At 71.7% G+C, this 57671-nt stretch carries 49 protein-coding genes and 1 tRNA gene (1 of these 50 running past the window's edge); 32 read left to right on the top strand and 18 right to left on the bottom strand.

Annotated elements, in window-relative coordinates; genetic code table 11:
• Positions 1-358, bottom strand: the 5' portion of a protein-coding gene (locus FED44_RS28530; protein ID WP_111700709.1) for a hypothetical protein. It extends 95 nt beyond the left edge of the window; 358 of the gene's 453 nt are visible here — the first part of the coding sequence; its start codon is at positions 356-358; its stop codon lies beyond the left edge, outside the window.
• A 32-nt stretch (positions 359-390) separates the two neighbouring features.
• Here FED44_RS28530 and FED44_RS28525 point away from each other — a divergent pair, with 32 nt between their 5' ends.
• The 3 genes from FED44_RS28525 (at position 391) to gap (ending at position 3178) form a co-directional block, all read left to right on the top strand.
• On the top strand, positions 391-981 hold the full coding sequence (locus FED44_RS28525) for a helix-turn-helix transcriptional regulator (RefSeq protein WP_138462657.1): 591 nt from the start codon (positions 391-393) through the stop codon (positions 979-981).
• A gap of 100 nt (positions 982-1081) precedes the next feature.
• The gene (locus tag FED44_RS28520; protein WP_111700711.1) at positions 1082-2029 is read left to right on the top strand and encodes a GlxA family transcriptional regulator; all 948 of its coding nucleotides are present in this window, start codon (positions 1082-1084) and stop codon (positions 2027-2029) included.
• A 150-nt stretch (positions 2030-2179) separates the two neighbouring features.
• Positions 2180-3178 carry a type I glyceraldehyde-3-phosphate dehydrogenase gene (gene gap / locus FED44_RS28515; RefSeq protein WP_138462656.1) on the top strand — a complete coding sequence of 333 codons (999 nt, stop codon included), beginning with the start codon at positions 2180-2182 and terminating at the stop codon, positions 3176-3178.
• Positions 3179-3211: 33 nt separating this feature from the next.
• Here the strand turns inward: gap and FED44_RS28510 are convergent, their stop codons facing one another.
• On the bottom strand, positions 3212-3625 hold the full coding sequence (locus FED44_RS28510) for an RNA-binding S4 domain-containing protein (protein ID WP_138462655.1): 414 nt from the start codon (positions 3623-3625) through the stop codon (positions 3212-3214).
• A gap of 468 nt (positions 3626-4093) precedes the next feature.
• Complete coding sequence (locus FED44_RS28505; RefSeq protein ID WP_244302348.1) at positions 4094-4264, bottom strand: hypothetical protein; 171 nt, start codon at positions 4262-4264, stop codon at positions 4094-4096.
• 596 nt (positions 4265-4860) lie between these two features.
• On the opposite strand from FED44_RS28505, the gene FED44_RS28500 reads away from it, so the two are divergent.
• The 9 genes from FED44_RS28500 to FED44_RS28460 all read left to right on the top strand — a co-directional run bounded on the left by FED44_RS28500 (position 4861) and on the right by FED44_RS28460 (position 18840).
• The gene (locus tag FED44_RS28500; protein WP_138462654.1) at positions 4861-6183 is read left to right on the top strand and encodes a cellulose binding domain-containing protein; all 1323 of its coding nucleotides are present in this window, start codon (positions 4861-4863) and stop codon (positions 6181-6183) included.
• A 355-nt stretch (positions 6184-6538) separates the two neighbouring features.
• Complete coding sequence (locus FED44_RS28495; protein ID WP_244302346.1) at positions 6539-7591, top strand: ketoacyl-ACP synthase III family protein; 1053 nt, start codon at positions 6539-6541, stop codon at positions 7589-7591.
• Positions 7588-7839, top strand: coding sequence for an acyl carrier protein (locus FED44_RS28490; RefSeq protein WP_111700718.1), 252 nt, complete (start codon positions 7588-7590; stop codon positions 7837-7839). The genes FED44_RS28495 and FED44_RS28490 overlap by 4 nt, the downstream gene beginning before the upstream one ends.
• 18 nt (positions 7840-7857) lie before the next feature.
• Positions 7858-8934, top strand: a complete 1077-nt coding sequence (locus FED44_RS28485) for a ketoacyl-ACP synthase III family protein (protein WP_138462653.1) — start codon at positions 7858-7860, stop codon at positions 8932-8934.
• A gap of 16 nt (positions 8935-8950) precedes the next feature.
• A complete protein-coding gene (locus FED44_RS28480; protein ID WP_244302344.1) occupies positions 8951-12730 on the top strand; it encodes a type I polyketide synthase in 3780 nt (1259 codons plus the stop codon).
• 1017 nt (positions 12731-13747) lie between these two features.
• Positions 13748-14944, top strand: coding sequence for an NAD(P)/FAD-dependent oxidoreductase (locus FED44_RS28475; protein WP_208759231.1), 1197 nt, complete (start codon positions 13748-13750; stop codon positions 14942-14944).
• Between the two features lie 10 nt (positions 14945-14954).
• On the top strand, positions 14955-16307 hold the full coding sequence (locus FED44_RS28470; RefSeq protein WP_138462651.1) for an amidohydrolase family protein: 1353 nt from the start codon (positions 14955-14957) through the stop codon (positions 16305-16307).
• A gap of 35 nt (positions 16308-16342) precedes the next feature.
• Entirely contained in the window at positions 16343-17350 is a 1008-nt protein-coding gene (locus tag FED44_RS28465; protein ID WP_138462650.1) for a LacI family DNA-binding transcriptional regulator, read from the top strand.
• A gap of 461 nt (positions 17351-17811) precedes the next feature.
• Positions 17812-18840, top strand: a complete 1029-nt coding sequence (locus FED44_RS28460; protein WP_138462649.1) for a tyrosine-type recombinase/integrase — start codon at positions 17812-17814, stop codon at positions 18838-18840.
• A 128-nt stretch (positions 18841-18968) separates the two neighbouring features.
• Here FED44_RS28460 and FED44_RS28455 read toward each other — a convergent pair.
• A tRNA-Arg gene (locus tag FED44_RS28455) sits at positions 18969-19043 on the bottom strand.
• Positions 19044-19171: 128 nt separating this feature from the next.
• Between FED44_RS28455 and FED44_RS28450 the strand changes: the two genes are divergently transcribed.
• Positions 19172-19561, top strand: a complete 390-nt coding sequence (locus FED44_RS28450; RefSeq protein ID WP_244302343.1) for a response regulator transcription factor — start codon at positions 19172-19174, stop codon at positions 19559-19561.
• Positions 19562-20046: 485 nt separating this feature from the next.
• On the top strand, positions 20047-20733 hold the full coding sequence (locus FED44_RS28445) for a DUF5666 domain-containing protein (protein WP_138462648.1): 687 nt from the start codon (positions 20047-20049) through the stop codon (positions 20731-20733).
• Positions 20734-20780: 47 nt separating this feature from the next.
• Here FED44_RS28445 and FED44_RS28440 read toward each other — a convergent pair whose 3' ends face one another.
• Both FED44_RS28440 and FED44_RS28435 read right to left on the bottom strand, forming a co-directional pair.
• Positions 20781-22178, bottom strand: coding sequence for a glycoside hydrolase family 16 protein (locus FED44_RS28440; protein WP_187405981.1), 1398 nt, complete (start codon positions 22176-22178; stop codon positions 20781-20783).
• A 319-nt stretch (positions 22179-22497) separates the two neighbouring features.
• Positions 22498-23010 (bottom strand): anthrone oxygenase family protein, encoded by a 513-nt coding sequence (locus FED44_RS28435; RefSeq protein WP_138462647.1) that lies wholly within the window; start codon positions 23008-23010, stop codon positions 22498-22500.
• Positions 23011-23091: 81 nt separating this feature from the next.
• Here FED44_RS28435 and FED44_RS28430 point away from each other — a divergent pair, with 81 nt between their 5' ends.
• Entirely contained in the window at positions 23092-24039 is a 948-nt protein-coding gene (locus tag FED44_RS28430; RefSeq protein WP_138462705.1) for an AraC family transcriptional regulator, read from the top strand.
• 124 nt (positions 24040-24163) lie between these two features.
• On the opposite strand, the gene FED44_RS37765 is transcribed toward FED44_RS28430, so the two are convergent.
• Entirely contained in the window at positions 24164-26974 is a 2811-nt protein-coding gene (locus FED44_RS37765; protein WP_138462646.1) for a glycosyl hydrolase, read from the bottom strand.
• Between the two features lie 208 nt (positions 26975-27182).
• Here FED44_RS37765 and FED44_RS28420 point away from each other — a divergent pair, with 208 nt between their 5' ends.
• Together FED44_RS28420 and FED44_RS28415 are read left to right on the top strand one after the other, a co-directional pair.
• The gene (locus FED44_RS28420; RefSeq protein WP_111700725.1) at positions 27183-28565 is read left to right on the top strand and encodes a GH1 family beta-glucosidase; all 1383 of its coding nucleotides are present in this window, start codon (positions 27183-27185) and stop codon (positions 28563-28565) included.
• Between the two features lie 41 nt (positions 28566-28606).
• On the top strand, positions 28607-29602 hold the full coding sequence (locus FED44_RS28415) for a LacI family DNA-binding transcriptional regulator (RefSeq protein WP_138462645.1): 996 nt from the start codon (positions 28607-28609) through the stop codon (positions 29600-29602).
• Between the two features lie 15 nt (positions 29603-29617).
• Here FED44_RS28415 and FED44_RS28410 read toward each other — a convergent pair whose 3' ends face one another.
• On the bottom strand, positions 29618-29956 hold the full coding sequence (locus FED44_RS28410; protein ID WP_111700727.1) for a rhodanese-like domain-containing protein: 339 nt from the start codon (positions 29954-29956) through the stop codon (positions 29618-29620).
• Between the two features lie 36 nt (positions 29957-29992).
• Here FED44_RS28410 and FED44_RS28405 point away from each other — a divergent pair, with 36 nt between their 5' ends.
• Positions 29993-30631, top strand: coding sequence for a TetR/AcrR family transcriptional regulator (locus FED44_RS28405; RefSeq protein WP_111700728.1), 639 nt, complete (start codon positions 29993-29995; stop codon positions 30629-30631).
• A gap of 265 nt (positions 30632-30896) precedes the next feature.
• Positions 30897-31511: a hypothetical protein gene (locus tag FED44_RS28400; protein ID WP_138462644.1), complete on the top strand. Its 615-nt coding sequence runs from the start codon at positions 30897-30899 to the stop codon at positions 31509-31511.
• 101 nt (positions 31512-31612) lie between these two features.
• On the opposite strand, the gene FED44_RS28395 is transcribed toward FED44_RS28400, so the two are convergent.
• Positions 31613-32809: a hypothetical protein gene (locus FED44_RS28395; RefSeq protein WP_138462643.1), complete on the bottom strand. Its 1197-nt coding sequence runs from the start codon at positions 32807-32809 to the stop codon at positions 31613-31615.
• Between the two features lie 110 nt (positions 32810-32919).
• Here FED44_RS28395 and FED44_RS28390 point away from each other — a divergent pair, with 110 nt between their 5' ends.
• Both FED44_RS28390 and FED44_RS28385 read left to right on the top strand, forming a co-directional pair.
• Positions 32920-33561: a tetratricopeptide repeat protein gene (locus tag FED44_RS28390; RefSeq protein WP_111700731.1), complete on the top strand. Its 642-nt coding sequence runs from the start codon at positions 32920-32922 to the stop codon at positions 33559-33561.
• Between the two features lie 129 nt (positions 33562-33690).
• On the top strand, positions 33691-34557 hold the full coding sequence (locus FED44_RS28385) for an alpha/beta fold hydrolase (RefSeq protein ID WP_138462642.1): 867 nt from the start codon (positions 33691-33693) through the stop codon (positions 34555-34557).
• A 198-nt stretch (positions 34558-34755) separates the two neighbouring features.
• Here the strand turns inward: FED44_RS28385 and FED44_RS28380 are convergent, their stop codons facing one another.
• A complete protein-coding gene (locus FED44_RS28380) occupies positions 34756-38496 on the bottom strand; it encodes a DUF4153 domain-containing protein (protein ID WP_138462641.1) in 3741 nt (1246 codons plus the stop codon).
• 28 nt (positions 38497-38524) lie between these two features.
• A complete protein-coding gene (locus FED44_RS28375) occupies positions 38525-39214 on the bottom strand; it encodes a response regulator transcription factor (RefSeq protein WP_111700733.1) in 690 nt (229 codons plus the stop codon).
• Positions 39215-39461: 247 nt separating this feature from the next.
• On the opposite strand from FED44_RS28375, the gene FED44_RS28370 reads away from it, so the two are divergent.
• Positions 39462-40055, top strand: a complete 594-nt coding sequence (locus FED44_RS28370) for a hemerythrin domain-containing protein (RefSeq protein WP_244302341.1) — start codon at positions 39462-39464, stop codon at positions 40053-40055.
• A gap of 98 nt (positions 40056-40153) precedes the next feature.
• Positions 40154-40348: a hypothetical protein gene (locus FED44_RS28365; protein ID WP_111700734.1), complete on the top strand. Its 195-nt coding sequence runs from the start codon at positions 40154-40156 to the stop codon at positions 40346-40348.
• Positions 40349-40414: 66 nt separating this feature from the next.
• Here the strand turns inward: FED44_RS28365 and FED44_RS28360 are convergent, their stop codons facing one another.
• The gene (locus tag FED44_RS28360) at positions 40415-40759 is read right to left on the bottom strand and encodes a DUF3817 domain-containing protein (RefSeq protein ID WP_244302340.1); all 345 of its coding nucleotides are present in this window, start codon (positions 40757-40759) and stop codon (positions 40415-40417) included.
• A 56-nt stretch (positions 40760-40815) separates the two neighbouring features.
• Complete coding sequence (locus tag FED44_RS28355; RefSeq protein WP_138462640.1) at positions 40816-41613, bottom strand: SURF1 family protein; 798 nt, start codon at positions 41611-41613, stop codon at positions 40816-40818.
• 158 nt (positions 41614-41771) lie between these two features.
• Here FED44_RS28355 and FED44_RS36100 point away from each other — a divergent pair, with 158 nt between their 5' ends.
• On the top strand, positions 41772-41945 hold the full coding sequence (locus FED44_RS36100) for a hypothetical protein (RefSeq protein WP_165900670.1): 174 nt from the start codon (positions 41772-41774) through the stop codon (positions 41943-41945).
• Positions 41946-42030: 85 nt separating this feature from the next.
• Here the strand turns inward: FED44_RS36100 and ggt are convergent, their stop codons facing one another.
• A complete protein-coding gene (gene ggt, locus FED44_RS28350; protein WP_138462639.1) occupies positions 42031-43824 on the bottom strand; it encodes a gamma-glutamyltransferase in 1794 nt (597 codons plus the stop codon).
• A 171-nt stretch (positions 43825-43995) separates the two neighbouring features.
• On the opposite strand from ggt, the gene FED44_RS28345 reads away from it, so the two are divergent.
• The 3 genes from FED44_RS28345 to FED44_RS28335 are packed head-to-tail and all read left to right on the top strand — an operon-like array spanning position 43996 to position 46818.
• Positions 43996-45207, top strand: a complete 1212-nt coding sequence (locus tag FED44_RS28345) for a sensor histidine kinase (protein ID WP_244302338.1) — start codon at positions 43996-43998, stop codon at positions 45205-45207.
• Entirely contained in the window at positions 45204-45869 is a 666-nt protein-coding gene (locus FED44_RS28340) for a response regulator transcription factor (RefSeq protein ID WP_111700738.1), read from the top strand. The genes FED44_RS28345 and FED44_RS28340 overlap by 4 nt, the downstream gene beginning before the upstream one ends.
• 43 nt (positions 45870-45912) lie before the next feature.
• Positions 45913-46818: a helix-turn-helix domain-containing protein gene (locus FED44_RS28335; RefSeq protein ID WP_138462638.1), complete on the top strand. Its 906-nt coding sequence runs from the start codon at positions 45913-45915 to the stop codon at positions 46816-46818.
• A 19-nt stretch (positions 46819-46837) separates the two neighbouring features.
• Here FED44_RS28335 and FED44_RS37760 read toward each other — a convergent pair whose 3' ends face one another.
• Entirely contained in the window at positions 46838-48277 is a 1440-nt protein-coding gene (locus FED44_RS37760; protein WP_244302336.1) for an anhydro-N-acetylmuramic acid kinase, read from the bottom strand.
• 238 nt (positions 48278-48515) lie between these two features.
• Here FED44_RS37760 and FED44_RS28320 point away from each other — a divergent pair, with 238 nt between their 5' ends.
• From FED44_RS28320 to FED44_RS28310, 4 genes are all read left to right on the top strand, one after another.
• On the top strand, positions 48516-49418 hold the full coding sequence (locus FED44_RS28320; RefSeq protein ID WP_244302334.1) for a MurR/RpiR family transcriptional regulator: 903 nt from the start codon (positions 48516-48518) through the stop codon (positions 49416-49418).
• A gap of 199 nt (positions 49419-49617) precedes the next feature.
• Positions 49618-49818, top strand: coding sequence for a hypothetical protein (locus tag FED44_RS36095; RefSeq protein WP_167521623.1), 201 nt, complete (start codon positions 49618-49620; stop codon positions 49816-49818).
• 2 nt (positions 49819-49820) lie between these two features.
• Positions 49821-50990, top strand: a complete 1170-nt coding sequence (locus FED44_RS28315) for an urease accessory protein UreH domain-containing protein (protein WP_167521622.1) — start codon at positions 49821-49823, stop codon at positions 50988-50990.
• A 39-nt stretch (positions 50991-51029) separates the two neighbouring features.
• Complete coding sequence (locus FED44_RS28310; protein ID WP_138462635.1) at positions 51030-52493, top strand: tetratricopeptide repeat protein; 1464 nt, start codon at positions 51030-51032, stop codon at positions 52491-52493.
• Positions 52494-52525: 32 nt separating this feature from the next.
• Here FED44_RS28310 and ald read toward each other — a convergent pair whose 3' ends face one another.
• Positions 52526-53641, bottom strand: coding sequence for an alanine dehydrogenase (gene ald, locus FED44_RS28305; RefSeq protein WP_111699456.1), 1116 nt, complete (start codon positions 53639-53641; stop codon positions 52526-52528).
• 67 nt (positions 53642-53708) lie between these two features.
• Complete coding sequence (locus FED44_RS28300; RefSeq protein ID WP_111699455.1) at positions 53709-55091, bottom strand: aspartate aminotransferase family protein; 1383 nt, start codon at positions 55089-55091, stop codon at positions 53709-53711.
• Positions 55092-55339: 248 nt separating this feature from the next.
• Between FED44_RS28300 and FED44_RS28295 the strand changes: the two genes are divergently transcribed.
• The gene (locus FED44_RS28295; RefSeq protein WP_138462634.1) at positions 55340-56692 is read left to right on the top strand and encodes a M20/M25/M40 family metallo-hydrolase; all 1353 of its coding nucleotides are present in this window, start codon (positions 55340-55342) and stop codon (positions 56690-56692) included.
• A 135-nt stretch (positions 56693-56827) separates the two neighbouring features.
• On the opposite strand, the gene FED44_RS28290 is transcribed toward FED44_RS28295, so the two are convergent.
• Positions 56828-57671, bottom strand: an 844-nt coding sequence (locus FED44_RS28290; RefSeq protein ID WP_208759230.1) for a pectate lyase, incomplete at its 5' end; no start/stop codon positions are given.

Raw genomic sequence — 57671 nt, 5'->3', positions numbered from 1 at the left:
TGATCCCCGACCAGGTGAACCGGACGCGGATCGGGCGGCCGTCGTCGGTGTCGTCGGCGTAGAAGGTGCCGACCCCGCCGACGAAGCGGCCGACGACCGGCACCGGATCCAGGCCGCGCCTGCTGTTGATCCAGTAAATGGACCACTCGTCCCGCTCGGCGTCGTACGTCCGGACCGTCGCGCCGTCGAAGTCCTTGGTGGGCAGCGTGAGCGTGTCGAAGCTGCCAGCGCCGTCGAAGAAGCCGTACGCGACGCAGCGGCCGGGGAACTCCTCCCACTCGTCGCTGCCGACACCTCGCTTCAGCAGCCTCCGGTTGGCCACGTCCCACGTGCCGACGAAGAAGTCGAAGTCGTTCACCGTCCCGCCCCTTCCGGCCGGGCGCCGGCCAGGTGGTCGCCACGGTCCGGGGATCCGTCCCCCGGCTCGGACGCCCGCCCTCGCTGGTCGTCGTGATACCGGCCGTCGGCCGCGATCGGGCCGAGCTGCCATGGGCCGCCCCCACCGAGGTCGAACGCCGGCTGGAGCCGTACGGGCTGGTGCTCAAAGGCGGGAAGTGGTACCTCGTGGCCCGCTGTGACGGCGCCCTGCGGACCTACCGGGTCACCCAGATCCTGCGGCTGCGGGTCACGGACGACACGTTCGAGCGCCCCGAGGGCTTCGACCTGGCCGGGCACTGGCGCGAGCACCTGGCGGGCTTCCGGTCGCGGCTGTTCCAGGGGCACGCGGTGATCCGGCTCTCGCCGGACGGGTGTGAGCGGCTGCGGGAGACGATGAGCTCGGCCGCGGTGACCGCCGTGGACGACACGGCCGAGGGCCCGGACGCGGACGGCTGGATCAGGGCCACCGTGCCGATCGAGTCGTTGACGCATTCCCACTCCGAGTTCCTCAGGCTCGGGGCCGAGGTGGAGGTCCTGGAGCCCGCCGAACTGCGGCGAAAGCTGGCGGACACCGCCGCGGCCCTGGCCGTCCTCTACCGGTGAAGCGTCGGCGAGCGAGCGGATGGCAGGATGCTTGCGGTAGGGGTCACAACGGTCACGGCGCGAGAGGCACGCCGGACCGTGGAAGAGCCGAAGGAGGCAGATGAGCCGGAAGAACCATCGCGTCGCCGTGCTCGTGCTGGAGGGCGCGAAACCGCTCGACGTCGGCATCCCCGCGCAGGTGTTCTCCAACCGGCCGAGCATGCCGTACGAGGTGCGGGTGTGCGGCGCCGCGCCCGGACTGGTGACCGGCGGCGACGGCCTCTCCTATCACGTGGCCGAGGGCCTCGACGCCTTCGAGCACGCCGACACCGTCTTCATCCCCGGCTATCGGGAGCCGGCGACCACGGAGCCGCCGGCCGCGGTCCTCGGCGCGCTCACGGCCGCCCACGAGCGCGGAACCCGGCTCGCCGCCATCTCGACAGGGGCGTTCGCGCTGGCGGCGGCGGGCCTGCTCGACGGCAAGCGGGCGACGACCCACTGGCACTACACGAAGGCCCTCACCGGCAAGCATCCGCTCGTACGGGTGGACGAGAACGTGCTGTTCGTGGACGAGGGCGACGTGCTGACGTCGGCGGGCGCGGCGTCCGGCATCGACCTGTGCCTGCACCTGGTGCGGCGCGACCACGGCGTCGGGCTGTCCAACCACGTGGCGAGACGGCTGGTGGCGGCGCCCTATCGCAGCGGCGGTCAGGCGCAGTACGTTCCCCGCAGCGTGCCCGAGCCGCTCGGCGACCTGTTCGCGAACACGCGGGAGTGGGCCCTGGCGCACCTGTCCGAACGGCTGACCCTCGAGACCCTCGCCCGCCACGCCCGGGTGTCGGCGCGCACCTTCTCCCGGCGGTTCGTGGAGGACACCGGCCACACGCCGATGCAGTGGGTGCTCCGGGCACGCGTGGACCTGGCACGCGAACTGCTCGAACGCACCGACCTGGGCGTGGAGCAGATCGCCGACCGGGTCGGGCTCGGCACCGGCGCCAACCTGCGCCTGCACTTCCAGCGCATCCTGGGCACCTCCCCGACCGAGTACCGCCACACCTTCTCGGCCTGAACTCGGCCGGGCAGGGTGTGGCGAGATCCTTGCGGACGGTGGCGAAACTTCTGGCTGGATTCTTGCGCATGCTGTCATTCGGGCCACTGTCGGCCCGGCGTCCGGGCGCCGATCATGGAGCCCAGAACGAGCGGAACGAAAGGAACGCCCATGACCCGCATCGCCGTCAACGGATTCGGCCGCATCGGACGCAACACCCTCCGCGCCCTGCTCGAACGCGACAACGACCTCGAAGTGGTCGCCGTCAACGACCTCACCGCCCCGGAGACCCTCGCGCACCTGCTCAAGTACGACAGCGCGCTCGGCCGCCTCGGCCTCCCCGTCGAGGTCGACGGCGCCGACCTCGTGGTCGACGGCCGCCGCATCCAGGTGCTCGCCGAACGCGAACCCGCCAAGCTGCCCTGGGCCGAGCTCGACGTCGCCATCGTGCTCGAGTCCACCGGCCGCTTCACCGCGGCGCGTGCCGCCCGCGCGCACATCGACGCGGGCGCCAGGCGCGTGCTGGTGAGCGCCCCCTCCGACGGCGCCGACGTCACGCTCGCCTACGGCGTGAACACCGAGGCGTACGACCCCGCCGAGCACGTGATCGTCTCGAACGCCTCGTGCACCACGAACGCGCTGGCTCCGCTGGCGTCCGTGCTCGACGACCTGGCCGGCATCGAGCACGGCTTCATGACCACGGTGCACGCCTACACCCAGGAGCAGAACCTGCAGGACGGCCCGCACCGCGACCTGCGTCGCGCCCGCGCGGCCGGCGTGAACATCGTGCCCACCACCACAGGGGCCGCCAAGGCCATCGGCCTGGTGCTGCCGAACCTCGACGGCAAGCTGTCGGGCGACGCGATCCGCGTGCCGGTCCCGGTGGGTTCGATCGTGGAGCTGAACACCACCGTCTCACGCGAGGTGACCCGCGACGAGGTGCTCGCGGCCTACCGCGCCTCCGCCGACGGCAGGCTCAAGGGCATCCTCGAGTACGCCGACGAGCCGCTGGTCTCCAGCGACATCACCGGCCAGCCGGCGTCGGCGATCTTCGATGCCGCCCTCACCCGCGTCGAGGGCAGGCACGTCAAGGTGGTGGCCTGGTACGACAACGAGTGGGGCTTCTCGAACCGGGTCGTCGACACACTGGAGCTGCTCGCCCGCGACTGAGCCCGCCGTACGCGCAAGTCGCGGATCTTCACGTCAGTCACCCCGTGGCCGGCGGTCCCGCTCCTCCACCGGCGGGCGCCCGAGCAGCCTGTCGATGCTGCGGCGCTCGCGTTTGGTGGGACGTCCCGCGCCCCGAGCCCGGACGGCCACCGTCACGGCCTCTTCGCGCGGAGGGGGCGGAGGGCTCTTGTCGACGTAGCACTCGGCGGCCACGGGGGCGCCGACGCGCTTGGTGATGACACGGGAGACGACCACGATTCGTTCGCGCCCCTCGTGCCGCAGCCGGACCTCGTCACCGACCCGGACGACGTGCGCGGGCTTGACCCGCACCCCGTTGACCCGGACGTGACCGCCCCGGCAGGCGTCGGACGCGATCGAACGAGTCCTGGTCAGCCGCACCGACCAGATCCAGATGTCCACCCGCGCACTCACCTGCTCACCCGGCACCCCGCCACTCTACTGAGACCGGCGCGTGCCGACGTGCGAGCGCGGGCTTGGTCGATGCTGGGCACGTCGAGGTCGATGGCGGCCGAGCCGTCAGCGGGCATTTCGACCATGCGGGTCGTGGTAGTCGACCGGATCGCCTTTCGCCAAGGACGTCGGTGTCTCGCGGCATGGACGCTTCGCCGCGTGGCGGGAGGGCCGGACCGGCTGGCTTCTCGACGCCCGGACGCGTGCCGCCGTGCGCCTTCCGGGCGGGGCGACGGACCAGATGAGCTTCTCCGACGCCGGATATCTCCAGTGGAGGACGGCCGGCGGGTACGGCGTCCTGGACCTGGCGATCGCGGACGCGCTGCGCGCGACCGACGTGCGTCACGAGATCGCCGTCTCTCCAAGCGGCGGCTCCGCGTGGACTGGAGCGCACGCGCCCCCGGGTCGGCTCCTCAGGGCCGGGGGCACGTGCGTTTCACGGGGTCACGTGTAGAGGAAGTAGTAGCGGTACCGGCTCTCCCACACGCACGAATAGCCCTCCCACCAGCCCTGGGCGACGCCGTGGCTTCCGATTCGCTGGCACTCCGAGTAGTCCCTGAAAGCGCCGACCAACTTCTCGGCTTGCGCCGGGGTGGCGCCGATCGTTAACGACACTCCAAGGACCATGACGGCCGAGATGAGAACAGCGCGTGCCTTTCGCATTCGTCCTCCTGCGACTGGGGAGATCATGACGGTGGACATTATCACTCAACTACGCGCCAGAGAGATTGTCACGTCCGGCTCGGTCGCGGGAAGAGCGTGAAACTTTCACCGGCCTTCTCGTGGAACGACACATGTTTCACGGGGGTTTACCGCCGGTAACGCCGGTGTTGCCTCCGAGATCGCCTGACTACCGGCAATCTCTGCCGTTGTCAATTCGGGGCTGGGCGGCCTTGAAAGACCTCGTGGGTACGTATCCGACTGCCTGTGCATGCCATAGGTGATCTGAGACTCTAATCGCACTTCGTGTCCATAAAGCACGATTCATGCCGCGTTCCCTGTTCGATTAGAGCGATACAACGAAAATTTTGACCATCGTCACGACGTGTCATATCGTCGCCCCGCCCATATCGATGTGAGCCGCGACACTCGAGCAGGACGTTGTTCTCGCAGCGCTACGGTCGCGTGCTGGTCGCGGCCGCCCCGGCGCCGGGAGGAGACATGGACGGCCACCACGGACGCGGCGATCATCCGACCAACGGAGTCGCACCATGCAAGCTCGAATCACCAAGGCCATGATCGTCGGCATGGCGATGACCATGCTGGCCGCCGTCGGTGTCTCAGCGGTCTTCGCGCCGCCGGCTCACGCCGCGCAGGTGATCACTGATATCTCTTACGCGCCCGCGCAGCCGGCCGGCAGCAGGGGGCACATGCTGGACCTATATCTGCCGTCCACCGGCATCACGCCCCGGCCGCTGCTGATCTGGCACAGTGGCTCCGCGTGGTCGAGCGACGACGGCAAGACCGGCGCGGACGCGATCGCGGCCGTCTTCAATCCTCTTGGCTTCGCCGTGGCCGGCGTCAGCGTCCGGTCCAGCGCTCAAGCGATCTTCCCGGCCCAGGTGCACGACATCAAGGCGGCCATCCGCTGGCTGCGCGCGAACGCCGCCACGTACCAGATCGACCCCAATCGCATCGCGATCATGGGTGACTCCTCGGGCGGCTGGCTGACGGAGATGGCCACCCTGTCCGGCGGCGTGGCGGCGCTGGAGGGCACCATCGGCACGACCGGCGTCTCCAGCGCCGTGCAGGTGGGACTCGCCTTCTACAGCCCGACCGACTTCCTGCAGATGAACGCGCAGAACCTGCCGACCGGCGGGCTGGACCACAACTCTCCCGCCTCCCCGGAATCCCTCCTGGTCGGCTGCCCGATCCAGACCTGTCCGGCCACGGTGGCCCAGGCCAATCCGATGACCTACGTCGACAGCAACGACCCGCCGCTGATGTTCCTGCACGGCCAGGCCGACTTCCTGGTGCCGCACGGGCAGAGCGTCCTTCTCTACAACAAGATCAAGGCCCAGTGCGGCGACGCCACGTTCATCTCGGTGCCCGGAGCGGATCACATGATGCCCCAGGTCATGGACCCTGCCCACTACGGCACGCAGACCGTCCGCACCACCACCGACTGCACCGAGACCGTCGGCACCGGCACGTTGAACCCCACCTGGGCCAACTTCGCCACCTTCCTGCGCGGCGGGCTCAAAATGGGCACCTCCTGCGAGGTCACCTACGCCCGCGGCTCCGGGAGCGGCACTTTCAACGGCAGTGTGACCATGAGGAACACCGGCACGACCCCCATCGACGGCTGGACCGTGACGTGGACCTGGCCGGGCAACCAGCAAATCACAAGCGCCTGGAGCGCCACGGTGACCCAGTCCGGCACCCAGGTGACCGCACGCGACCTCGGCTACAACTCCTACATCGGCCCCGGCTCCAGTCAGAGCTTCGGCTTCACGGCGAGCTTCACCGGCACGAACGGCATTCCGGCCCAGTTCAAACTCAACGACATCGCCTGCACGACAGTGCCCGCCTGAGACGATGCGCGCCGGGCCTGAGCCGAATGGCGACGGCCCGGCGTCGTTCTCCCGCCGTCCGGATTGCGGCCTATCGCATTCGGGAAACCGCGACGTGAAGCGGAAAAGCGATGTCCAAATTCAAACACGATCCGTCCGGCCTCGATCACGTAATGTCGCTGACCAGATCGCGGGCTTTCATATTGCTTCACCCGAGGGCCGCCCCTATCCTTGCCCGTGGCGGCTCGCCGGCTTATTCCACGCTTGCAGTGACCGGCCGGGAGTCACGTGATATCCCGGGACCCGAATAAACCGGGTAAGCCGCCTTCCCCTGTCGAAGGCCGTTGTCCGGGATCGTCGATGAGTTAGGGGACGTGTGCGTACATCCAACATGTTCGTCAGGAGCCTCGGCGTCTATGTGCCTGACAGCGTGAGCGTCGAGCGGGCGGTTCGTGAGGGCTGGTACCCGGCCGACGAGGCCGAGAAGTTCCAGCAGATCGGCGCGGCGGTGGCCGGCGACATGCCCGCGCCCGAGATGGCGCGGCTCGCGGTCCTGGACGCGTACGACCGCTGGGGTGAGTCCTCCCCGCGCGATCTCGACCTTCTGCTCTACCCGTCGGTCTGGCACCAGGGCCCGAACGGTTGGCAGCCCCAGCACTACTTGCAGATGCACCTCCTCGGCGGGAACGTGCCGGCGTTCGAGATCCGGAGCGGCTGCGTAGGGATGATCAGCTCGCTCGAGCTGGCGGCGAGCTACCTGCAGGCCGACGCCGACCGGGAGACGGCCATGGTCGTCTCCTCGGACAACCACGGCACCCCGCTGGTGGACCGCTGGCGGATGACCCCCGGAGCGCTGATCGGCGACGCCGCGGCCGCGCTCCTCCTCGGCAAGGAGTACGGCATGGCCGAGCTCCTGTCGGTGAACGCGACGGTGATCCCGGAGGCCGACGCGGTCAACGACGGCGCCTACCCCCTGTTCCCCCCGGACGCCACCGTCGGCAGGGGGCTGAGCTTCGGAGACCGGCACGAGGAATTCCGCCAGCGGCTGCTCCAGAGGCAGGGAACCGGGATCCACCTGACGATTCAGAAAACGATGATGCAACAGGTCGAAAAGACCTTGGACGAGGCTGGGATCGGACTCGCCGACATCACACGGGTGGCGTTCCCGCACGGCCGTCGCGAGGACCTGGACGGGCAGATGTCCTGGCTGGGCGTCGACGAAGACCAGACCACCTGGGACTACGGGCGGCGCGTCGGCCACTGCGGCGCGGTGGACCAGTTCATCGCCTTCGAGCATCTGATCGCGACCGGCGGGCTCGTAGCCGGCGATCACCTGCTCATGGTCGGGTTCGGCTCCGGAACGTCCGTCGCCGCTGCGGTGTTCAGGGTCCTTTCCACCTCTCCCGTCAAGAGAGGAGCACGCGCATGACCGAGATCACCCAGAGGCTGATCGACTACATCCAGGAGAACCTCGTCCTGGAGGGCGACGACATCAAGGTCGACGAGACGACCCCGCTCCTTCAGTCGGGTCTCCTGGACTCCCTGCGGACGGCGCGGCTGCTGAACTTCCTCCGGAGGGACATCGGCGTCCCGATCCCCGCCGCGAAGCTCGACCCCGAGAACTTCAAGGACGTCCTGACCATCGTGGCGATGGTCAGAGAACTCGAATCCGTCTAGCGGAGCGAGGGCAGAGTCATGCAGTGGGCGGACACGTACATCAGCGGAGTGGGAGCCTTCCTCCCGCGGACCGTCGTCAGTGTCGAGAAGGCCGTCGCCAAAGGCTGGTACCCGGCCGAAGAGGCCGAACTGCACAACCTGGCGGGGACGGCGGTGGCCGGTGACCTGCCGGCTCCGGAGATGGCCCTGCACGCGGCGCAGAGCGCGCTCAAGCGCAGCGGGCGGGCACCGGCCGACCTGGATCTCCTCCTGTACGCCTCGACGTGGCACCAGGGACCGGACGGCTGGCCCCCGCACTCCTACCTGCAGCGTCATCTGGTCGGCGGGGACGTCCTGGCCACCGAGATCCGGCAGGGCTGCAACGGGATGTTCATCGCCCTGGAACTCGCGGCCAGCTACCTGGGCGCCGCTCCCGGCCGGCAGGCCGCCCTGCTGGTCGCCTCCGACAATTACGGCACGCCGCTGATGGACCGGTGGCGGATGGGCCCCGGCTACATAGGCGGGGACGCCGCCAGCGCGCTCGTGCTCACCAAGGAGGCGGGTTTCGCGCGCCTGATGTCGGTCTGCACCACGACAGTGGCCGAGGCCGAGGAACTGCACCGGGGGAGCGAACCCCTGTTCCCCCCGGGCGTCACGGTCGGGCGCCGGATCAGCTTCGCGGCCCGGAACGAGCAGTTCCGGCAGCAGGTCATGCCCAAGGGCGAGGCCACCTCGGCGCTGTTCAACATCCAGCGGGCCCTCATGGAGGTCGTCGAGCGCGCGCTGGACGAGAGCGGGATCGAGGCCGGCGATCTCACCCGGGTGGCGTTCATGAACTACTCCGAAGAGATCGTCGAACAGCGGTGCATGGCCGTGCTCGACCTGCCCATGTCACGCTCGACCTGGGATTACGGCCGCACCATCGGCCACTGCGGGGCCAGCGACCAGGTCCTTTCCCTCGATCACCTGCTCATGACCGGGCAACTGCGCCCCGGCGACCACATGCTGATGCTCGGCACAGGGCCGGGAGTGACCGTCTCCAGCGCCGTGATCAAGATGCTCGATCTTCCTCAATGGGTCGCAAATCGAAGGGAAATGAACGCAGATGGTCGATAGTCCGCGCGGAGCCCGGGTGGAACCAGTGGCGGTGATCGGGATCGGATGCCGTCTTCCCGGCGACGCCCATTCACCGGACGAGTTCTGGGACCTGTTGTGCGACGGCCGGAACACGACCCGATCGCTGCCCGCCGAACGCTGGCGCCGGTACGAGAACCGGAGCCCCGAATACGCCGCCGCGCTGCGCGGCGCCGTGCGTCACGGCAGCTTCCTGAGCGACATCGAGGGCTTCGACGCGGAGTTCTTCGGCCTGTCGCCCCGCGAGGCCGAGTTGATGGACCCGCAGCAGCGGATCCTGATGGAGACCGCGTGGGAGGCCCTGGAGAACGCCGGCCTGCCGCCGCACGAGCTGGCCGGCACCGACGCCGGGGTGTTCATGGGGGTCTGCACCGCCGACTACGGGGGCCGCCTCCTGGAGGACCTGCCCCAGATCGAGGCGTGGACCGGGATCGGCGCCGCGACCTGCGCCGTCGCCAACCGCATCTCCTACTCCCTGGACCTGCGCGGGCCCAGCATGGCGATCGACACCGCCTGCTCGGCGTCGCTGGTCGCGCTGCACCTGGCCGCGCAGAGTCTGCGGCTCGGCGAGAACGACGTCGCCCTCGCCGGCGGCGTCAACCTGCTGGTCACCCCGGGCCAGACCCTCACGCTGGGCACGGCCGGAGCCCTGGCCCCCGACGGGCGGTCCAAGTCGTTCGACGCTTCGGCCGACGGCTACGGACGCGGCGAGGGCTGCGGCGTGGTCGTGCTCAAGCGGCTGTCCGACGCGCGGCGCGACGGCGACCGGATCCTCGCGCTCGTCATCGGCAGCGCCGTGAACCAGGACGGGCACACCAACGGCATCATGGCGCCGTGCGGGGAGGCTCAGGAACACGTGATGATCCGGGCCTGCCGGCAGGCGGGCGTCGAGCCGTCCACCGTCGACTACATCGAGGCGCACGGCACCGGGACCCGGCTCGGCGACCCGCTGGAGGCGGGGGCGCTCTCCTCCGTGTACGGCACGCGGCGGCCCCCCGGCGACCCGTGCCTCATCGGCTCGGTCAAGTCCAACATCGGTCACCTCGAAGGCGCCGCCGGCATCGCCGGCGTCATCAAGGCGGTGCTCGCCCTCGACCGGGGTGAGATCCCCCCGAGCGTGCTGAACAGCCCGAACCCGGCCATCCCGTGGGAGACCTCGGGCCTTCGCGTGGTGACCGAGCGGTCGGCCTGGCCCGAGCGCGACCACCCCCGCCGGGCGGGCGTCTCCAGCTTCGGGTACGGCGGCACGGTCGCGCACATCGTGCTGGAGCAGGCTCCTCCGGCCCAGCCGGTGCCCCGGGACGAGGAGACGAGGGAGCGGCTGTTCCCGCTGTCGGCCGCGTCGGAGCAGGCTCTGCGGCAGTACGCGGGCAGGCTCGCCGACCACTTCGAGAAAGGGCTCGACCTGGCGTCGGCGGGGCACACGCTGGCGCTGCGGCGCACCCATCTGCCCCGTCGCGCCGTCGTGATCGGGGCTGACGGGGACGAGCTCGCGGCCGGCCTGCGCAGGCTCGCGGACGACGTGCCGGCCGAGGCCGTCCTCACCGGGGACGTGCTGCCCGAGCTCGGTCCCGGTCCGGTCTGGGTCTTCTCCGGGCAGGGATGCCAGTGGCGCCGGATGGGGCGGGAGCTGCTCGCCGTGCCGGAGTTCGCGTCCCTGGTCGACGAGGTGGAGCCGATCTTCGCTGAGGAGATCGGCTTCTCTCCCCGGCAGGTCCTGGCCGACGGCGATCTCGACACGATCGACCGCGAGCAAACCATGATCTTCGTGATGCAGCTGGGCCTCGCCAGGCTGTGGAACGCGTATGGGGTCGCTCCGAAGGCCGTCATCGGCCACTCCGTCGGTGAGATCGCGGCGGCGGTGACGGCCGGCGCGATGACCGTCGCCGACGGCGCCCGCCTGATCTGCCGCCGCTCGCGGCTGCTGCGTCAGGCCGAGGGCAAGGGGGCCATGGTGATGGTCGACCTGTCCTTCGAGGAGGCGGCCGACAGGCTGGCCGGCCGTACCGACCTGGTGGCGGCGATCTCGTCGGCGCCCGGCTCCACCGTGCTGTCCGGCGACGTCGCCGCGGTCGAGGTGGTGGTGAACGAGTGGCCGGCCGAGGGCATCGTGGTGCGGCGGGTGGCGTCGGACGTCGCCTTCCACAGCCCCCACATGGATCCTCTGGCCGTCGAACTGGCCGCCGCCACCACCGATCTCTCGTTCGGCGCGCCCCGCATCCCCATGTACACGACCGCGCTGGCGGACCCCCGGTCCACGCCCGTCCTGGACAGCGCGTACTGGGCGGCGAACCTCCGGGAGCCCGTGCGGCTGGCCGCGGCGACGACGGCTGCGGCGCAGGACGGCTACCGTGTGTTCCTGGAGATCTCTCCCCACCCCGTGGTCGCGCACTCCGTCACCGAGACGCTCTCGGAGAACGGGTTCGAGGACGTTTTCGTCGGCACGTCACTGCGCCGCAACCAGCCGGAGCTACAGACCTTCCTCATCGCGGTGGGCACGGCGCACTGTCACGGCGTCGATGTGGACTGGAGCCGGCTGCAGCCGTCCGGCGGCCTGACCGATCTGCCGCCGTACGCCTGGCAGCACCGCCGCCACTGGCGCGAGTCCTACAACGAGGAAGGCAACCGAGGGCATGACGTGCACTCTCACACCCTGCTCGGAGCCGGGACCAGCCTCGCGGGCAGCCGTACCCGGGTGTGGCGGACCTGCTTGGAGGACGCCAACCGGCCCTACCCGGGCAGCCACGCCCTCAACGGGGTCGAGATCGTGCCTGCCGCCGTGCTGGTCAACACGTTCCTGCACGCGGTCGAGGACGAGGACGTCACGCTCACAGACGTGGAGATGATGCATCCGCTGATGACCGCGCAGCGCAGGCAGATCCAGGTCGTGCACGAGCCTCCGGCGATACGGCTCGCGGCCCGTACGCCGGCCGGCCCCGACGAGCCCGAACCCGCCTGGCTGGTGCACGTCACCGCGGAGGTGGCCGCTCCGGGACAGGTGAAGCCCGACGTGCTGCCGGACGCCGGTGGTCTCACCCCGATAGACCCCGGCTTCGTGCACAACCGGCTGGCCACCGTCGGCGTGCCCTCGACGGGCTTCGACTGGACGATCGAGACGCTGCTGAGCGGAGACGGCGTGCTGCGGGCCACGGTCCGCACCGAGAAACCGGGGGGCTGGGCTTCGGCTCTGGACGCGGCGATGTCCGTGGCGCCCTGCGTGTTCCCCGGCGATCCGGTGCTGCGCATGGTGGTGCACATCGACGAGGTGGTGCTGACCGGGACTCCGCCCACAATGGTGATCATCGACGCGGCAGTGGACCCGGCCGCCGACGACACCGTGCGAGCGCTGGTGGCCGACCTGGACGGCCGGGTGGTGGGACACCTCTCGGGGCTCCGCTATCCGGTGATCGACGCGCCCGCCCCGGACGAGGAGGATTTCCGGCAGCCCGCGGAGTCGTTCGGCGGCCTGGCGCCCGAGGTCCTGCACGAGGGCGTCCTGCCCGAGGTCTGCGCGGAGATCGCGGCCGTGATGAGGCTGGCCCCCGAGGACCTGGCGATCCGGCGCCCCCTTGTCGAACAGGGGCTGGACTCGGTGATGACCGTCATGGTCCGGCGGCGCCTGGAGAAGCGCTTCGGCTGCCGTCTCCCCACGACCCTGCTGTGGCAGCAGCCCACCATCTCCGCGATCGCTAATCACCTGGTGGAGCTTCTCTCGACTTCGAAACAGGACGCGGCGGCGGAGACCGTTCCCGAGAGCATGCCCGCGATCGGGGGATGAGGCCGCCGGCCGGGCGGCCCGAGGGACGATCCCCTCGGGCCGCCCGGCTGTCGTCGTCGGCTCTGGTTCCGACGGCTCAGCGGTTGGTCCACAGGTGCCAGACCTTTATGCACTACGCGCTACAGGGCAACTACCTGGAGTGACAGGCCTGACTGTCGTCCGGGAGCGCCCGTGCGCTCTCGTGGCAGCGGCCGTCCCGGGGCGTCGGAGGCTGGACGGTGACTCGGCCGGCCTGGAGGGCAGTCCCACGATGGTGCCGATCGCGCGGCTCACGGCGTACTGCCAGTACACCTTTCACCAGACACTCCCTCTCCGTCCTGCCCGCAGAGTCCGTCGCCAGGTGTCGGACGGCGTCACAGGGTGGCGGGACCGCCAGTATGCCGGGGATACGAAAGGCCAGGTCGGACGATGTCCGACCTGGCCTCTGGGTGGCGCCCCCTGCAAGATTCGAACTTGCGCTCCCGGCTCCGGAGAGGGCGTCACATCTGCGCCGCGTACCTCCCTGAACTGGGAGAAGACGTCGAATCGCCGTCCGGCTGGTGTTCTGGTCCACAGTAGGTCCACAAAGAAGGCCGACCCGGGGGCCGGGGGACACGTTGAGGGCACCCGGCTCCGGAAGACGCTGGCAAGCGATGACAATGCACGGAAGCGTTATCGCAGGTCGTTTGCGATGCAAAGCGATTCGCCGTAGGTAGAGAACGTGCGAACTGAGCCACTCCTCCCCTGCGGACGAGGACAGTCAGAATGCGGGGAACGCTCTGGAAGTAGCACGTACACTCGGGCGAGCCGGCTCCGTCGTCCTGGGTAACTGTTCCGGTGACGGGCGAAGACCCGCACGGCGTGAGCGGCGGACCGGCGCCGTCACCTCTTCGAAGGCCGTGCAGGGGCAGATTCGATTGACACGCGGAACGGCGCATGCTTTGTTTGTAACTAGTTACAGCAACTAGTTACTTTCGAGAGGGCGCAAGCCGTCGAGCCGAGGTCATCAGTTCCCTTTCATTCACCCCGGCTTAGACGATGAGCGCCGAGATCGGCGACACCCGAAACGACCCGACAAGCCCCACGAAAGACGAGGGAGACCGGATCAGCATGGTCGAGCATGTGGTCGTCATCGGTGCCGGCGTCTACGGTGCGGCGGTGACCGCCGCGCTGACGCGGCGGGGCGCTCGCGTCACGGTCGTTGACGCCGGTGCACCGGCGGCTGGCAGCTCTGGTGCGACGTTCTCGTGGACCAACTCCTGCGGCAAGCAGCCGCGGTCGTACCACGATTTCAGCGTCGCGAGTATGGCGGCCCATCGCAAGCTGGCCACCGACGTGCCTCATGGCGACTGGTACCACGAGGGCGGCAACCTCGAATGGGCCGCCGACGACGCCGGGCGCGAGGCACTGCGCAAGAAGGTTGCGGGCGTCCTCGACTACGGATACGAGGCACGGTGGCTCAGCCGAGCGGAGGCGCTGGGCCTGGAACCGGACATGGACCCCGCCGAGTTGCCGGCAGGCGAGATCGCCTACTTCCCGCGCGAAGGCTGGATCGAGCCGGTGCGCCTGATCGCCCACCTGCTGTCGAGGGCGGTGGCCGGCGGTTCCGAACTGGCGGCGAACGACGCCGTCACCGCACTGGAGGTGACTGCGGGCACGGTGCGCGCCGTGCGGCTCGCCTCCGGCCGGCAGCTCCTCGCGGATGCGGTCGTGAACTGTGCAGGACCCCAGGCCGCCGGGATCGCCGCGCTGGCCGGACTGGTTCTGCCCATGCGCAACACCCGCGGTGTGCTCGTCTGCTCCTCACCGGTCGCGGTATCGGTCTCGCGCGTCATCCATGCTCCGCACGTCCACCTACGCCCGGATGGCGGCGGGCGGCTGCTGCTGCACACCCATGAGATCGACGGCACGGCACACGTGTCCGGCACCGGGGAGATCAGCGTCGACCCGTCGGCCATCGACAAGGTGGTCGAGGCCGGTCGTGCGCTGTACCCGGGAATGCGAGCCTCGACCGTGGAAGCCGTCCGGGTCGGTCAACGGCCCATCCCCGGCGACGGCCTGCCGGTACTCGGCCGGGTCGTCGCGCTGCCCAACTTCCACTTCGCGGTCTCGCACAGCGGCGCGACGCTCAGCGTGCACGCCGGCGACCTGGTCGCCGGCGAGGTGCTCGGTGAGGACCACGACGACGCGCTGGCCGCGTTCCGGTTCGAGCGGCCGGCACTGGCGGCCCGGTAACGGAGGGATCATGCGCACGATCGTCCTGCATAGCTGCGACCTGGTCGACGGCACGGGCACGGATCCACGGCACGGGGTGGACATCGTCGTCGCGGGGGGCACCATTCGCGAGATCGTTCCCGCGCGACCGGCTGACGCCTACGGCACGGTGGACGAGATCGTTGACGCGGCCGGAATGCTGATGATCCCCGGACTGATCAACAACCACACACATGGCACCGCGTACGGACCGCTGTTTCCCAGCGGACACGTGGGCCTGCCACACGAGCAGGTCCTCGCCAACCTCGACCGGCACCTGCTGGAAGGGACGACCACGGTGCTCTGCGTGGACGGGTTCGTCACCGCCGAGGCGCTCGCGCGCACCGGTGAAGTGCACCCGATCAACGTCAAACTCGCCTCGTGCAACACCCCGGCGTGCCTGGCGGCGGCGACCATCGCCGACGGCGGCGGCCTCACCGAGGCGAACCGCATGTTCACCGCGCGGCACGCGGTACGCGCCGGCGCGGTCGCGCTCGGCGAGATCGGGGCGGGACACACCCTCGGTGGGGGCGGGGCGAGTTACATGTACATCCCGGCCGAGATCGAGAGACGTACCGGCGTGAAGATCACACCCCGGCAGGCGAACGGGCTGAAGACCGCGGTGCTGGGCCAGCACATCTCGGAGAAGGCGTTCGATCGGGACCGTGTCGAGGAGGCCCTGGCGAGCGCGGGCCTGACTGGCACGCTCTCGGTCGAGGACACCCGTGAGATCGTCTCCGGCATCGTGCTGCCGGCCTTCGACATCGCCTTGCACGGGCTCGCCGAGGCGGCCGGGCAAGCTCGCGAGGCGGGCGTCCCGGTGCTGGTGCACAACGCGGCGGCATCGATGACCCAGGTCGCCTCCATCGCGGAGACGGACGTGACGCTGATCGCCGGGCACTCCAACCACTCGAGCTTCGAGCTCCGCGAGGCGGTCGAGCACGCCGGACGGCTCAAGGAGATGGGTGCGATCGTGGATGTCTCCACCCTGGACACCTTCGGGGCACAGCGGCTCACAACGGGGCCGGAATTGCTTTATGCGATGTTTTCCGCGGGGGTGGTCGACACGATCTCGACCGACTACGCGGGCGGCCACCACGACCCGATCCTGCTGGCGATCGACCGATCCATCAAGGCGGGTGTGGTGAGTCTGCCGGCGGCGGTCGCGATGGCGACCGCCAACGTCGCGGACGCCATCCCCGGCCTGGCGCCGCGGCGTGGCCGTATCCTGCCGGGAATGATCGCCGACCTCGTGCTGACGGACCCTGCGGAGCTCCACCACGTGGGGATCGTCATGGTCGGTGGCGAGATCGTCGTGAGAGCCGGTCGGCGCGTCGCCGCCTGACCGGCGCCGGAACTGCTGGGGAGACCGGGAGAATCATGGTGAAACGAGCGACCATCGGCGACGTCGCCGCGGGCGCCGGCGTGTCCACGGCCACGGTCTCCCGCGTCCTCAACGGCGGCGCCGTCACCGAGGCGACCGCCACCCGGGTGTGGGAAGCGGTCGCTCGTCTTGAGTACACCCCCAACGCGCTCACCAGGGGCGTCTTCGCCGGACGCTCCAGCACGATCGGAGTCGTCATCCGCGACCTGAGCAGCCCGTTCTACCTGGACCTGATCCGCGGCATCGACGAGGTGGCGGCCGCAAACGACAGCCTCGTCATGCTCGCCAACACCTTCCGTCGCGTCGACCGCGAGGTCGCCCAGGTACGGACCATGGACGAACAGAGGGTGCGTGGCCTGATCGTGACGACCGGCGAAGCGACCGATGGCCGGACACGCCGGATGGCCGAGAACGGCACCCCCTGCGTGATCATCGCGCGCTCCGTGCTGGACGCGCCGCCCGGCATGCACTCGATCAGCTTGGACAACGTCGAGGCCGGGCGGCTGATGGCCGTCCATCTGGCCGGGTGCGGGCGGTCGTCCATAGGCGTCGTGTCCTCGGGACGCCGCACGTCTCAGATCGAGCGCACGGCGGGGCTGAGGCGGGCCCTCGCGGACCTGGGGCTGCCCTTGCCCGAGGACGCGGTGATGGTCGCGGAAACCGAAGACGAGGTGAGCGGTGCCGTCGACACGCTGCTCGTCCGCGGCCGTGATCGCGGCGAGCCATTGGACGCGATCGTCTGCACCACCGGCCGACTCACCGTCGCGGTCCACGCGGCCCTCACCGCTCGCGGCATCGCCATCCCCGGCGACATCGCGTTCGTGACGATGGACGATTTTCCGTGGGCCACCGCGCTCGGGATCACCGTGATCGCCCAGCCCTCCTACCAGATGGGCCTGAAGGCGGGCGAACTCGTCGTCGATCGCCCCAGCGGGCCGGTCGAGTTGGTCTTCGCGCCTACGTTGGTCGCCCGCACCTCGTGCGGCGAGCGCCAGAAGGCCTGATCCTGTACCCCGGCAGCTCGGCGCTCCCGCCAAGCAGTCCAGCCCCGACCGCGCTGCCCACGGTCGTTCCCCACTCGCCTACCAGCGCAATGTGACCAGGCGTACAGACGAGGGTCGTTTCGTCGTACGTCAAGCAGACTGCTGGCGGGACAGTCCCGCCCGGGGACCAGATGGGGACCACACGTCTTGCGCGCAGTCGAACAATCCGCACGTCACTAGACGCCGTCCGGAGCTACCTGAACGCCGTTGGCCTGCGAAAACGCCTACTCCAACGTCCTGGGGGTCAAGAGGGCCGACCTTCGGCCCTCAAGACAGGAAGGCTCCGAGCAGTGAACGCGCGGCAGAGCCGCTCTGGTCAAAGCAAGCCACTCTTGAAGCCGGCAGCTACCAACCGCTGGAAGGCAGCATCGACCTCATCCGGGTACGGCTGCTCGACTGCGAAGCCTTTCTTGGCGTACGCGATGCTCGACGCCGAGGCGATCGACCTGACGCGAAAGGAGATCCGCGCCGCCATGCACTGGGCACTGATCCCTCGTGAGCATGGCGAGGCCGTACCGGCCGAGCTGGCGCCTGCTCTGCGGACTCTCCAGAAGTCCACGATCCCGCTCGCCGACATGGCCGATCCAATCGTCGCGCGTCGCGTGAGTGACGCCCTCGGCCTCACCCTCGACCGGCGGCCCGCCGCGGCCGACACCACAGCTCGCCGACGCCGCGGGTTGAACACGGCGCTCGAGTACGGCGTGGATGTCGGCGAGCTCAAGGAGAACCCGCTCAAGCGGATCAAGCAGAAGAAGGTCGCCAAGGAAGACGTCGTCGACCGGCGGGCCGTCGTCAACCCCGAGCAAGCGCGGGAGCTGCTCACCGCTGTGTCGTACGTCGGGAGCTGGCACCGCGCCCGGGGCCGTCGCCTGGTGGCCTTCTACGCCACGCTGTACTTCGCGGGCGTTCGGCCGGCCGAAGCCGTAGGACTACGGCGAGACGACTGCCACCTGCCCGAGGAAGGCTGGGGCCTGCTGACGCTGGCCAAGACCCGTCCGAGCAGCGGAAAGCAGTGGACGGACACGGGCACGGTCCATGACCTGCGCGGCCTGAAGCAGCGAGACCCGCGCGCCGTCCGGGAAGTCCCCATCCCGCCCGAACTGGTGGCCATCCTCCGCGCTCACCTGGAGGAGTTCGGCACGGCACCCGATGGGCGCCTGTTCCGCAACGAGCGCGGCGGCGTTCTCGGTGCCTCCACCTACTCCCGGGCCTGGGAGGAGGCGCGCCGCTTCGCCTTCACCCCTCAGCAGGTGGCCTCTCCGCTGGCCGGCCGCCCGTACGACCTCCGGCATGCCGCCCTGTCCACTTGGCTCAACGCCGGGGTAGACGCGACCGAAGTGGCAGCCCGCGCCGGCAACAGCGTGGAGGTGCTCCTCAAGCGCTACGCCAAGTGTCTGGATGGCCGCCAGGAGCAGAACAACCTCCGCATCGAGGCCGCGCTGGCCCCCTGAGATCCGGTCCACAACTGGTCCACAACCAGTGAGCGCCAATGAGAACGGGCGGGACTCCGTGAGACTGGAGACCCGCCCGTTCCTGCGTTGTTCGCCCTGGTCAGCGGCTTGATCCGCTGGTCAAGGTCTGGTGCCCCCTGCAAGATTCGAACTTGCGCTCCCGGCTCCGGAGGCCGGTGCTCTATCCCCTGAGCTAAGGGGGCTCAACCGGGAACAAGGCTACCAGCACTTGAGGGCCGTTCGTCACACCAATACGGCTGTCTCGACGCCGGGGCGGGCGGATCGGCGAAAACCGCGCGCCCACCCCTCCTGATTGGCTAACTTGGCGCCCGTGGGTGAGCTTCTGGGACGCGTGCTGGTGGTGGATGACGACGAGGTCATCCGGCAGCTCATCGCGGTCAACCTGACCCTTGAGGGGTTCGAGGTCGAGACCGCGTACGACGGGCAGAACTGCCTGGACCGGGTGGGCGACGTCGCTCCCGACGTCATCACGCTCGACGTGATGATGCCGCGCATGGACGGCTGGGAGACGGCGACCAGGCTCCGCCGGGATCCGAGCACCCAGCACATCAAGGTCATGCTGATCACGGCCCGCGCGCAGGAGGACGACCGCAGGCGGGGGTTCGACATCGGTGTGCACGCCTATCTCACCAAGCCCTTCGACCCCGCCGAGCTGATCCAGACCGTACGGGACCTCGTCGAGAGTCCCAGACCGCTCTGACCCGACCAGGAGGTACGGCCTCAGGCTGATCAGACCGGGCCACAGGAACGCCCGCCCGGCCGCCGGCCCGATGCCGATCATGCACATGCTCGCCGGGGCCGGCTGGCTGCGGGTCGTATTCCGGCAATCGCCTCCGGACGATTGCTTTACCGATCACGCGGTGACCGCCGTACTCGACGGGGTAGGGCGGCGAGGGGATCCGAGGGCGGGCCGACCGGCGCAGACCGGCGGCTGACCGGACGGATCGCGGGCGGCCCGGCCAGGTGTGCCGGGCAGCCCTTCTGGGCGAGACCGCGTGCGCCGCTCTGCGATCAGTCGCGCCATGTACGGGCCGCACACACCGGACACGCGAGCCTTTCGCCACGGGCACAGCCGCCCATGTCCGCGCATATCCGAGCCACGCCGGCCACTTCATACCGCGCTGCGCCGCGCCCGAGGGCGGCGTGGCCCGCGCCGCCTGGAGGCCGAGCGGAGGGAGCGAACCGATGACCAGTCCCGAATTCCGCAGGAACGCGGAGGAGAAGCCACCGTCACCGCGAGGGAAACGGCCTCGTCTTCTCCTCGGAGTCGCCGCGGCGCTCACGATCGCCACCGGTGCCGGCCTCGCCGCGGCCTACGCTCCCGGCGACCACGCACCGTCCCGTGCCGTACCAGCGGGCCAGGCTGGTCAGGTGGAACACGCGAAACAGGAGCGGCCCGGCCCGATCCAGTTCGGCGCAGGCAGGCTCGGCCTGGCGGAGCTCGCCTGGCTCCGGCAGGGGCAGCCGCGGCCCGGGCGGCCCGGCCAGGACGACTACCAGACCTTCACGAGCCAGACCGGCGCGGTGGATTCGGTGCGGAGCGACTCCATCTCCGTAGGCGGCCGGGCCTACGCCGTGGACGAGTCGACCAGGATCGTCTCCGACTACAAGGGCCTGCAGGGCATCCAGCAGGGCGACCAGGTGTGGGTGATCGGCACGCCGGGCGACAACCCACGTGCGGTCCTGATCGCGGACGCCAGCCGGCCGCCGCTGCCGGGTCACGGCGGAGGCGGCCCGGCGGCGCCGTCTCCGCCCGGTGCTCCGGGTGCTCCCGGCGCTCCGGGCGAGGCGCCGGGGCAGTCGCCCGGCGGCTCCCCTCCCGCCACGCCGACCGAGTCGGAGTCACCCGCGACCGTCCAGCCCACCGGCTGACGAGGCGAGCACGGACGGGGACCCTCATGGGTCCCCGTCCGGACGGGTCAGGACGTGGCGAACGTGAACCAGTTGAGGTTGACGAAGTCGGCCGGCTGGCCGCTGCTGAAGGTGATGTAGACCGTGTGCGTGCCGGTGACGCCCGTGATGTTGGCCGGGACGGTCTGCCAGCTCTGCCACCCGCCGGTGTTGCCGACGGCGAAGTCGCCGATCGGGGTGGCCGTCGGGCTGTCGAGCCGCACCTGGATCAGGCCGCTCACGCCGGCCGCCGCGCCGGAGGCGACCCGCGCCTTGAACTGCCGCGCCGCCGTCGAGCCGAAGTTCACCTTGTCGTAGCGCAGCCAGTCGCCGTTGCCGATGTAGGCGACGTTCTGCCCGCCGCCGGCGTCCTGCGTCGCCTCAAGCTGCGTGCCGCTCTGCGCCTGGTACGCCTCGGCCTGGATGGTGGAACGGGCGTCCACGCCATCCGACGGGTTGCTCGGGGTGGCCGACGGCGACGGGTTGCTCCCGCCGCCGCTCTGCCAGACCGCGACGTAGTCGACGAGCATCGGCCGCCCGGAGACGGTGGCCGAGGTGGGCGTGGAGAAGCCCGCGACCCCGTTGGGGAACCCGCCGCCGACGGCCACGTTGAGCAGCAGGAAGTAGCCGGAGTGGGACGTCATGTTCGACCAGGTCGTCGCGTCGAGCTGGTTCTGGCTCACGCTGAAGAACTGCTGGCCGTCGACGTACCACCGCAGCTGGTTGGGGCTGACGCTGCGGTCCCACTCGAAGCGGTAGGTGTGGAACGCCGACTGACAGGACGAGCCGGGGCAGGCCCGGTTCGTGCCGAGGCCGTTGGTCTCGTTGCACGGCCCGCCGGGGTTCACGCCGCAGTGGAGGGTGCCCCAGACGGCGTTGACGCCGTTGACGTTCTCCATGATGTCGAGCTCGCCGATGGACGGCCAGTTCTGGTAGTTGCCGCGGTACGGCGAGCCCAGAGCCCAGAACGCCGGCCAGTAGCCGAGGGCGGCGTTGCCGGTGACGTTCGGCATCTGGATGCGGCCCTCGATGCGCAGGACGCGCCCGTCGGCGGGCTTGAAGTCGGAGCGGCGCGTCTCGATGCGGGCGGAGGTCCAGTTCTGGCCGCTGCCGATCGGGGTGATGCGCAGGTTGCCGCCGCCGTCCAGGCTGAGGTTCGCCGGGTCGGCCGTGTAGTTCTGGATCTCACCCGTTCCCCAGTTGCCCGGGCCTCCGGGGTACGCGTGACCGGTGTCGATGATCCAGTTGCTGGACGACGGCAGCGATCCCGACGAACCGTTGAAGTCGTCGGACCAGACGAGCGACCAGCCGGACGGCGTCGCGGGCACCGACGCGTCGGCGGGCCGTACGGCGAGGGCCGCGACCGCGGCGGTGGCGGCGAGCAGCGCCACCATCGAGCGCCGCCATGGGGAGTGGAGCACACGCATGAGTACCTCTCTCCTCGGTCCGGTCGTCGCGGCGAGGGGATGGGGGGTGCGGGTGGGCCTCACGGGCGGAGACGAATGCACGTCGGTACGGCCGGACGGCGGTGTCCGGCGAGGAGCCGTGAGGGCCCGCGCACCGCGATCGCGGACCACTTGAGCGCCACTGTCCCCTTCGAATCTCACTCGCGTCAAGAGGCTCTGTGAAATCTGAGAGAGCGTTCTCTCCCGTTTAAGGTGCCCATAAAGGCTGACAAGCGAGAGCGCTCTCTGCTCAGATACGCACCCGGATCGGGGGCGCAGCGACGAACGGGAAAGCGCCCTGTCAGGAGCCCCGGCCCCAGCGGTAGGCGCCGTACCCCGTCAGCAGCAGGCTGACCGCGCCGGCCGCGGCCCGTAAGGAGTTCCAGGTGGTCCACCGGGCCGAGTAGTCCGACCAGATCCGGGCTGCCCGCGCCGGGTCGCCGTGGACCGCAACGGCGGCGAGGGCGTCGTTCATCGGCACGTTCACCACGGCCGTCGGCAGGATCACGCCGGCGGCGTACACCGCGGCGGCCGCGAAGAACGGCCAGGCCGCGCCGGAACCGGAGCGGGTCAGCAGCAGGGCGCCCGCCGCGGCGGCGGCCACCGGGGCGAGGACGAACGCCGCCAGGAACACCGGGTTCTGGATCCTGGCGTTGACGGCGTTCATCGCGTCGATCGCCGAGGAGGCCGGCGCGGCGTTCAGGCCCGGCATGACACCGACCGAGAAGCCGAAGAAGGTGCCCGCCATCCCGGCGGTCATGAGCATGGACAGGGCGGCCGGAACAGCGACCGGGATGTCCGGTGTCGTCGTCATGGTGATCAGTCAATCGGCGGACGGCGCCGGGCGACATCGCCGAGAAGCTCGTCCGCATACGTGGCCGTCTACGATCTGGCCATGGACGCGCTCGCCGACCTCCTCGACGGGCCCCGGGCGCGCGGGGCCTTCCTGCTGCGGGCGACGCTGAGCCCGCCCTGGTCGGTACGGATCCGGGACGAGGCGCCGCTGTGCCTGGTGGCGATGCTCCGCGACCAGGCGTGGATCACCCCGGACGGGGACCGGGCCGTACGGGTGGGACCCGGCGACGTGGCGGTCGTGCGCGGACCGGGCCACTACACGGTCGCCGACGACCCGGCGACCCCGCCACAGGTCGTGATCCATCCCGGGCAGGTCTGCACCACCCCGGACGGCCGAAGCCTGTCGGCGGAGATGGACCTGGGCACGCGCGGCTGGGGCAACGACCCGGACGGCTCGGCCGTGCTGCTCGTCGGCACCTACCAGGCGCGCGGCGCGGTCACCCGGCGACTGCTGGCGGCGCTGCCCACGCTGCTGGTGCTGCCCGGCGACTCCTGGGACGGCTCCCTCGTCACGCTGCTCGGCCGGGAGATCGGCAGGGACGAACCGGGTCAGGAGGTGGTGCTCGACCGCCTGCTCGACCTGCTGCTGATCGCCGTGCTGCGCGCCTGGTTCTCCCGGCCGGACGCGCGGGCCCCGGGCTGGTACCGGGCGCACGGCGACCCGGTGGTGGGGCCGGTGCTGCGGATGCTGCACGCCGAGCCGGCCCGGCCCTGGACGGTCGCCGAACTGGCCGGCCGGGCGGGAGTCTCCCGCGCCGCGCTGGCGCAGCGGTTCGGGAGGCTGGTCGGCGAGCCGCCGATGGCCTACCTGACCGGGCTGCGGCTGGCACTGGCGGCCGACCTGCTGCGTGAGACGGACGCCACGCTGGAGGCCGTGGCCCGGCAGGTGGGGTACGGGACCGCCTTCGCGCTGAGCACGGCCTTCAAGCGCGAACACGGCGTGAGCCCTCAGCGGTATCGGGAGAGCCTTCGGCACTCGGCCTGTTGAGGGCCGCGAGGAGACACCTGCCCCGGCATGCGCAGGCGTCCGCCGCCTCAGGCGCAGGCCGAGGAAGAGCGCCGTGGGCGGGCGGCACGTCGCTCTGGACGTGCCGCCCACCGCGGGCCGTTCGTCAGGACGTGGCGAACGTGAACCAGTTGAGGTTGACGAAGTCGGCCGGCTGGCCGCTGCTGAAGGTGAGGTAGACGGTGTGCCTGCCGGTGACGCCCGTGATGTTCGCGGGGATCGTCTGCCAGGCCTGCCACCCGCCCGTGTTGCCGACCGCGAAGTCACCGATCGGGGCCGCGGTTAGGCTGTCGAGCCGCACCTGCACCAGGCCGCTCGCCCCGCCCGCCGCGCCGGAGGCGACCCGCGCCTTGAACTGCCGCGCCGCCGTCGAACCGAAGTCGACGTTGTCGTACCGCAGCCAGTCGCCGTTGCCGATGTAGGCGACGTTCTGCCCGCCGCCGGCGTCCTGGGTCGTCTCCACCTGCGTGCCGCTCTGCGCCTGGTACGCCTCGGCCTGGATGGTCGAGCGCGCGTCCACCCCGCCGGACGACGGAGACGGAGACGGCGAGGGCGACGGGGACGGCGAGGGCGACGGGGACGGCGAGGGCGACGGGGACGGGGACGGTGACGGGGACGGTGACGGGGACGGGGAGGAGGACGTGCCCGCGCTGGTCGCCGTGGACCGGGCCGGGACGGTCAGCGTCCTGCCGTCCGAGAACGTGACGACCCTGGCCGACGAGCCGAAGTTGTGCGCGACGTACGTCCGCGCCCAGCCGTTCACGAACACGGCGGCGGTCGGGCTGTCGGCGGTCACGCCGGGGTCGACCACCCCCATCCTGGCCAGGTTGTAGATCCAGTGGTAGACGTGCGCGAGCGACTCCCCCGGCTCGGGCGTCAGCGTCGTGTATCCGGCGTCCCACGCGCTCTTGGCCGCGGCCGGGTCGGCGAGCGCCCGGAACTCCCAGATGACGTCCTTCCACTCGACCGCCGGGCCGCCGTTGCCCGCCTCCATCTCGGCCAGGTTCTGCTTCACGTCGGCCTGGTACAGCCCGTGGTAGAGCGATCCGCCGGTGACCGGCAGCACGTTGATCCCGTGGATCTCCTCCGGGTTGGCGGTCCACCAGGTGGAGTACGCCGCGCCGGAGCCCCAGATCATCCCCGCCGTGTCGTGCCGGAACCCGGCCGGGAAGACCGCGTCGTCCTTGTCGAACCAGTACTGCGCGACGGCCGACGTCTGGGTCGTGTGGAGGTAGACGCCGAGGTCGCGCAGGGCGGTGTCACCCGTCGCCGCGCCGAGGAGGATCGCCCCGGCCGCGAAGTTCATCGCCTCCGACGACGACTCCTCGTTGTTGCCCGCCGCGAAGCCCTGGTGCCCGGACGCCCAGCCGTTGCCGGCGTACGGGTCGAAGTTGCGCAGGAACGGGAACCGGGTCTCCGACCTGTCCCAGTTGTTCGCGTCGGCGGCCAGGAGCTTCGCCATCGGCGCCCAGTTCGCCGCCCAGGCCGCGTCGTACCTCGCCACGGTCGCGGCGGCCATCAGGTAGTAGCCGTAGTGGAAGTGGTGGTCGTTGACCTCGGTGTCGCTGCCGTACGAGGCCGGGTAGCCGGTGAGCACGCCCCAGGTGGAGTCGTAACGGAACTGCTCGGCGCCCCCTGCGGTGAACCAGCTCTCCAGCTCGCCCTTGAGCAGCCCGAGCAGCCGGTCGCGGGAGGCCGTGTCACCGAGCTGGTCGGCGATCGGCACGAGCTGGGCGAGGCGGCCGAGCGCCTTGCCGGTCCAGTAGGTGTCGGTCGCGCCCTTCCACGGGTCGGCGGCGTTCGCCTCCTGCCTGACGTAGTCGCCGAGCCTCGTCCTGTCATACGCGCCGAGGTCGGGCAGCGACGGCAGCACGCCGTGGAACGTCTGGGCGGTGGTGAACGACGTGCCCTCGCGCAGCTTCATCGTGCCGCGCGGCGAGACGTACGTGTACGACGTCAGCGGGCTGCTCGTGGCCAGCCACTGGTGGCGGTAGAGCGCCAGCAGCGTCCCGGTCTGCGTGCCCTCCTTGGCCGCCGTCGTCGCCGTGTAGGTGGTGGTGAGCCGCGCCGCCGCCTCGTCGTACGACCAGGTCACCCTCGTCCCCGTGACGAAGCTGAACGCGTACTTGGCGAACAGGTCGAGCGTCGAGGCGGAGGCGTCGGGCAGCACGGCGACCGAGAAGTAGTTCCTCCCGCCGAGCGCGTCGGTCGCGACCGTGCCGCCGAGGCTCCAGTCGGTGCCGGACGGCCCGAAGATCCCGTAGTGGTGGCCGTTCACGGTGACGCCGAGGACGTTGCCCCGGTCGGCCCAGACCGTCGGCGTCGCCACGAACACGACCCGGGCGTCGCCGCCGCTCGGCGTCGCGTAGACGTACGGCAGGCCGTGCCCGATGGTGGCCCTGAGCGAGCGCGCGCCGTCCGACCAGTACGGCGTGACGGTCCAGTCGGACCAGTCGTCCACCCTGGTGTCGGGCGAGTTGAGGCCGGTGACGCCCAGCGTGAGGTCGCGGGCGTGCGGGAACTCGTACTGCCGCCCGTCGGAGCTGATCAGCGGGGTGGTGGGATAGCTCACCTCCAGCCCGCCGGCCACCGCGTGGAAGGCGAGCGGGTGGCCGTACATGTTCTCGGAGTACGGGTTTCCGGCGTACCGCTGGAAGGCGAGCGACGACCACCAGTCGTTGGTGGGCACCTTGCGGGTGACGTTCGAGGTGACCTTGGGGGTCACCGGGGCTCCGTCGGAGTTGGCGGGCCCGCTCGCGCCGGCGGGCAGGTCGGTGGTGTAGCCGCCCGCCCCGACGGGCACCGTGGCGGCGCCGGCGGGCGTGGCGGGGAGGACGGGCAGGGACAGGGCGAGGGTGGTCAGGACCGCGAGGCCGAGTGTTCTGAGGGGAAGGGTTCTGAGGGGACGAGACGGCATGGGCGACCTCCGCTGGGGGGTTCAACGACTGCGGAGGCGGAACCCGGGTCCGGGACCCGGCGGAACGACCTCGGCAGCATTGCTGGAAGCGCTCTCAGCGTGGTTGACGCTAGGCGTGCTGAAATAGGCTGTCAACGCGCGAGGAAAGTTTCACGACGAGTGCGAGAGCGCTCTCTCTAGGAGGAATCGTGCAGGGAGCTGTGAAGCGTTGACCACGGAGACCACCACCACGCGGGGAGCCGGTTCACCGGGACCGGTGTTCCCCGACGGCTTCGTCTGGGGAGCCGCCACCGCCGCCTACCAGATCGAGGGCGCCGCCGCCGAGGACGGCAGGGCCCCCTCCATCTGGGACACGTTCTCGAAGGCGCCGGGCAACGTCGCCGACGGCCACACCGGCGACGTCGCCTGCGACCACTACCACCGCTACGCCGACGACGTCCGGCTGATGGCGGACCTGGGCCTGGCGGCCTACCGCTTCTCGGTGGCCTGGCCGCGGGTCATGCCCACCGGGGCGGGCACGGTGAACGCCGCCGGTCTCGGCTTCTACGACCGCCTGGTGGACGAGTTGCTCGCCCACGGCATCACGCCGTACGTGACGCTGTATCACTGGGACCTGCCGCAGACCCTGGAGGACGCCGGCGGGTGGGCCGCACGGGACACCGCCGCGCGCTTCGCCGACTACGCCGCGGTCGTCCACGGGCGGCTCGGCGACCGCGTCCGGACCTGGACGACGCTGAACGAGCCGTGGGTCGCGGCCTTCCTCGGCTACTGCTCCGGCGTGCACGCGCCGGGCAGACGCGATCCGGCCGCCGCGTTCCGCGCCGCCCACCACCTGCTGCTCGGCCACGGACTGGCGGCGCGGGCCCTGCGCGCGGCCGGCGCCGCCGAGATCGCGCTCACCCTCAACCTCTCGCCCGTGATCCAGACGGACGGCGGCGAGAGCGAGGCGAGGGTCGTGGACGGGCTGCTGAACCGGCAGTTCCTCGACCCGGCCCTGCGCGGGCGCTACCCGGAGGATCTGCTGGAGATCGTCGCGCGCCACGGCGGTCTCGGCCACGTTCAGGACGGCGACCTGGACGTCATCCACCAGCCGATCGACCTGCTGGGCGTCAACTACTACAACCCGACCTTCGTGTCGGCGGCGCCCGGCGAGCCGGCCGCCCCGCCCTTCCCCGGCAGCGAGGGCGTCCGGTTCGATCCGCCGCCCGGCCCGGTGACCGCGATGGGCTGGCCCATCGACCCGGCCGGTCTGGAGACCCTGCTCGTACGGCTGTCGCGCGACTACCCCGAGGTCGGGCTGCTCATCACCGAGAACGGCGCGGCCTTCGACGACCACGCCACCGGCGACGCCGTACACGACGACGACCGCGTCGCCTTCCTCGACGGCCACCTGCGGGCGGCGCACGCCGCGATCGCCGCGGGAGCGGACCTCAGGGGTTATCTCGTATGGTCGCTGCTGGACAATTTCGAGTGGGCCTACGGCTACCACAAGAGGTTCGGCATCGTGTACATCGACTACGAGACCCAGCGGCGCGTTCCCAAGGACAGCGCGCTGTGGTATCGCGATGTCATCAGGCGCAACGGGCTGTAGGGGCCGTCGGGAACAGAGGGCTGCATGAGACTGGGGGACGCATGAAACGACCCACGCTGGAGGCGGTCGCGGCGCGGGCGGGAGTGTCCCGCGCGACCGTCTCCCGGGTCGTCAACGGGCAGCTGACGGTGACCCCGCAGATCAGGGATGCCGTCATGCGCGCCGTCGACGAGCTGGGATACGTCCCCAACTCGGCGGCGCGCAGCCTCGTCACCCAGCGGACGGACTCGGTCGCGCTGGTCGTGTCCGAGCCGCCCACCCGGGTCTTCTCCGAGGACCCGATGTTCTCCACGGTCATCCGGTCGGCCAGCCTTGAGCTGGAGGCCGCCGACAGGCAGGTCGTGCTGATGCTCGCCGGCTCTCCGAAGAGCCACGCGAGGATCGAGCGCTACGTCGCCGGCGGCCACGTCGACGGGGTCATGCTGATCTCCATGCACGGCGCCGACCCGCTGCCCGCCGCCCTCGCGCGGATGGGCGTCCCCGTCGTCTCGTACGGCAGGCCGGCCGTCCCGGTGCCCCTGCCGTACGTGGACAACGACAACGTGGGCGGCGCGGAGAAGGCGGTGCGCCACCTGCTGGACAGCGGCCGGCGGCGCATCGCCACCATCGCCGGCCCGCAGGACATGATCGGCGGCCAGGACCGGCTCACGGGTTACCGCGACGCGCTGCGCGACTCCGACCGCCGCTCGATCGTCGCCGTCGGCGACTTCACCCGGCAGTCCGGCGCCGTCGCCATGCGCCACCTGCTCCAGGACGACCCGCACCTCGACGCCGTGTTCGTGGCCAACGACCTCATGGCGATCGGGGCGCTGCAGGCCCTGCGCCAGGCGGGCCGCCGGGTGCCGGACGACGTGGCGGTCGTCGGCTTCGACGACATCGAGGCGGCCCGCTACACCGAGCCCCCGCTCACCACGATCAGGCACCCGGTCAGCGAGCAGGCCGCCGCGATGGTCCGGCTGCTGCTCGGCCTCCTCCGGGGTGGCCCGGCCACCTCTGTGGTCCTCCCCACCGAACTCGTCGTCCGCGAGTCCGCCTGAACTCCCCGAGACCGGTCAGGACGCCGTGGTAAGGGACTCCACCGGCAGGCCGGCCTCGACCCAGTCCTGGATGCCTTCCCGGTACTTGCGCACGTCGGTGTATCCGAGCGCGGTCAGCCGGTTGGCCACGGCCTGGCTGTTGGGGCAGGAGGGGTTCGAGCAGTAGGTGACGATCGGGGCGTTCTTGTCCGGGAGCAGTTCGGCGGCCCGCTCGGCGACCTCCGCCTCCGTCAGCGGGATCGCTCCCGGGAGGTGCTGCTGGGCGTGGTATTCGCCGCCCAGCGCGTCGACGACGGTGACGGTGCCGGCGTCGATCGCGGCCTTGAGTTCGTCCCTGCTGATGAGCGCGGTCATTGCGTCCTCCAATTAACTGGACTACAGTCCGTTTGTGTGAACGCCTCGAAAATTACCGGACCACAGTCCGGTTCGTCAAGGGACCTCACCTCTCTGCTGGCGGACCCGCCCCGCGAACGCGCGGACGCCGCCCGCAACCGGCTACGGGTGCAGGAGGCGGCGGCGAAGCTGTTCCGCGAGCACGGCGTCGAGGCCGTCTCGATGGACGCGGTGGCGGCGGAGGCCGGGGTGGGCAAGGGCACGCTGTTCCGCCGGTTCGGGGACAAGTCGGGGCTGGTGGCCGCCCTGCTCGACGACAAGGAACGGGACCTGCAGGAGCGCATCCTGTCCGGGCCGCCGCCGCTGGGGCCCGGCGCCCCGGCGGGCGATCGGGTGCGGGCGTTCGTCGCGGCCTACACCGACTACCTCGTCGAATACCTCGATCTGCTCCGCGTCTCCGAGACCGCGAGCCCCGGCGCCAGATATCGGATCGGTGCCTACCGTTTCTGGCACCGCCACCTGGCGATCCTGCTCGCCGAGGCACGCCCCGGCGCGGACGCCGACTACCTCGCCCACGCGCTGCTCGCCCCGCTCGCCGCCGAGCATGTCACCGCCGTGCTGCGCGAGTGCGACGCGGCGCGGGTCGCCGCCGGTCTGACCGTCCTCGCGGACGCTCTCGTCACGGATCGGTCGTAATACTCCGCTTGGGCTTGGCGTGCCCGGGGATGACGGGCCTTCGATTCCGGGTCCCGGCTCACATGCCACGGCCCGGGTGCGGCGGCGAGTCCATGCCGCGGAGCCCGCGAATGATGCGTTGCCCACCATCCGGCGCGGCAGATGTGGCAGCCTTGCTCACGCAAAGCTGTGCCCCGGCTGCGTACCGTAGCAGAGGCAACACCGGGGCTTATGTCACTCACAGTAGCACAGGGGGCACGGGCGCGAAATGGAGGAGGCCGAGGCCATGCGGCTGCGGGAGGTGCTGTCGGTCGCCCGTATCGCTGAGTACGAGGCGCTGTGCGACGGGCAGACCAGAGCCGCACTACGCCTGCACTGCTGGAACACCGAGATCTGCGCGGCGTTCTACGGCCCCCTGCAGTACCTGGAGGTCGGGCTGCGCAGCGCCCTCAGCCGTGAACTGGTGAGGCTTTTCCAGCGGACCGACTGGTGGGAGGAGGCCGACCTGCACTTCGGCGCCCAGCGCAAGATCAGCGAGGTCAGCGATCAGCTACGCAGGCAAGGCCGCGCGGCCATTCCCGAGCAGATCGAGAACGAACTGCCTTTCGGCTTCTGGGCCTCCCTGCTCGGCCCCGGCAACAACTACGACCAACGCCTGTGGCGTACGGCCCTGCACCGGGCCTTCCCCGGCTATCGAGGCGGACGCAGGGAACTGCACCGCTATCTCGACCACCTACGCGTGCTACGCAACAAGATCGCTCACCACTGCCCTATCCACCACCGCCACCTTCAGGCCGACCACCAGACCATCCTGCAGTGCCTCGGCTACATCGACGCCGACCTTGCGTGCTGGGTCGACCGGTACAGCCGCGTGCCCGGCGTTCTCGCCTGCCGACCGTGACCCTTCAGAGGTAGGTCCGCACCCGTCCGAAGAAGATCACCGCCGCGGTGAGCGGCTTGTCGCCGGCCGCGTTCGGAAGACGCGACACCTCGGCTCGGGCTTCAGGCGAGCGCGCCGGTGATGCGGGTGAGCGCGTCGAAGGAGGCCAGGCCGTACGCGTGGAAGTCCACGGCCCCGGCTCCGGCCGTACGGGCGGCGCGGACCTTGGCGGCGAGCCGGTCGGCCGAGTCGGTGTCCGGGGCGCCCGGACGCAGCACGACGCGCAGTTCGGGGTTCTTGCCGATCGAGCGGCGGTAGGCGGCGACGTCGTCGGCGATCCGGGCGGGGTCGCGGGCGTAGCCGAGGACCGCGAACGACGGGACGAGGTCGCCGAGCGCCACGAGGTCGATCCCGAGCTGCCAGGAGTCGTGCGCGGCCAGGGCGGCCGAGGGCAGCCCGTGGGCGTAGCCCTTCGCCGCCCCCGTCGCGTCCGCGAACGTCAGCCGCGCGCCCTCCGCCGTGACGGCGGCGGCGACCTCCCCCACCAGCGAGGTGACGCTCTCGGAGCGGGCCCGCGCGTACGCCACCGCCTCCGGACCGGCGTAGGCCGTCAACGCCGCCCGCGTGACCTCGCCCTCCGCAGGGGGATCGCCGTCCAGCACGCCCCCGACGATCCTCGCGCACTCCTGCCTGGCCGTCTCGGCGTTCACCCCGAGGTCGGCGGCCCGGCTCATGCAGTGGGGGCAGAAGCACAGACCGAACAGGAAGGCGTCCATCGGCCCGAGCGGCACCGAGCACCGCTCGTAGCCGAAGGCCGCGAAGTGCAGCGACTCGGCCACGACCGTGTCCACCCCCTGCCGGGCGACGGCCCGGGCCAGCGCCACCGCGTACGCCCGCACGTCGGGGTGCGCGGGACACAGGTCCGCCGGAGCGCCGCGGTCGCCGAAGCAGTTCTCCACGGTCACGTCGGGGTGGGCCAGGCCGATCGCGGTGTTGCGCAGGAAGACGGCCCAGCCGTGCAGCCGCAGCCCCCGTTCGGCGCAAGCCGCGCGTAGTTCCTCGATCGGCCGGTCCTCCGCTCCCGGCTGCACTGGCGGGGCCAGGCGCAACCCGCCGAACAGGTCCTCCGGCGGGGGGAAGTGGACGCCGTCACGGCGCAGCGTCAGCCGCGTGGCGCCGTGCGGGGTGACGTCCCTGGCCTGGTGGTAGGCCGCGGCCACCGCGACGCCGCGAACGCCGTACGCGGAGGCCCGGTCGAGCAGCCCGCGCACACCCTCGGCGCGCAGGTCCTCGACGAAGACGTACAGAGCGCTGTCCATCGATCAGCGGCCCCCCTCGCCCTCTCCCGACCACCTCGGTGGATCGTACTGGACACCGTCCCGGGAGTAGACTCGCGCCCTCGCACCGATGATCACAGAGGGGATCGGGCATGAGCGGCGACCCACGAATCGAACGGGCCGGCACGCTCTACGAGCGGGCGGTCTTCGGCGGCGACGCCTCGGCCCTCACCGAGGCCGACCGGGAACTGGACGCGGTCGAGGCCGATCTCGCCCTGGCGCGGGGGCGGGTCGTCCACGCGCGGTCCCTGGAGGGCGGCGAGGAGGACCCTCGTGAACCGGACCTGTTCGAACGGGCCGCCGATCTCTACCGGCGGCTCGGCGACCTGCGCGGCGAGGGCGAGGCGCTCTTCTGGATCGGCTGCTTCCACCAGGTCGTACGGCGCGACCACGAGGCGGCCGGGACCGCGTTGCGGCGGTCGTACGAACTTGCCGAGGCGACCGGCGACACGCTGACGATGTCGTACGCGCTGAGGCACCTGGGCGTCGCCGAGCACATGGCCGGACGGCTGGAGCCGGCGCGGGAACTCCTGGAGGAGTCGGCGCGGCTGCGCCGGGAGATCGGTTTCCAGCCGGGCGTCGCCGCCAACCTGGTCGGGCTGGCCTACATCGCCGCCGCGCAGAACCGCGGGGAGGACGCCCTGCGGCTGCTCGGCGAGGCCGCCCGGCTCGCGGAGGAGAGCGGCGCCGAGGGCGTAGCGCGGCAGGTCGCGGAGGCCCGCGCGGCCCTCTGACGACCGCGGCGCTCCGATTCGCCGTACGTGCTGCGTTCGATGAAGTGTTCGATATAGGGTGTGACCGACGGTGATGGAGAGCTCTCGCTTTCCGCCGGCCTGATCCCGCCTGCCAAGAGGAGCGAGCACGTGACCGAACCCAGGACGCACACCCTCGAACTGCCCGGCTGCGTTCTCCACTACGACGTGCGGGAGGCCGGGCAGAGCGACGCGCCGATCCTGCTGATGATCGGCTCGCCGATGGACGCCCGGGGGTTCAACGCCCTGGCCGGGCACTTCCGGGATCGCACGGTGGTGACCTACGACCCCCGCGGGATCGAGCGGAGCACCCGGACCGACGGCGCCGCCGAGTCGACGCCCGACCTGCACGCCGACGACCTGCACCGGCTGATCGACGCGCTCGGCGGCGGCCCGGTGGACGTCTTCGCCAGCAGCGGCGGCGCGGTCAACGGGCTCGCGCTCGTGGCCCGGCACCCGGAGCAGGTGCGCACGCTCGTGGCGCACGAGCCCCCCATCGCCCAGGTGCTGCCCGACCGGGAGCAGGCGCTCGCCGCCGTGGCCGACATCCGGCGGACGTACGACAAGGAGGGCTTCGGCCCGGCGATGGTGAAGTTCATCGCGGTCGTCGGCCACCAGGGCGAGATCCCGGCCGACTTCGCCGACCAGCCCAGGCCCAACCCGGCCGAGTTCGGGCTGCCGGCCGAGGACGACGGCACCCGCGACGACGCGCTGTTCGCGCAGAACCTCGTGACCTGCACGCACTACGAGCCCGACTTCGAGGCGCTGCGCGCGGCCCCGGCCCGCGTCGTCGTCGGCGTCGGCGTCGAGTCGGAGGGGCAGCTGGCGTACCGCGCGGGCGTGGCGGTCGCCGAGCGGCTCGGCTCCAAGCCCGTGACGTTCCCCAGCAACCACGGCGGGTTCCTCGACGACACGTTCGGCATGCCCGGCGACCCCGACAACTTCGCCGTCACGCTGCGCGAGGTCCTGGCCGGCTGACCACGCCCAGGCCACGTCCGGGCCCAGTCGGGCCACGTCCAGGCACGTCCGGGCTCGTCCGGGCCCGGTCAGGCCGTGGCTTGAGCACGACCAGAGCCGGGCCCGCGCACCACGGGCACGGTGTCGGTCAGGCACAGTCTCACTCGGGCAGGGTGTCAGCACGGTGTCACTTGGGCGTGGTGTCAGTCGGGCACGGTGTCAGTCGTAGGCGTATCCGCGGTCGGGGGCAGGGCAGTCGCCGCCTTGCAGGACCGGCCGCTTCGCCAGCACCTCGCGGGCGCGGGCGCGGGCGAGGTTCCAGTCGTTCCAGGAGTCCGGCCGGTCGAGACGGTTGACCGCCACGACGTCCCGCAGCACGCAACTGCGGTCGGGCTCGGGCAGCCTGTCCAGGATCGGCACGGCCTCCGCCCCGAGATCGCCCAGGTAGCCGTGGTCGAGCCGCTCCACGCCGCGGATCGTGAGCTGGGTCTCGGCCACCCGCGCGTCGGGGTCCGAGACCGCGAACGCCAGCAGCGACACCCCGGTGAGCAGCACCAGCCCGCGGAAGAACCATCCGGCGCCGTGGCCGGCCAGGCGGACCGCCCCGGCCGCCGATACCAGCACGAACACCGCGCCGAGCCACCAGATCGTCGCCTCCACCGAGGCCCGCAGCCGCGACAGGCCGTACGCGTCGGTGTAGAGGCCGAGGCGGTGCAGCGCCGACGCGAGGATGACCAGCGTGAACGCGCACAGCAGACCGAGCAGCACGGCCAGCAGCCGGCGGTCGGTCCGGCTCTGCCGGCGCAGCAGCGCGACCGCGCCCGCGACGATGCCGAGCACGAAGACGCTGACCGTCACGAGTTCGAAGAAGCCGGATCTGGCGTACTCCGCGTAGGTGAGGCCGGCCGTCGACAGCACCCTGCGGCTTCCGCCGAACAGCACCGTGATCTGCACGGTCACGAACGCCGCGAACAGCAGGTTCAGCCCGATCAGCGGGATCATCCACACCTGGCGGCCGAGGGACATCCGCAGGTCGGGCGGGGTGGGCTCGGCCACCGGACGCAGGCCCACCAGCACCGCCGCCACGGCCAGCACGGCGAACACGCAGAACACGAAGATCCGGTACGGCAGGTCCCAGGCCCAGTCGGGCGTCCGCAGCAGGTCGCTGACGAACGCCGAGAAGACGGCGTCGGCCGAGGCGAACAGCAGGCCGAAGACGGCCAGGAGCACGACGGTGACGGCGGCGCCGACCAGGGTGGGCAGCACGCGGCTACGCCGCGCCAGGTTCCGGACCGGCCCGGCCAGGAACCACGGCACCGGCAGCATCGCGAAGACGACCGAGATCCCTCCTCTGATCACCCCGAGCCAGCCCCGCCCGCCGCCGGACAGCGCGAGCGACCCCACGGCGAACGCCGCCAGCAGCACCGGCGCGACCAGCCATTCCGCGTCGCGGAAGAGGGCGACGGCGACCAGCGCGTACGCCAGCAGGCCGAGGGTCACCGTCCACGGGGTGAGCCGGCCGCGCCGCCGCGGCAGCACCGCCGGGAAGGCCGCCGCCCCCAGCGCGACCGCCGTCAGCACGGAACCGAGCCCGGCCGACGCGTACGGCAGGGCCACGGCCGCGACCAGGCCCGCCGCCCCGGCGGCCGGCAACAACCACCGGGGCGCGTCCGGCAGATCCGGCCGGGGGAACAGCGGCGGCGGCACGTACGCCGGCGCCTCGCTCCACGGCGTCTCCCCCCACGGTCTCTCGCCCCGCAGCGCCTCCCCCGCCCGCCTCTCGCCCTGCGGCGGCTGCCCCTGCGGTGCCCCGGAGTACCGGTGGACCGGGGACGAGCCGAAAGCGGCGCCCGCGGCCGCGCCGCCGACGGTGAACAGCAGGATCGCGGCAGCTCCCAGCAACCCCTCGCCGTACACCCCGAGGACGGCCGCCGCGATCAGCCCGGCGAGGAAGCCGCCCACCATGCCGAGGCCCGCGCCGAGCGCCGCCCTGGCCGAGCGCCCGTGCCGGGCCTGAGCGAGCGCGGCGTACGGCCAGGTCACGGGCGGATCGGCAGGCGGACCCGCGGGCCCCCCACGCTCCCCTCCCCACGACGACGCCGAGACGCCCCGCCGGTGCTCCTCCCCGCGCTCAACGCCCTTCGTGTCGTCCCGCGCGCCGCCCCTCGCGTCGCCCCGCGTGTGCTCCCGGGCGGAGTCGTCCGCCGGACTCACCGAACTCACCGGACGCACTGGAGGCACAGGGTGCGCTGGCGCCAGGGGCACGGACGCCTCGGGGTGCGTGCCTCGCACCCCAGCCGCGACAGCGCCGCGCCCCTCCGCAGGCATGGCCGGGATCACGCCGTGGCGCTCCGCACCACCGTCCACAAACTCGCCGTCCCGAAGCCCGGCGTCCCGAAGCCCGGCGTCCGCAGGCACGGCCGAGGCCACGCCGTGCCGCTCCGCGTGACCGGCCGCGACCACCCCCCGCTCCGCACCACCGTCCACAAACTCGCCATCCCGAAGCCCGGCCTCCGCAGGCACGGCGTCCGCAGGCACGGCCGGGAGCACTCCGTGCCGCTCCACATGACCGGCTGCAACCACCCCGCGCTCCGCGCCACCGTCCACAAGCTCGCCACCCCGAAACCCGGCATTCGGAACCCCGGCCTCCGCAGGCACGGCCGGGACCACGCCGTGCCGCTCCACATGACCGGCCGCGACATGACCGGCCGCGACCACCCCACGCTCTGCTCCCCCATCCAGCAGCACGCCGTCCCGAAGCCCGGCGTCCCGAGGCGCGGCCGGAGTACCGGCATCCCGTATTCCCCCGGCGGGTGGAGCCGGCAGACCGGTTCCCTCGCGCTGATCGTCGGAGCGGCCCCCGCGGGCCTGCCTGGCGTTCATGGTCCCCCTTCGCTCACCGGCGTGGACGGGCGCGTCCAGGCCCTCGCCCGCCGCCGGTTCCCGGTGCCGTGGCAGCGTGACGACCATCCGGCATCCCCCGGCCGGTCCGTGATCGTCTCTCACCGACGGCGGGTCGGCCACGCCGATCGTCCCGCCGTGCAACTCGGCGATCTCCTTCGCGATCGCGAGACCCAGCCCCGCGCCACCCGCGTCGGCGGCCCGCCCGGCGTCGAGCCGGGAGAACCGCTCGAACACCCGGGCCCGCTCCCCCGGCGGGATGCCGGGGCCGTCGTCGATCACGCTGATCTCCAGGACCGGGCCTGCGGCCCGCGTCTCCACCCGGACCCTCCCACCCGGCGGGCTGTGCCGTACGGCGTTGTCGAGCAGGTTGGCCAGCACCTGCGCGAGCAGGGCCGGATCGGCGGCGAGGACGGTCCCTGGCGGCACCGCGCTCTCGACGGTCACGTCGTCACGCGCGATCGACGCCTCCGACACCGCCTGGCGGCACAGCGACGCGAGGTCGAGGTCCTCCGGCTCGATCAGGCGGGCCCCCGAGTCGAGCCGCGAGAGGTCGAGAAGCTGGGCCACGAGACGGCCCAGCCGCTGCGTCTGGGCGAGGGCCGTGCCCAGGGTGTCGAGGTCGGGCGGCGACACGCCGTCGACGACGTTCTCCAGCACCGCCTGCAGACCGGCGATCGGGGTGCGCAGCTCGTGGCTGACGTTGGCCACCAGGTCGCGCCGCTGCCGGTCGACCTCCGCGAGGTCGGCCGCCATCGCGTTGAAGGCGCGGGCCAGTTCGCCCACCTCGTCGCGGGAGGTCGCCGTCACCCGCAGGCCGTACCGGCCCTTGGCGATCGTCTGCGCGGCGGCGGCCATCTCGCGCAGCGGCCGGATCATGCCGCGGGCGAGGAACTGGACCATGATCATCGCTAGTGCGACGGCGATCGCGATCCTCAGGTCGCGGGACAGGCCGGAGTTGATGCCCACCTCGTTCACGACGAACGCCGCGACCACGGCGAGCACGATCACGATCCCGAGCTTGACCTTGATCCGGCCGAGGAAGTCGAGCGGCCTCATCGCCTGGCTCTCCCTTTCGCGGCGCGCGTCACGGGCGGACGAGCGCGTAACCGACGCCGTGAACGGTGCGGACGACCTCGGACCCGAGCTTGCGCCGCAGGGCGCGGATGTGGCTGTCCACGGTCCGGGTCGCGGCGGCCTCCGAGAAGCCCCAGATGTCCGAGAGCAGCCGCTCCCGCTCGAAGACCTGGCCGGGACGCTCGGCGAGGCGCCGCAGCAGGTCGAACTCGGTCCGGGTGAGCTGCGCCTCGGTCCCGCGCACGAACACGCGGCGCTCGGCGGTGTTGATCTCGACGTCGCCGATCCGGATCACCGTCTCCTCCTGGGCCAGCAGGCCGGCCCGCTCCACCCGTCGCAGCAGCGCGTGGATGCGGGCGACGAGTTCCCGCATGCTGAAGGGCTTGGTGATGTAGTCGTCGGCGCCCACGCCGAGGCCGACCAGCACGTCGGTCTCCTCACCGAGCGCGGTCAGCATGAGCACCGGCACCGGGCGGGCGGCCTGCATCCTGCGGCAGACCTCCAGGCCGTCCAGGCCGGGCAGCAGCCGGTCGAGGACCACCAGGTCGGGCTCGGCCTTGGCGTAGGCCGCGAGCGCCCCCTCGCCGTCGCCCGCCACCCGCACGTCGAAGCCCTCCGCGAGGAGCCTGAGGCGTACGGCGTTCGCGATGGTCTGGTCGTCCTCGACCACGAGCACACGGCGTTGCTGGGGGAAGGCCATGCACGAAGCGTAGGACCCGCCTGTGCAGAAGCGCCGTCCGCGACTGTGCAGATCCCGTGCAGCGCACACCGCGATCCCCTGCAGTGCACACCCCTGCGGATCCCCTGCGGCACATCACGCCGCGGCGGGCGGGCGTGGCGAGGTGTCCGCACCCCCGTGACCTGCGGCGGCATCCGCGCCGATTCCGCCGGTCGTGGTTTCGGGTCCCGGTTCCGGGTAGCCCGGATATGACCAGGAAGGAGGCGCTATGGACCGCCAGTCAAGGCCGGAGACCATGCGGGAGAACGACGTGATCGATCTCCTGATCCAGCAGCACGCCCTCATCCGGGAGCTGTTCGACGAGGTGGACAGATGCCGGGGGAAGGAGCGCAAGGAGGCCTTCAGCCGTCTCGCCCGGCTGCTCGCCGTACATGAGACGGCGGAGGAGGAGATCGTCCACCCCTTCGCCCGGCGCAAGCTGGTCGGCGGGGACGCGATCGTGGACAACCGGCTGCAGGAGGAGGAAGAGGCGAAGGAACTGCTCAGCCGTCTCGACGAGATGGACGCGACGGCGCCGGGGTTCACGCAGGAGCTGGAGCGGCTCAGGGCCGCCGTGTTCGCGCACGCCGCCGCCGAGGAGCGCTATGAGTTCTCCGAACTGAAGGCGTGCACGTCCGAGGGCCAGCGCAGGGCGATGGCCGTGGGGGTCAAGGCCGCGGAGGCCGTCGCGCCCACGCACCCGCACCCTGGGGTCACCTCACCGGCCGAGAACATCCTGATGGGCACCCCACTCGCGATCATGGATCGCGCCCGCGACCTGATCCGCAAGGCGATGGGCAAGCCCGAGTCCGGCGAGGGCTGAGCTCCCCGCCGGGCCGTGCGGAACTCGCCGCCCGCCCCGGGCGTTGTCCTGGCGACGCGGACGATCCCCCACTGGGGATCCACACGAAAGGCCTGACGATGTCGCCACTGGGCAAGTACTACGTGGGCGCGGCGGTGGTGGCCGTGCTGGTGTTCATCCTGCCGGTGCCGACGATCCTGGCCTGGCTGATCACGCTCGGCGTGCTGGGTGCCCCGGTCGCCGCCTACTTCATGCTCGACGAGTCACAGCGGACGCGCCTGCGGCGCATCCGGCGGCGTCAGATCGGCGGCTGAGGCCCCGGCGCCGGAAGGTCCCGGCCGCTCCCCGTACGGGATGCGCGGCCGGGCCCTTTCATGCCCTCACGAGGTGGCGGCGATCGTCCTGCGGACGCGCTCGGTGACGCTGCGCTCCAGCACGAAGGACAGGAACGGGATCGTGCCCGCCACGAGCACGAGCAGCAGGTAGCCGATCGACCAGCGCGCCTTGATCAGGCCCAGGTTGATCGCGGCCACCAGGTAGACCATGTAGAGGAAGCCGTGGATCGGCCCGACCACCGCGACCATCGTCCCGTTGTCGAAGCCGTACTTGACGACCATGCCGACACAGAGCACGAGCAGCATGACGCCGACGACGTACGCCATGACGCGGTAGAAGTTGAGCGCGGACTCCACGTCGATCAACACCTCTGCTGGGGAAACGGTCACCACACGATATCCGTGCCGGCCGCCGGTTCCGGTCCCAGGGCCCGGAGCAGGGCGCGTCAGGCCTCCATGGGCGCGGCCGGCCCCGCGGACTCCGGCGTCGCCGGCTCCTGCCGCCGCCCGCGCAGGGTGTCGCGGACGAAGTGGAACCACATGTACACGGCGAACAACGCGAAGACCCACCACTGGAGGGCGTAGGCGAGGTTCCGCCAGGTCAGGCCACCGCCGATGGTCGGGGCGGGCACGGCCACGGGCGTCACGCGGGAGGGCGGCTCCTGGGCGGTGGCGACGACGAATCCGTCCCGCACCCGCGCGTCGGGCCACATGTTGATCAGCTCCGCCGTCGACACGGTCGCCACCTGGCCGCGCGGGAGCAGCCCGGTGCGCTGCACGTCGTCGGTCTGCTCCGCGGGCCGCAGCCGTCCGCTCACCGTGACCGGGCCCTCCGGCACGGCTGTCGCGGGATCCCCGGCCGAGGAGACCCAGCCGCGTACGACCGGGACGACCGTGCCGTCCGCGAGCCGCAGCGGGGTGAGCAGCCAGAATCCGTCTCCCCGGGCGGCCCGCCCGCCGGGCGCGGCGACGTCGGCGACCCGGTCGGCCACCAGGAGCTGGTTCGCCGCGTCGTAGGCGCCCGTCGCGGTCACCTTGCGGCCCACGGCGTCCACGCCGACGTACCGCCCAACCTGGGTCAGTTGCGTGACGGCGACCGGAGCGGGATCGGGGGCCCGTCGCGGCGCGCCCGACGACTCGAAGACGCCGAGCTGCCAGCGGCCGAGGAACGTGAACGACACGAGCACCCCGATGACCAGCAGGTGCAGGGCCACCAGCCGGGGAGACAGAAGGGTGCGGAGCATGGTTACCACGCTATCCGCCGCCCGCGGCGGTCCCGCACGCGCGCCGTGGTTGCCCGGCGACCGGCGGGAACGCTCGTCCGTCCGCGCCCCGGCACCGGGAGAGCGCGAAATCCGACAAATCGCGGCCAGGGGACCGCACGTGTCGCTAGAGTCGTGCCATGTCCGACCCTCAGATCGACCCGGCCGGAAACACTCAGGCTTTCCGGGTGTTCGCTCAGCAGCAGGACGCGGAGATCTCCAAGGAGCAGCCGTCCCGCCTGCCGATGTGGATCGCCGTCGGCGTGGCGCTCGTCGTCGTCCTCGCCGTGGTGGTGTACCTCCTGGTTCGCTGACATACCTGTACCAGCCGCCGACGACCGCGCCCGTCGGCGGCTTCACCATGCCTGGGCAATCTCTCGGGCGCGGTCACCTGCTGGTTCAGCGGTGGGTGGCGACCACGAGGGCGCTGCCTCCGCCCCGCCGTGCGGGCTCGGCGACGGCCTGGACCCTGCCGTTCCGGAGGAACTCCAGACCGGTCGCCGCGCCGATCTCCCCCGCCGGGGGCCCGGGGACGTCCGTCAGCGTGTGACCGAGCGCCGTCAGTTCCGCGCCGTACCGCTGGGTGAACGCGGGCTCGGCCTGGGTGGCGGCGGTGTTGCGCTGGGAGGCGCGCGGCGCGGCCACGGCGTCGGGCAGGGACATGCCGAAGTCGAGCCGGTTGACCAGGATCTGCAGCACGGTCGTGATGATCGTGGCGCCGCCGGGCGAACCGACGGCGAGCAGCGGGCTGCCGTCCTTGAGCACGATCGTGGGGGCCATGGACGACCTCGGGCGCTTGCCGGGAGCGGGCAGGTTGGGGTCGCCGGGCGCCGGGCCGAAGGTGAAGTCGGTCAGCTCGTTGTTGAGCAGGATGCCGCGTCCCGGCACCACGATCCCGCTGCCGCCGGTCTGCTCGATCGTGATGTTGTAGGCCGCCACGTCGCCCCAGCGGTCGGTCACCACGAGGTGGGTGGTCTCCGGGCCCTCCTTCTTCTCCTCCGGCGCCGAGGCGGCGGGGGCGGCAGGGGTCGTCGGAGCGGCGCAGGGCGAGTAGGAGCCGTCGGGCGATCCGGGCGCGGCGGGGTGCGGCATCGCCCGCGGGCCGATCAGGCAGGCGCGCTCCTTCGCGAACCCGTCCGACAGCAGGTCCCCGAGCGGCACCGGCGTGTACGCGGGGTCGCCGACGTAGGCGTTGCGGTCGGCGAAGGCGAGCCGGGAGGCCTCCAGGTACTCGTGCAGGCCGATCTTCGGCAGCGCCTCCAGGATGTTGAGCGCCTCGCCCACCGTCGATCCGCCCGAGGAGGGCGGCGCCATGCCGTACACGTCCAGGCCCTTGTACGTGACCTTGGTCGGCGGCCGTTCGAGCGCGCGGTACGCCCTGAGGTCGCCCACCTCCATGAGCCCGGACCGGACGTTCCGGGTGGCGCCGTCGCGCACCGGCGGCTTCTTCACCGTGGCGACGATCTCCCGGCCGAGGTCACCGCCGTACAGCCAGGCGGGGCCGCGGATGCCCAGCTCACGGTAGGTGCGAGCGAGGTCGGGGTTGCGGAAGGTGGACCCGACCGGCGGCGGCTGCCCGCCCGGCAGATAGAGCGCCGCGGTCGAGGTGAAGTCGGCGAACCGGTCGGCGTTCTGCTGGGTCTGGTCGTAGAACGTCTGGTCGACGACGAAGCCCCTGTCCGCGATCTCGATCGCGGGACGCAGCGCCTGCCGCAGCGACATCGTGCCGTACTTCCGCAGCGCCAGGTCCCACTGCGCGACGCTGCCCGGCACTCCCACGGACAGGCCGCTGCTGACCGCCTCGGCGAACGGGATGCCCTCCAGGGCCGTCGAGGTCATCGCCCGGGGGGCGGTCTCGCGGCCGTCGATCGTGGTCACCTTCCGGTGCCGCGCGTCGTAGTAGACGAGGAAGCCGCCGCCCGCGAGACCGGCCGAGTAGGGCTCGGTCACGCCGAGCGCGGCCGCTCCCGCCACCGCCGCGTCCATGGCGTTGCCGCCCTGGCGCAGCACCGTGAGGGCGGCCTTGCTGGCGTCGAGGTCCACGGTGGCCACCGCGCCGCCGTACCCCTCCGCGACGGGCCGTTTGACCTCCTTGGGAGGTGGCGCGTGCGGGGCTGGAGCCGCCTGGGCGGGCGGGGCGAGCAGCCCCGCCAGCGTGAGCACTCCCAGCGACGTGACGACGACACTCCTCATGCGCCCGGCACCTCCACCACGTGAGCGATCACTCCAGCATGACTCACCGGAGTAAAACCGAAGCGGGAATGTCCACTTTTGGACGCCCGCCCCGGCTACTCCCCCGGACGTACGGGGCCATGCGGCCACGGTCGGATGCGACCATCGGCGGAGAGGGCCTAGCGTGCGGATGTGCGCTCCCGTTCCGACTTGTATCACCGCGTCGATCCCGTTCTGCCGGTCGTCGTCGGGATCGCCCAGGTGTTCCTGACGGTGGCCGCCCAGTACTGGCAGTTGCGCAACCCGGACCTCGGTCGGGTGCCGCTGACCTGGTGGGGCTGCCTGTTGCTGCTGGTCGGGCCGGGCGCAATCGCGCTGCGCCGCCGCGCCCCGGTCGTCGCGCTGGTCGTCACGCTCACCGCGACCTCGGTCTACATGCTGTTCGGCTACGCGTACGGACCGGTGTTCCTCAGCCCGATCATCGTGATCGTCAGCGCGGTGGGGAACGGGCACCGCCGCGCGGCGTGGTCGGCGTCGGGGGCGTTCTTCCTGTTCGTGGTCGCCTACGCCACCTGGTTCATCCCCCATCGGGCGGGGCTCTTCCACCACACCGCGGTGGCCGCGTACCTGCTGCTCACGCTGACCGTCGCGGAGTGGCACCGGGTGCGCCGCGAGCGCCTGGCCGAACGCCGGCGGGTGGCCCGCGAGGAGGCCAGACGGCAGGCCAGCGAGGAACGGCTGACCATGGCCCAGGAACTGCACGACGTGCTCGCCCACAACATCTCGCTGATCCACGTGCAGGCGTCCACCGCGCTGCACCTGCTGGACGATCATCCGGAGCAGGCCCGCACCGCGCTGACCGCGATCAAGCAGGCGTCGCGAGACGTGCTCACCGAGATGCGCGGGGTGCTCAGCCTGCTGAAGGACGGCGCGCCGCGGTCCCCCACGGCCGGGATGGCCCTCCTCGACGGCCTCGCCGCGGGCAGCGGCCTGCCCGTGACCGTGGAGGTCACCGGGGAGCCGCGCCCGCTGCCCCCCGGCATCGACCGGGCCGGTTACCGGATCGTCCAGGAGTCGCTCACCAACGTCTCCCGGCACGCGCCGGGCTCCCGCGTGACGATCAACGTCGCGTACGCCGCCGAGGAGCTGCGCCTGGTGGTCGAGGACGACGGCGCCGGGACGGCGCGCGCGGTGGCGGGGCTGGGGGGCGGCAACGGCATCCCCGGCATGCGCGAGCGGGCGGCGGCGCTCGGCGGATCGCTGTCGGCCGGTCCCCGGCCGGGCGGCGGCTTCCGCGTTGCGGCCCGCCTCCCCCTGCCGCCGGCACCCCCGCCCCCGACACCCCCGCCGCCGACACCCCTGCTGTCAGTGCCCCCGTCCACGGAACCGGAGGAACCGAAGTGATCCGCGTGCTGCTCGCCGACGACCAGGCCCTGGTGCGGGCCGGGTTCCGGGCCCTGCTCGACGCGCAGGAGGGCATGACCGTCGTGGGCGAGGCGGGCGACGGCGAGCAGGCCGTCCTGCTGACCCGGGACCTGCGCCCCGACGTGGTGCTGATGGACATCAGGATGCCCGGCACGGACGGCCTGACCGCCACCCGCCACATCGCCGGCGACCCTGGTCTCGCCGACGTGAAGATCATCATGCTCACGACGTTCGAACTGGACGAGTACGTCTTCGAGGCGCTGCGCGGCGGCGCGAGCGGCTTCCTGGTCAAGGACACCGAGCCGGCCGAGCTCATCCAGGCGGTCAGGGTGGTGGCCGGTGGCGACGCGCTGCTGTCCCCCGGTGTGACACGCCGCCTCATCGCCGAGTACGCCGCCCGGGCCAAGGAACCGGGCGTCACCACCGGCCTCACCCCGCTGACCGAGCGGGAGCGGGAGGTGCTCGCCCTCGTGGGCGCCGGCATGACGAACGACGAGATCGCCACCCGTCTCTACATGTCGCCCGCGACGGCGAAGACGCACGTCAGCCGCATGATGACCAAACTGCACGCCCGCGACCGGGCGCAACTCGTCGTCATCGCGTACGAGTCGGGTCTGGTGAAGCCCGGCTGGCTCGTGTGAAAGGGCTTGAGTCTCCACCGACTGGAGGGTCCAGGGTGTGGATGTGAACGACCGCAGCGAGTCGAATCCGCTCACGATCGGGGAACTGGCGCGCCTGACCGGCGTGCCGGTTCGCACGATCCGGTTCTGGTCGGACGCCGGGGTGCTCCCGGCGGCCGGCCGGTCGGCGGGCGGTTACCGGCTCTACGACACGCAGGCCGTGGCCCGGCTGCACCTGGTGCGTACGCTGCGTGACCTCGGGCTCGACCTGCCCACCGTGGAGCGGGTCGTGACCAGGCGGACGGGCCTGACGGAGGTGGCGCGGACGCACGTCGCCGTGCTCGACGCGGAGATCCGCGTCCTCCAGGCCCGGCGTGCCGTCATGCGGTCGGTCGCGGAAGGCAACTGCACCGCTGAGGAGATGAGACTGATGCACGAACTGTCCCGGCTGTCCGCACGAGAGCGGCGGCGTATCGTCGACGACTTCGTCGAGGAGGTGTTCGCCGGCACCGACCCCGCCGCGCCCGGCGCGGGGATCGCGCAGTCGATGCGCGGGCTGCCCGAAGAGCTGCCGGACGAGCCCACCGTCGAACAGGTGGAAGCCTGGATCGAGCTCGCCGGGCTGGTCGCCGACCCCGGCTTCCGGGAGCGGGTGCGCCAGATGGCCACCAGTCAGGCCGAACCTTCGGTGCCGCATGACTCGCAGGCGATCCTGACCGAGGCCGGGCGGGCCCTGGACCAGGGGATCGACCCGGAGTCGCCGGAGGGCGGGCAGATCGTCGACCGGCTGGTCGGCCCCGGCCTGTCCGCCGACGAGCGCGTGCGGCTCGCCGACACGCTGGAGAGGTTCACCGACCGCCGGGTGGAGCGTTACTGGCAGCTGCTCGGCGTGCTCAACGACCGGCCGCCGTTCCCGCCCTCGGTGCCGGCGTTCGAATGGTTCATCGCGGCGCTGCGCGCCGCACGCTGAGACGGGCCCGGCCGGGCCGTCAGCGCGTGGGACGGCGCCCGCCTGCCCGCATGCGGATGATCCGGGGCGGCGCGGCGAGCGGGGCGGGCAGGCGGAGCGGGCCGCGGCCGGGGGTGAGTGAGCCCAGCACCCGCGGCCCCGACGCGCCCGTGCACGCGGGCACGGTGCCCGGCAGGCCATGCGCGGTCAGCCAGCCGAGATAGGAGAACGCGACGGCCTCCTTGGCGTCCGGCGGCACGCCGAGGCGGTCGCTCGGCAGCAGCCGCACTCCGCCGGACCGCACGCGCAACTCCCGCATCAGGACCGGGTTGCGCGTGCCGCCGCCGGAGACGACCACCGTGCCCAGCCGGTGCCGCCGGATCTCCGCCGCGACCGTCTCGGCGGTGAGCGCGGCCAGCGTCGCCGTCAGGTCGGGCAGGCCGAGCCCGTAGGGCCCGGCCACCCGGTCGAGGTACCCCGCGTGGAACAGTTCCTTGCCCGTCGTCTTGGGCGGCGGGCGGTGGTAGTACGGCTCGGCGAGCAACTCGGCCAGCAGGCCGTCGTGGACCCGCCCCGCCGCCGCCAGCCGGCCGTCCTCGTCGTACGGCCTGCCGGTGGCGGCGAGCACGGCCGCGTCCATGAGCGCCGAGGCCGGTCCCGTGTCGTAGGCGAACGGCCGCGCCCACCCGGTGGAGTCCTCGCCGTGGTCCGCGACCCGGCTCACGGCGCTGTTCCCGGCATGGTCCGCGTCCCGGCTCTCGGCGTGGTTCTCGGTGCGGTTCGCCGCATGAGCCTCGGCGTTGTCCGCGTCCCGGCTCACGGCATGCTTCTCGGCGTGGTTCCCTGCGCTGTTCCCGGCGTGGTCGGGCCGGCTCACGCCGGCCGCCACGGTGAGGTTGGCGATGCCGCCGAGGTTCAGCGCGCCGAGCCTCCCCACCGGTCCGGATCGTTCGCCCGACTCGCGCGGCTCGCGTGACTCGCCTGGTTGGGCCTGCTCGGGTGACTCGGCCAGCCCGGCCAGCAGCGGCAGGTCGAAGGCGGACACGAGCGGGGCGCCCTGCCCGCCCGCGGCCACGTCGCGGGCCCGCAGGTCCGACACGACCGGCACGCCGAGCCGTTCGGCGATCCAGGCGGCCTCGCCGAGCTGCAATGTGCCGCGCACCCGGCCGTCCTCCACCCAGTGGTACAACGTCTGCCCGTGCGAGCAGACGAGGTCGGCGGGCGGGCAGCCCGCCGCCGCCTCGGCGAACGCCCGGCCCACCAGCGTGTCGAGCCGGCAGACCGCGCCCATGTCCGTGGTGTTCGGCGGCAGCGCGGCCAGGATCGCGGCCCGCGACTCGGGCGCGTACGGCGTCGTGCCGGTGTGCTCGACGACCCCCTCCACGACGCCGGTGAGCACGTCGCCGGTCAGAGCCCAGTCGACGAGCGCGGTGTCGATCCCGTCGTGGGAGGTCCCGGAGATCAGCCCGAGCACCCGCACCTGCCCACCTCCCGCACGTCCTGTACCGGCCAGGGCATGGCGGAAACCTCCCTGCGAATCAGCGGCGATAAAAGAAAGCGTCATGGCCGTGTAATCTGCCCCAGGAGGTCTTCACTCGGACGCGTCACCCGTGCCCGTCACGGCGGACTTGTCTCGGAATATGGTCTTCCGGTTCCCGTTGTCGCGCCTGGGTGAGTCTGCGGGTCCTAAGCTGATCGCGCACAGGAGAGGCTCTGACGTGACCAACGAGAACGAGGGCGCCGCGCCGGTCAACCCGATCGCGACGGTGCGTGCGGTGCTGCCCTCGCTCACCCCCGCCGCCCAGACGATCGCGCGCCTCATCCTCGACGACCCCGCCTCGGTGGCCCGCAGCACGATCACCGAGGTCAGCGCGATCTCGGGGATCAGCGAGGCGACGATCGTGCGGACCGCGCGGTCGCTGGGCTTCGCCGGCTACTCGCAGCTGCGGTTCGCCCTGGCGGCGGCCGTGGCCAGGGACACCCCCGAAAGGCTCGTCCCCGGTGACCTCTCCCCGGACGACCCGCTGACCGACGTGATCGCGAAGGTCACGCGGGCCGAGTCGCAGGCGCTCGCCGACACGGCGGCCCAGCTCGACCCGGACGACCTCGCCTCGGTGGTGGACGCCGTCGCCGCCGCCCGCCGCGTGGACGTCTACGGGGTCGGCGCCTCCGGCCTCGTCGCCATGGACATGGTGCAGAAGCTGCTGCGCATAGGGCTGCCCGGCCACCACTTCACCGACGCGCATCTCGCGCTCACCAGCGCCGCGCTGCTGCGCGAGGGCGACGTCGCCGTCGGGGTGAGCTGCACCGGCGAGACCCCTGACGTGCTGGGCCCGATGCGGGCCGCCCGCCGGGCCGGTGCGACCGTGGTCGCGATCACCAACAACCCGCGGTCGTCCCTGGCCGGGCTCGCCGGCCACGTCCTGATCTCGGCCGGGCGCGAGTCGGCGTTCCGCCCGGGCGCGCTCGCCAGCAGGATCAGCCAGTTGCTCATCGTCGACTGCCTCTTCGTCGGCGTCGCCCAGCGCACCTTCGACTCCTCGGACGCGGCCCTCCGCGCGACCCGTGTCGCGCTCGACGACTACCTCGGCGACGCCCACCGCCGCGCTCGCACGGCCTGAGCGCTTCCGGTCACCCCGCCGGCCCACCCGGCCGGCCCACCCGGTCCGCCCGCTCGGCCCCTTCATCGGGGCCGGCGGTGGCGCTGTTGTCTCTCCCCTGCCTCTGCCCTGTCTCTGGCAGGTCAGCGAACTGTTACTGGCCGAGTCCATTCGATCACATTACGTTGCGAGCAAAGGCCCCGCCGTACGAGGAGGACTCGTGAAGTCCATCGCCCGATTCTGTGGCAACTGCAGTTGTGGCTGTCCCGAGCTGTTCGTGGACGTGTCCGCCCCGGCCGAGCGCCGTGTCGTGATCACCGACGACTTCGGCCAGAGGGTGGAGATGAGTCTCGACCAGCTCGGTTCGCTCGTCGAGGCCGCGAAGACCGGCGTTCTGGACGAGCTGGCGCTCACCGGCTGACCGTGAACCCGGCCGCCCTGTTCGCCGGGGGTCTCGTCGCCGGTCTGGCCGCGGGTACGGCGTCGTGCGCCGCGGTCCAGGGCGGTCTTCTCATCGGCCTCGTCTCCCCCGGCTCCCCCGGAGCCACGGGCGCCGCCGGAACCGCCGGAACCGCCGGAACCGGCCGTGCCAGCCGTACCACCGGTGCCGCCCGTGCCACCCGGGACGTTCGGGACGCGCTGCCCGCGGTGGCGGCGTTCCTGACCGGGCGGCTCGCCGCCCACACCGCCCTGGGGGCGCTGCTGGGCCTGGCCGGTTCGGCCGTGCGGCTCGGCCCGCAGACCCGGGCGGCCCTGCTGGTCGCCGCCGGGATCGCGGTGACCGCCCTCGCCGTACGGATGCTCGCCCGGCGCGGCCGGGCCGGATGCGCGGCCGCGCCGCCCGGTCACCTCGGTTGCTCAGACGGAGACACACAGGACAGGCAGGACACGGCACACGCAAGCACGACGCACACGAGCACGGTGCGGGCAAGCACAGCACACGCAGGCACGGCACACGCAGGCACGGCACACGCAGGCACGGCGCGGGCGGCCGGGCTCGGCCTGGCCACGATCCTGATGCCCTGCGGGGTCACGGTGAGCCTGGAGGTCGTGGCCGTCTCGGCGGGCTCCGCGCCGGGCGGCGCCGCCGTGCTCGCCGGGCTCGCCCTCGGCACCGCTCCGGCCCTCGCCGCGCTCGGGCTGCTCCTGCGCGGGCTCGCCACGACCCGGCTCGCCGCCCTCGGGGGCGTCGCGGCCCTGGCCGCCGGGCTGTTCACCGCCGGATCGGGGCTGCGGCTCGGGGACTGGCTCCCGGAGATCGGGTCCCCGGCCGCCGCGGCGGCCCGCGCGTCGATCGGCGCGGACGGGGTCCAGCGGCTCACGATCTGGGCGACCGACCGGGGTTTCCGGCCCGGCGTCGCCGTCGCGACCGCCGGGCGGCCCGTCGAGATCGTCTTCAGGACCTCCGGCGACCGCGGCTGCACCCGCGCCGTCGCCGTCGACGGCCGCGACGTCGTGCTCCCCGTGACAGGCGCGCGTACGGTGCGCCTGCCCGCCCGTCCGGAGGGACGGCTGCGCTACGCCTGCGGGATGGGGATGTACGTGGGCTTCATCGAGTTCGAGCGTCCCTTGACGTCAACGTCTTCCCGATAACGCTCCGTGACGTCCCGGTTACGTGTCACCCTGTCTGGCATGACACTAGTGGGAGCAGCGGAGACGACCGCGAGGATCGGGATACCGGTCTCGCGCATCCCCGGACCCCTGGAACCGAGCGAGGCCGATCTGCTCGGCAGAGCCCGTGACGGCGACCGCGAGGCGGCGCACCGGCTGGGCCGGCTGTGCGCGGAGCGCGACGACCGGCTGGGCGCCCGGCACTGGTGGGAACGGGCGGCACAGGCGGGCAACGTCGACAGCGCCTACAACCTGGGGCTCTGGCACCGGATGCACGGCACGACCGAGGAGGCCGTCGGCTGGTTCGAGGCCGCCGCGGGCACCGGAGACGCGGACGCCGCGACCAACCTCGCCTCGTTACTGCTGGAGCGGCGCGGCGACACGGCCGGTGCGCGGCTGTGGTTCGAGCGGGCCGCCGAGAACGGTTCCCGGCACGCGGCCCGGCGGCTGGCCCTGCTGTGCGAGGACCAGGGCGACGGCATGGGCGCCCGGTGCTGGCACTTCAGGGCCGCCCTGGACGGCGACCTGCGGTCCGCCCACGACCTCGGCTTCCTCGGCTACACGGCGGGCGACGAGGCCGAGGCGTCGCACTGGTGGGAGTACGCGGCGCGCGGCGGCCACGCGGAGGCGGCCTATCACCTGGCCCTGCTCCTGCACACGGCCCGCGACGAGAAGGGCGCGGAGGGGTTCTACCGGCTCGCCGCCCGGGCCGACCACCCCGGCGCCGCCTTCCGGCTGGGCGATCTCGCGCTCACCCGCGGCGACCTGCGCACGGCGCTCGCCTGCTTCGAGCGGGCCGCGCACACGGGCAGCCAGGAGGCGCCCCGGATGGCCGGGCTGGTCTGCCTGCGGCTGGACGACCGCCTCTCGGCGGCGCACTGGTTCGGGCGGTCCGCGGCGGACGACCCAGAGGCGGCGTACCGGTTCGGGTCGCTGCTCGTCTCCGAGCACAACGACCTGAAGGGCGCACGTCACTGGTTCCGGCGGGCCGCCGAACGCGGGCACCAGGCCGCCCAGGCGGAGCTGCGGAAGGTGCTGCCCCTCACCGGCGGCTGCGTGGAGACCGAGGGCTGCCTGCTGGACCCGCCCCCGCCGTACTGGACCCGCCCGGCCGAGCCGGAGCAGGCGGCGCGCGCCGAACTGGCGGTGGCGGCGGCGCGCAGGCGCGGCGACGCCGCGGCCGAGCCCGCCGCCCTGGTCGAGATCCTGGGCACCTGGGACCTGGTCGCCCGCGAGTCGCTCAGCCGCGGCCTGACGGAGGGCCACACCGGCGGCTCGGCGGGCGGCGTTGCGGGTGGTGTGCTGGGCGGCATGGTGGAGTTGCTCGCCCGGATGAGCGGACTGCACCTGGCCGCCATCGAGCATCTCGGCCTGGTGCGCGCCACCCTGATGCGGCCCGGCACGGCTCCGTGGCCCACTCCCGCCGAGGTCGAGCACGTCCTCGGCACCGCGCGGGACCTGCGCGGCCACTTCGGGCTGCGCTGACCTCCACTTCCCAGCCGCGCCCGGCACGCCGGTCAGGCGGCGATGACCTCCGGGACCGGCGTGTACGACAGGCCGTGGGCGACCGCGACCGGCTCGTTGGTCAGCACCCCGGCGTGGGTGTTGAGGCCCAGCGCGAGCGCCTCGTCGCCGCGCAGCGCGTCCCGCCAGCCCTTGTCGGCGAGCTTGACGACGTAGGGCAGGGTCGCGTTGGTGAGCGCGAAGGTGGAGGTGTTGGCCACCGAGCCCGGCATGTTCGCGACACAGTAGAAGACCGATTCGTGCACGCGGAACGTCGGGTCGTCGTGGGTGGTCGGCCGGGAGTCCTCGAAGCATCCGCCCTGGTCGATCGCGATGTCGACGAGCACGGAGCCCGGCTTCATGCGGGAGACGAGCTCGTTGGACACGAGCGTCGGGGCCTTCGCGCCCGGGATGAGCACCGCGCCGATGACCAGGTCGGCCTCCAGCACGGCCCGCTCGACGGCGTACTGCGTGGAGACCAGCGTCTTCAGCCGGCCCTGGTAGACGGCGTCGATGAAGCGGAGGCGGTCGATGTTGATGTCGAGGATCGTCACGTCCGCGCCCATGCCGACGGCGATCTGCGCCGCGTTGAGGCCGGAGACGCCGCCGCCGATCACGACGACCTTGGCCGGGGCCACGCCGGGCACGCCGCCGGGGAGCACGCCGCGCCCGCCGTTGAAGCGCATCAGGTTGTACGCGCCGACCTGCGGGGCGAGCCGCCCGGCGACCTCCGACATCGGGGCCAGCAGCGGCAGCGTGTTACCCGCCTGGACCGTCTCGTACGCGACGGCCGTGGTGCCGGCCGCGAGCAGCGCGTCGGTGCAGGGCCGGGAGGCGGCCAGGTGCAGGTACGTGAAGAGGATCTGGTCCGCGCGGAGCCGGTGGTACTCCTCCTCGATCGGCTCCTTGACCTTGAGGATCATCTCCGACTCGGCCCACACCTCGTCGGCGCCCTCGACGAGCTTGGCGCCGGCCGACAGGTACTCCTCGTCGGTGATGTGGGAGCCGAGACCGGCGCCGCGCTGGACGCTGACCTCGTGCCCGTGACGGACGAGCTCGTGGACGCCGGCCGGGGTGGCGGCGACGCGGTATTCGTGGTTCTTGACCTCGGCGGGCACACCGATCTTCATGGAATACGTCCTTTCAGGCGGTCACTCGTCACGGTCGCCCCCTACCCGGCCGAACGAGCTTGATGGTCTAAAGGCGGGCCCACGCCTCGGTGAGCACCGAACGGAGGATCGACTCGATCTCGTCGAACTCCTTGGGGCCGCAGATCAGCGGCGGGGCGAGCTGCACGACCGGGTCCCCGCGGTCGTCCGCCCGGCAGTACAGGCCGGCGTCGAAGAGCGCCTTCGAGAGGAAGCCGCGCAGCAGGCGCTCCGACTCCTCGGCGTTGAAGGTCTGCTTGGTGGACTTGTCCTTGACCAGCTCGATGCCGTAGAAGAAGCCGGAGCCGCGGACGTCGCCGACGATCGGCAGGTCCCGCAGCCGGTCGAGAGTGGCCCTGAACACCGGCTCGTTGGCCGTGACGTGTTCGAGCAGGCCGTCCCGCTCGAAGATGTCGAGGTTGGCCAGGGCGACGGCGGCCGACACCGGGTGACCGCCGAAGGTGTAGCCGTGCGCGAAGGTCTCGGAGCCGTGCTTGAACGGCTCGAACAGCCGCTCCGATACGATCATCGCCCCGATGGGCGAGTAACCGCTGGTCAGGCCCTTGGCGCAGGTGATGATGTCCGGCACGTAGTCGAATTTCTGGCCGCCGAACATCGTGCCCAGCCGGCCGAAGGCGCAGATCACCTCGTCCGAGACGAGCAGCACGTCGTGGGTGTCGCAGATCTCGCGCAGGCGCTGGAAGTATCCGGGGGGCGGCGGGAAGCAGCCGCCGGCGTTCTGCACCGGCTCGACGAAGACGGCGGCCACGGTGTCCGGGCCCTCCATCTCGATGGCCTTGCCGACCTGGTCGGCGGCCCAGCGGCCGAACGCCTCGGGGTCCTTCTCCAGGCCGGGGAAGCCGGAGATCTCGTCGGCGCGGTAGAGGTTCGTGTTGGGGGCCTTGATCGCGCCGGGGACCAGCGGCTCGAAGATCTGCTTGAGCGCCGGGATGCCGGTGATCGACAACGCGCCCTGCGGGGTGCCGTGGTAGGCGATGGACCGGCTGACGACCTTGGTCTTCAGCGGCTTGCCCTTGATCTTGAAGTACTGCTTCGCCAGCTTCCAGGCCGACTCGACGGCCTCGCCGCCGCCGGTGGTGAAGAAGACGCGGTTGAGGTCGCCGGGGGTGAGCTCGGCGAGCCGGGCGGCGAGCTCGGCGGCCTGGGGATGCGCGTACGACCACAGCGGGAAGAACGCCAGCTCCTTGGCCTGCCGTGCGGCGGCCTCGGCGAGCTCGGCGCGGCCGTGCCCGACCTGGACCACGAACAGCCCGGCCAGGCCGTCGAGATAGCGCTTGCCGTGGATGTCGTAGACGTAGGCCCCCTCGCCCCGCACGATCATGGGCACCTCCCCTCCCTCGTAGGAGGAGTGGCGCGTGAAGTGCATCCACAGATTGTCCTGTGCGGCCTTGAGAACGTCGGGGCGCGTCATCGCAACCTTCCCTGAAGTGATCCGTGCTGCCCACAGTGTGCACGCCGCTTCTGCGTTTTGCCAAGTGATTACGTGGCTTCACTATGCAAGAAGTTCGGATTCCGCGACATCGTGTTGTAACGGCAACGAAATCCGTCAATGTAGATTGAGGCGGTCGAGACGTCGGCGGAGCACCGGCGGGCCGTGTGGTCAAATGGGGTCCATCGGTCGGCCGTAACGACCGAAACCACGCACATCGGGAGAACGCCGTGACACCTGAGGAGATCGAGCGCGCCGTCGAAGCCGGCATGCCGCAGACGGTCGAGGACCTCAAGCGCCTGGTCGCCATCCCGTCCGTCGCGTTCCCCGGCCACTCCGAGGCCCCGGTCCTGGAGGCCGCGGCGCTCGTGGAGCGCCTGCTGCGCGCGGCCGGTCTCCCCCACGTCAGGCAGATTCCGGTCGAGGGCAGCTTTCCCGCCGTGTTCGCCGAGGCGCCCGCCCCCGACGGCGCCCCGACCGTGCTGCTCTACGCGCACTACGACGTGCAGCCCTCGGGCGACCTCGCCCTGTGGCGCACCCCGCCCTTCGAGCCCACGACCGTCGACGGAGCCGTGTACGGCCGTGGCGTCGCCGACGACAAGAGCGGCGTCATCATGCACGTCGCCGCGCTGCGCGCCTTCGGCGGCCGGTTCCCGGTCGGCGTGAAGGTCATCGTGGAGGGCCAGGAGGAGTACGCCGGGGAGCGTCTGGAGGACTTCGTCGCGGCCAACCCCGAACTGCTGCGCGCGGACGCCATGGTCATCGCCGACGTCGGCAACCCCGAGGTGGGCGACCCCGCCCTCACGACCTCGCTGCGGGGCATGGCCGCGTTCACGATCGAGGTCCGCACGCTCGCCGAGGCCCTGCACAGCGGCGCCTTCGGCGGCGCCGCCCCCGACGCGCTGGCCGCGCTCATGCGCATGCTGAGCGCGATGCACGACGACAACGGCGTCGTACGCGTACCGGGCCTGGAGCCCGGCGCCTTCCCCGGCGAGGCACTGGCGGAGGAGGAGTTCCGCGCTCTCGCCGGTGTGCTCGACGGCGTCTCGCTCGTCGGAGACGGCTCACTCGCCGACCGCCTGTGGGCGTCGTACGCGATCACGGTGACCGGGCTGGACGTGCCGACCGTGAGCGGCGCGATCAACGCGGTCCAGGCCGTCGCCCGGGCCCGCGTCACGATCCGCATCCCGGCGAGCGGGAGCTCCAGGCAGGCGCTGGACGACGTGATGGCCTTCCTGGAGAAGGTCGCGCCCTGGGGCGTCAAGGTCTCCTTCGGCGACTTCGTCACCGGCTCCGGATTCCAGATCGAACCGGGCGGCCCGGCCATGAACGCCGCCGAGCGGGCGCTGGAGCGGGCGTTCGGGCGGCCGCCGCGACAGGTCGGCCAGGGCGGGTCGATCCCGCTGGTCGCGGCCCTCGCCCGGCAGTTCCCCCAGGCCGAGATCCTGCTCTACGGCGCGGAGGACGACGGCGCCTCGATCCACGCCCCGAACGAGCGGCTCGTGCTGGAGGAACTGCGGCGGACCATCGTCACCGAGGCCCTCTTCCTCGCCGACTACGGCGGCTGGCACGGCGCTTCCTGACCACGGTGCTTCCTGATCACGGTGCTTCCTGATCACGGTGCTTCCTGACCACGGTCGGTAGCGCGGGTGCGGGAGGGCCCGGCGGCTGAGGGGGGCCGCCGGGCCTTCCGTTTCCCTCGCACGTGCCGGAATGTCCTACTGGTAGTGGATGTCTGAGGCGCTGTAGAGGCAGTTCGTCCCGTCGGCGCCGCTGCCGATCTCCGTGGGCTCGCTGCCCTTGGGCACGCCCTTGTACTTCAGGCAGACGATCATCTTGTGGTCCGGGTCGTTCTTGATCGTGATGTTCGAGAAGCGCGCGGTGTCGCCCCAGTTGGTGTTGATGCCCGCGAGCGCCTTGCCGGGGTAGGTCGCCACGATGTTCGACATCTGCACGTGCCGCTGGTAGGAGTTCGTGCAGTTGCCGCAGGCGCGGTAGAGCTTGCCGAAGTTGTCCACCTGGAAGTTCCTGATGACCATGGTGCCCGGCCCGTTGTGCTGGAACACCTTGTCGGAGGCGCTCCTCGCCCCACCGCCGTCGATGGTCATCACCTGCGACGACGAGCTGCCCAGCAGGGTCGCGGCGTCCTCGCCGACGTCCTCCCACCAGACGTTCTGCAGGGTGCAGCTGCCCAGGCAGTGGACGCCGTCGGCGCCGGGAGAACCGATGATCACGTTCTTGAGCGTCGCGCCGTTGGCCAGCTCGAAGATCGGCTTCTGGCTCTCGCTCTGCCCGCCGTCACCCATGGCGCCACTCGCGTAGTAGCGCCTCAGGTTGCCATCCATCGTGCCGGAGACGCTGATCGTGCTGGTGACCGCCTGCGATCCGTTCGCGCCCGGCCAGCCGGACGGCGGCGTCGGGTTGCTCGTGGGGGTGCCCGTGGGGGTGGAGGTCGGGGTGCTGGTGGGCGTCCCGCTCGGGATGGAGCCGGTGGGCTGGAGGGTCCACTGTTTGGTGGCGACCGAGTCGCAGGAGTTCTGCTGGACGAGGGCGCCGGAGGCG

The sequence above is a fragment of the Microbispora triticiradicis genome, assembly GCF_005864065.1.
In the GTDB taxonomy this organism is placed as follows: Bacteria; Actinomycetota; Actinomycetes; order Streptosporangiales; family Streptosporangiaceae; genus Microbispora; species Microbispora triticiradicis.
Note: the sequence above shows the minus strand (reverse complement) of the source record. Positions and strands in the feature narration are given on the sequence as shown.

Coding starts and splice junctions, on each gene's coding strand:
- FED44_RS28440 (WP_187405981.1), bottom strand. CDS start 22,178: ATGCGTGTGCTCCACTCCCCATGGCGGCGCTCGATGGTGGCGCTGCTC.
- FED44_RS28520 (WP_111700711.1), top strand. CDS start 1,082: ATGAGCCGGAAGAACCATCGCGTCGCCGTGCTCGTGCTGGAGGGCGCG.
- FED44_RS28475 (WP_208759231.1), top strand. CDS start 13,748: ATGAGCGCCGAGATCGGCGACACCCGAAACGACCCGACAAGCCCCACG.
- FED44_RS28375 (WP_111700733.1), bottom strand. CDS start 39,214: ATGGCCTTCCCCCAGCAACGCCGTGTGCTCGTGGTCGAGGACGACCAG.
- FED44_RS28400 (WP_138462644.1), top strand. CDS start 30,897: ATGCGGCTGCGGGAGGTGCTGTCGGTCGCCCGTATCGCTGAGTACGAG.
- FED44_RS28410 (WP_111700727.1), bottom strand. CDS start 29,956: ATGACCGCGCTCATCAGCAGGGACGAACTCAAGGCCGCGATCGACGCC.
- FED44_RS28310 (WP_138462635.1), top strand. CDS start 51,030: ATGACACTAGTGGGAGCAGCGGAGACGACCGCGAGGATCGGGATACCG.
- FED44_RS28500 (WP_138462654.1), top strand. CDS start 4,861: ATGCAAGCTCGAATCACCAAGGCCATGATCGTCGGCATGGCGATGACC.
- FED44_RS28395 (WP_138462643.1), bottom strand. CDS start 32,809: ATGGACAGCGCTCTGTACGTCTTCGTCGAGGACCTGCGCGCCGAGGGT.
- ald (WP_111699456.1), bottom strand. CDS start 53,641: ATGAAGATCGGTGTGCCCGCCGAGGTCAAGAACCACGAATACCGCGTC.
- FED44_RS28370 (WP_244302341.1), top strand. CDS start 39,462: ATGGACCGCCAGTCAAGGCCGGAGACCATGCGGGAGAACGACGTGATC.
- FED44_RS28390 (WP_111700731.1), top strand. CDS start 32,920: ATGAGCGGCGACCCACGAATCGAACGGGCCGGCACGCTCTACGAGCGG.
- FED44_RS28465 (WP_138462650.1), top strand. CDS start 16,343: ATGGTGAAACGAGCGACCATCGGCGACGTCGCCGCGGGCGCCGGCGTG.
- FED44_RS28355 (WP_138462640.1), bottom strand. CDS start 41,613: ATGCTCCGCACCCTTCTGTCTCCCCGGCTGGTGGCCCTGCACCTGCTG.
- FED44_RS28490 (WP_111700718.1), top strand. CDS start 7,588: ATGACCGAGATCACCCAGAGGCTGATCGACTACATCCAGGAGAACCTC.
- ggt (WP_138462639.1), bottom strand. CDS start 43,824: ATGAGGAGTGTCGTCGTCACGTCGCTGGGAGTGCTCACGCTGGCGGGG.
- FED44_RS36100 (WP_165900670.1), top strand. CDS start 41,772: ATGTCCGACCCTCAGATCGACCCGGCCGGAAACACTCAGGCTTTCCGG.
- gap (WP_138462656.1), top strand. CDS start 2,180: ATGACCCGCATCGCCGTCAACGGATTCGGCCGCATCGGACGCAACACC.
- FED44_RS28430 (WP_138462705.1), top strand. CDS start 23,092: ATGGACGCGCTCGCCGACCTCCTCGACGGGCCCCGGGCGCGCGGGGCC.
- FED44_RS28435 (WP_138462647.1), bottom strand. CDS start 23,010: ATGACGACGACACCGGACATCCCGGTCGCTGTTCCGGCCGCCCTGTCC.
- FED44_RS28380 (WP_138462641.1), bottom strand. CDS start 38,496: ATGAGGCCGCTCGACTTCCTCGGCCGGATCAAGGTCAAGCTCGGGATC.
- FED44_RS28445 (WP_138462648.1), top strand. CDS start 20,047: ATGACCAGTCCCGAATTCCGCAGGAACGCGGAGGAGAAGCCACCGTCA.
- FED44_RS28460 (WP_138462649.1), top strand. CDS start 17,812: ATGCTCGACGCCGAGGCGATCGACCTGACGCGAAAGGAGATCCGCGCC.
- FED44_RS37765 (WP_138462646.1), bottom strand. CDS start 26,974: ATGCCGTCTCGTCCCCTCAGAACCCTTCCCCTCAGAACACTCGGCCTC.
- FED44_RS28365 (WP_111700734.1), top strand. CDS start 40,154: ATGTCGCCACTGGGCAAGTACTACGTGGGCGCGGCGGTGGTGGCCGTG.
- FED44_RS28470 (WP_138462651.1), top strand. CDS start 14,955: ATGCGCACGATCGTCCTGCATAGCTGCGACCTGGTCGACGGCACGGGC.
- FED44_RS28415 (WP_138462645.1), top strand. CDS start 28,607: ATGAAACGACCCACGCTGGAGGCGGTCGCGGCGCGGGCGGGAGTGTCC.
- FED44_RS28485 (WP_138462653.1), top strand. CDS start 7,858: ATGCAGTGGGCGGACACGTACATCAGCGGAGTGGGAGCCTTCCTCCCG.
- FED44_RS28300 (WP_111699455.1), bottom strand. CDS start 55,091: ATGACGCGCCCCGACGTTCTCAAGGCCGCACAGGACAATCTGTGGATG.